This is a genomic window from Kribbella sp. NPDC050281, from assembly GCF_040655855.1.
Lineage (GTDB): Bacteria > Actinomycetota > Actinomycetes > Propionibacteriales > Kribbellaceae > Kribbella.
The window spans coordinates 1-56240 of the sequence record NZ_JBFAKS010000010.1; the positions used below are offsets into that span (position 1 = coordinate 1).

General features: G+C 69.2%; 53 protein-coding genes (1 of these 53 running past the window's edge). 16 read left to right on the plus strand and 37 right to left on the minus strand.

Annotation, left to right across the window (positions count from 1 at the left end; all coding sequences use genetic code 11):
- Positions 1 to 406 precede the first annotated feature (406 nt).
- On the minus strand, positions 407 to 1711 hold the full coding sequence (tyrS, locus tag AB0I34_RS12890) for a tyrosine--tRNA ligase (RefSeq protein ID WP_360444104.1): 1305 nt from the start codon (positions 1709 to 1711) through the stop codon (positions 407 to 409).
- Between the two features lie 59 nt (positions 1712 to 1770).
- On the minus strand, positions 1771 to 2808 hold the full coding sequence (locus tag AB0I34_RS12895) for a phosphatase domain-containing protein (protein ID WP_360444107.1): 1038 nt from the start codon (positions 2806 to 2808) through the stop codon (positions 1771 to 1773).
- A 122-nt stretch (positions 2809 to 2930) separates the two neighbouring features.
- On the opposite strand from AB0I34_RS12895, the gene AB0I34_RS12900 reads away from it, so the two are divergent.
- Positions 2931 to 3890 carry an LLM class flavin-dependent oxidoreductase gene (locus tag AB0I34_RS12900; protein ID WP_360444110.1) on the plus strand — a complete coding sequence of 320 codons (960 nt, stop codon included), beginning with the start codon at positions 2931 to 2933 and terminating at the stop codon, positions 3888 to 3890.
- Here AB0I34_RS12900 and AB0I34_RS12905 read toward each other — a convergent pair.
- From AB0I34_RS12905 to argC, 8 genes are read right to left on the minus strand one after another with little or no spacing between them, the layout of a single operon-like run.
- On the minus strand, positions 3887 to 4564 hold the full coding sequence (locus AB0I34_RS12905; RefSeq protein WP_360444112.1) for a DNA-3-methyladenine glycosylase: 678 nt from the start codon (positions 4562 to 4564) through the stop codon (positions 3887 to 3889). The two genes, AB0I34_RS12900 and AB0I34_RS12905, sit on opposite strands and share 4 nt — an antisense overlap.
- 38 nt (positions 4565 to 4602) lie before the next feature.
- Positions 4603 to 6018 (minus strand): argininosuccinate lyase, encoded by a 1416-nt coding sequence (gene argH / locus AB0I34_RS12910; RefSeq protein ID WP_360444114.1) that lies wholly within the window; start codon positions 6016 to 6018, stop codon positions 4603 to 4605.
- A gap of 11 nt (positions 6019 to 6029) precedes the next feature.
- Positions 6030 to 6539 (minus strand): arginine repressor, encoded by a 510-nt coding sequence (locus AB0I34_RS12915; protein ID WP_360444117.1) that lies wholly within the window; start codon positions 6537 to 6539, stop codon positions 6030 to 6032.
- The gene (gene argF, locus AB0I34_RS12920) at positions 6536 to 7471 is read right to left on the minus strand and encodes an ornithine carbamoyltransferase (protein WP_360444120.1); all 936 of its coding nucleotides are present in this window, start codon (positions 7469 to 7471) and stop codon (positions 6536 to 6538) included. Before argF ends, AB0I34_RS12915 begins: the two co-directional genes overlap by 4 nt.
- Positions 7468 to 8670 (minus strand): acetylornithine transaminase, encoded by a 1203-nt coding sequence (locus tag AB0I34_RS12925; RefSeq protein ID WP_360444123.1) that lies wholly within the window; start codon positions 8668 to 8670, stop codon positions 7468 to 7470. Before AB0I34_RS12925 ends, argF begins: the two co-directional genes overlap by 4 nt.
- Positions 8667 to 9548: an acetylglutamate kinase gene (argB, locus tag AB0I34_RS12930; RefSeq protein ID WP_360444126.1), complete on the minus strand. Its 882-nt coding sequence runs from the start codon at positions 9546 to 9548 to the stop codon at positions 8667 to 8669. Before argB ends, AB0I34_RS12925 begins: the two co-directional genes overlap by 4 nt.
- Complete coding sequence (gene argJ / locus AB0I34_RS12935) at positions 9545 to 10747, minus strand: bifunctional glutamate N-acetyltransferase/amino-acid acetyltransferase ArgJ (protein ID WP_360444129.1); 1203 nt, start codon at positions 10745 to 10747, stop codon at positions 9545 to 9547. The genes argB and argJ overlap by 4 nt, the downstream gene beginning before the upstream one ends.
- Entirely contained in the window at positions 10744 to 11775 is a 1032-nt protein-coding gene (argC, locus tag AB0I34_RS12940) for an N-acetyl-gamma-glutamyl-phosphate reductase (protein WP_360444132.1), read from the minus strand. The genes argJ and argC overlap by 4 nt, the downstream gene beginning before the upstream one ends.
- A 145-nt stretch (positions 11776 to 11920) precedes the next feature.
- On the opposite strand from argC, the gene AB0I34_RS12945 reads away from it, so the two are divergent.
- Genes AB0I34_RS12945 through AB0I34_RS12955 form a run of 3 tightly spaced genes read left to right on the plus strand, consistent with a single transcriptional unit; the run spans position 11921 to position 13947 of the window.
- Positions 11921 to 12475 carry a carboxymuconolactone decarboxylase family protein gene (locus tag AB0I34_RS12945; RefSeq protein WP_360444135.1) on the plus strand — a complete coding sequence of 185 codons (555 nt, stop codon included), beginning with the start codon at positions 11921 to 11923 and terminating at the stop codon, positions 12473 to 12475.
- The gene (locus AB0I34_RS12950; protein WP_360444138.1) at positions 12472 to 13395 is read left to right on the plus strand and encodes an RNA polymerase sigma-70 factor; all 924 of its coding nucleotides are present in this window, start codon (positions 12472 to 12474) and stop codon (positions 13393 to 13395) included. Before AB0I34_RS12945 ends, AB0I34_RS12950 begins: the two co-directional genes overlap by 4 nt.
- Before the next feature lie 33 nt (positions 13396 to 13428).
- Complete coding sequence (locus AB0I34_RS12955; RefSeq protein ID WP_360444140.1) at positions 13429 to 13947, plus strand: GNAT family N-acetyltransferase; 519 nt, start codon at positions 13429 to 13431, stop codon at positions 13945 to 13947.
- Positions 13948 to 14037: 90 nt separating this feature from the next.
- On the opposite strand, the gene AB0I34_RS12960 is transcribed toward AB0I34_RS12955, so the two are convergent.
- The 7 genes from AB0I34_RS12960 to AB0I34_RS12990 form a co-directional block, all read right to left on the minus strand.
- A complete protein-coding gene (locus AB0I34_RS12960) occupies positions 14038 to 19671 on the minus strand; it encodes a tandem-95 repeat protein (protein WP_360444143.1) in 5634 nt (1877 codons plus the stop codon).
- A 264-nt stretch (positions 19672 to 19935) separates the two neighbouring features.
- Entirely contained in the window at positions 19936 to 22149 is a 2214-nt protein-coding gene (locus AB0I34_RS12965; protein WP_360444146.1) for a hypothetical protein, read from the minus strand.
- Positions 22146 to 23111 carry a glycosyltransferase family 2 protein gene (locus tag AB0I34_RS12970; RefSeq protein WP_360444149.1) on the minus strand — a complete coding sequence of 322 codons (966 nt, stop codon included), beginning with the start codon at positions 23109 to 23111 and terminating at the stop codon, positions 22146 to 22148. The genes AB0I34_RS12965 and AB0I34_RS12970 overlap by 4 nt, the downstream gene beginning before the upstream one ends.
- A gap of 56 nt (positions 23112 to 23167) precedes the next feature.
- Complete coding sequence (locus AB0I34_RS12975; RefSeq protein WP_360444152.1) at positions 23168 to 24718, minus strand: gamma-glutamyltransferase; 1551 nt, start codon at positions 24716 to 24718, stop codon at positions 23168 to 23170.
- A 4-nt stretch (positions 24719 to 24722) separates the two neighbouring features.
- A complete protein-coding gene (locus tag AB0I34_RS12980) occupies positions 24723 to 27263 on the minus strand; it encodes a phenylalanine--tRNA ligase subunit beta (protein ID WP_360444155.1) in 2541 nt (846 codons plus the stop codon).
- Entirely contained in the window at positions 27263 to 28372 is a 1110-nt protein-coding gene (pheS, locus tag AB0I34_RS12985; protein ID WP_360444158.1) for a phenylalanine--tRNA ligase subunit alpha, read from the minus strand. The genes AB0I34_RS12980 and pheS overlap by 1 nt, the downstream gene beginning before the upstream one ends.
- 126 nt (positions 28373 to 28498) lie before the next feature.
- Entirely contained in the window at positions 28499 to 30022 is a 1524-nt protein-coding gene (locus tag AB0I34_RS12990) for an MFS transporter (RefSeq protein ID WP_360444161.1), read from the minus strand.
- Positions 30023 to 30077: 55 nt separating this feature from the next.
- On the opposite strand from AB0I34_RS12990, the gene AB0I34_RS12995 reads away from it, so the two are divergent.
- Complete coding sequence (locus AB0I34_RS12995) at positions 30078 to 30779, plus strand: TetR/AcrR family transcriptional regulator (protein WP_360444164.1); 702 nt, start codon at positions 30078 to 30080, stop codon at positions 30777 to 30779.
- Here the strand turns inward: AB0I34_RS12995 and AB0I34_RS13000 are convergent.
- The 4 genes from AB0I34_RS13000 to infC form a co-directional block, all read right to left on the minus strand.
- The gene (locus AB0I34_RS13000; RefSeq protein ID WP_360444167.1) at positions 30769 to 31587 is read right to left on the minus strand and encodes an RNA methyltransferase; all 819 of its coding nucleotides are present in this window, start codon (positions 31585 to 31587) and stop codon (positions 30769 to 30771) included. The genes AB0I34_RS12995 and AB0I34_RS13000 overlap by 11 nt on opposite strands.
- Before the next feature lie 27 nt (positions 31588 to 31614).
- Positions 31615 to 32007 (minus strand): 50S ribosomal protein L20, encoded by a 393-nt coding sequence (gene rplT / locus AB0I34_RS13005; RefSeq protein WP_131367113.1) that lies wholly within the window; start codon positions 32005 to 32007, stop codon positions 31615 to 31617.
- Between the two features lie 79 nt (positions 32008 to 32086).
- Positions 32087 to 32281 (minus strand): 50S ribosomal protein L35, encoded by a 195-nt coding sequence (gene rpmI / locus AB0I34_RS13010; RefSeq protein WP_131367115.1) that lies wholly within the window; start codon positions 32279 to 32281, stop codon positions 32087 to 32089.
- A gap of 87 nt (positions 32282 to 32368) precedes the next feature.
- Positions 32369 to 33013, minus strand: coding sequence for a translation initiation factor IF-3 (gene infC / locus AB0I34_RS13015; protein ID WP_360444170.1), 645 nt, complete (start codon positions 33011 to 33013; stop codon positions 32369 to 32371).
- A gap of 367 nt (positions 33014 to 33380) precedes the next feature.
- On the opposite strand from infC, the gene AB0I34_RS13020 reads away from it, so the two are divergent.
- The gene (locus tag AB0I34_RS13020) at positions 33381 to 33770 is read left to right on the plus strand and encodes a DUF1844 domain-containing protein (RefSeq protein ID WP_360444172.1); all 390 of its coding nucleotides are present in this window, start codon (positions 33381 to 33383) and stop codon (positions 33768 to 33770) included.
- A gap of 143 nt (positions 33771 to 33913) precedes the next feature.
- Here the strand turns inward: AB0I34_RS13020 and AB0I34_RS13025 are convergent, their stop codons facing one another.
- The 4 genes from AB0I34_RS13025 to AB0I34_RS13040 form a co-directional block, all read right to left on the minus strand.
- Positions 33914 to 34687 (minus strand): LLM class F420-dependent oxidoreductase, encoded by a 774-nt coding sequence (locus AB0I34_RS13025; RefSeq protein WP_360444175.1) that lies wholly within the window; start codon positions 34685 to 34687, stop codon positions 33914 to 33916.
- Positions 34688 to 34879: 192 nt separating this feature from the next.
- Positions 34880 to 35794, minus strand: a complete 915-nt coding sequence (locus AB0I34_RS13030) for a carbohydrate ABC transporter permease (protein ID WP_360444178.1) — start codon at positions 35792 to 35794, stop codon at positions 34880 to 34882.
- Positions 35791 to 36669: a sugar ABC transporter permease gene (locus AB0I34_RS13035; RefSeq protein ID WP_131367120.1), complete on the minus strand. Its 879-nt coding sequence runs from the start codon at positions 36667 to 36669 to the stop codon at positions 35791 to 35793. The genes AB0I34_RS13030 and AB0I34_RS13035 overlap by 4 nt, the downstream gene beginning before the upstream one ends.
- Positions 36669 to 37964, minus strand: coding sequence for a sugar ABC transporter substrate-binding protein (locus tag AB0I34_RS13040; RefSeq protein WP_360444181.1), 1296 nt, complete (start codon positions 37962 to 37964; stop codon positions 36669 to 36671). The genes AB0I34_RS13035 and AB0I34_RS13040 overlap by 1 nt, the downstream gene beginning before the upstream one ends.
- Positions 37965 to 38215: 251 nt before the next feature.
- On the opposite strand from AB0I34_RS13040, the gene AB0I34_RS13045 reads away from it, so the two are divergent.
- Together AB0I34_RS13045 and AB0I34_RS13050 are read left to right on the plus strand one after the other, a co-directional pair.
- A complete protein-coding gene (locus AB0I34_RS13045) occupies positions 38216 to 39232 on the plus strand; it encodes a LacI family DNA-binding transcriptional regulator (protein WP_360444183.1) in 1017 nt (338 codons plus the stop codon).
- Positions 39233 to 39271: 39 nt separating this feature from the next.
- Positions 39272 to 40441: a glycosyl hydrolase gene (locus tag AB0I34_RS13050; protein WP_360444186.1), complete on the plus strand. Its 1170-nt coding sequence runs from the start codon at positions 39272 to 39274 to the stop codon at positions 40439 to 40441.
- Here the strand turns inward: AB0I34_RS13050 and AB0I34_RS13055 are convergent.
- Complete coding sequence (locus AB0I34_RS13055; RefSeq protein WP_360444189.1) at positions 40438 to 41154, minus strand: TetR/AcrR family transcriptional regulator; 717 nt, start codon at positions 41152 to 41154, stop codon at positions 40438 to 40440. The genes AB0I34_RS13050 and AB0I34_RS13055 overlap by 4 nt on opposite strands.
- A 160-nt stretch (positions 41155 to 41314) precedes the next feature.
- Here AB0I34_RS13055 and AB0I34_RS13060 point away from each other — a divergent pair, with 160 nt between their 5' ends.
- From AB0I34_RS13060 to AB0I34_RS13070, 3 genes are read left to right on the plus strand one after another with little or no spacing between them, the layout of a single operon-like run.
- Positions 41315 to 41740 carry a DUF1707 domain-containing protein gene (locus tag AB0I34_RS13060; protein WP_360444192.1) on the plus strand — a complete coding sequence of 142 codons (426 nt, stop codon included), beginning with the start codon at positions 41315 to 41317 and terminating at the stop codon, positions 41738 to 41740.
- Positions 41737 to 42486 carry an ABC transporter ATP-binding protein gene (locus AB0I34_RS13065; RefSeq protein WP_360444195.1) on the plus strand — a complete coding sequence of 250 codons (750 nt, stop codon included), beginning with the start codon at positions 41737 to 41739 and terminating at the stop codon, positions 42484 to 42486. The genes AB0I34_RS13060 and AB0I34_RS13065 overlap by 4 nt, the downstream gene beginning before the upstream one ends.
- A gap of 3 nt (positions 42487 to 42489) precedes the next feature.
- Positions 42490 to 44964, plus strand: coding sequence for an ABC transporter permease (locus AB0I34_RS13070; protein ID WP_360444198.1), 2475 nt, complete (start codon positions 42490 to 42492; stop codon positions 44962 to 44964).
- On the opposite strand, the gene AB0I34_RS13075 is transcribed toward AB0I34_RS13070, so the two are convergent.
- Complete coding sequence (locus tag AB0I34_RS13075) at positions 44950 to 45447, minus strand: SseB family protein (RefSeq protein WP_360444201.1); 498 nt, start codon at positions 45445 to 45447, stop codon at positions 44950 to 44952. The genes AB0I34_RS13070 and AB0I34_RS13075 overlap by 15 nt on opposite strands.
- A 191-nt stretch (positions 45448 to 45638) precedes the next feature.
- Between AB0I34_RS13075 and AB0I34_RS13080 the strand changes: the two genes are divergently transcribed.
- Both AB0I34_RS13080 and AB0I34_RS13085 read left to right on the plus strand, forming a co-directional pair.
- Positions 45639 to 46142: a hypothetical protein gene (locus tag AB0I34_RS13080; protein WP_360444204.1), complete on the plus strand. Its 504-nt coding sequence runs from the start codon at positions 45639 to 45641 to the stop codon at positions 46140 to 46142.
- The gene (locus AB0I34_RS13085; RefSeq protein WP_360444207.1) at positions 46129 to 46800 is read left to right on the plus strand and encodes a hypothetical protein; all 672 of its coding nucleotides are present in this window, start codon (positions 46129 to 46131) and stop codon (positions 46798 to 46800) included. Before AB0I34_RS13080 ends, AB0I34_RS13085 begins: the two co-directional genes overlap by 14 nt.
- Here the strand turns inward: AB0I34_RS13085 and AB0I34_RS13090 are convergent.
- From AB0I34_RS13090 to AB0I34_RS13105, 4 genes are read right to left on the minus strand one after another with little or no spacing between them, the layout of a single operon-like run.
- Positions 46751 to 47560, minus strand: a complete 810-nt coding sequence (locus tag AB0I34_RS13090; RefSeq protein ID WP_360444210.1) for a class I SAM-dependent methyltransferase — start codon at positions 47558 to 47560, stop codon at positions 46751 to 46753. The two genes, AB0I34_RS13085 and AB0I34_RS13090, sit on opposite strands and share 50 nt — an antisense overlap.
- Entirely contained in the window at positions 47557 to 48003 is a 447-nt protein-coding gene (locus AB0I34_RS13095) for a group II truncated hemoglobin (protein ID WP_360444213.1), read from the minus strand. Before AB0I34_RS13095 ends, AB0I34_RS13090 begins: the two co-directional genes overlap by 4 nt.
- Entirely contained in the window at positions 48000 to 49244 is a 1245-nt protein-coding gene (locus AB0I34_RS13100) for an RNA polymerase sigma factor (protein WP_360444216.1), read from the minus strand. Before AB0I34_RS13100 ends, AB0I34_RS13095 begins: the two co-directional genes overlap by 4 nt.
- Before the next feature lie 2 nt (positions 49245 to 49246).
- On the minus strand, positions 49247 to 49591 hold the full coding sequence (locus tag AB0I34_RS13105) for a YciI family protein (protein WP_360444219.1): 345 nt from the start codon (positions 49589 to 49591) through the stop codon (positions 49247 to 49249).
- A gap of 93 nt (positions 49592 to 49684) precedes the next feature.
- On the opposite strand from AB0I34_RS13105, the gene AB0I34_RS13110 reads away from it, so the two are divergent.
- Complete coding sequence (locus tag AB0I34_RS13110; protein WP_360444222.1) at positions 49685 to 50578, plus strand: aldose 1-epimerase family protein; 894 nt, start codon at positions 49685 to 49687, stop codon at positions 50576 to 50578.
- On the opposite strand, the gene AB0I34_RS13115 is transcribed toward AB0I34_RS13110, so the two are convergent.
- From AB0I34_RS13115 to AB0I34_RS13130, 4 genes are read right to left on the minus strand one after another with little or no spacing between them, the layout of a single operon-like run.
- Positions 50556 to 51020 carry a PH domain-containing protein gene (locus AB0I34_RS13115; protein WP_360444225.1) on the minus strand — a complete coding sequence of 155 codons (465 nt, stop codon included), beginning with the start codon at positions 51018 to 51020 and terminating at the stop codon, positions 50556 to 50558. The genes AB0I34_RS13110 and AB0I34_RS13115 overlap by 23 nt on opposite strands.
- A 13-nt stretch (positions 51021 to 51033) precedes the next feature.
- Complete coding sequence (gene hisG / locus AB0I34_RS13120) at positions 51034 to 51882, minus strand: ATP phosphoribosyltransferase (RefSeq protein ID WP_360444228.1); 849 nt, start codon at positions 51880 to 51882, stop codon at positions 51034 to 51036.
- A 45-nt stretch (positions 51883 to 51927) separates the two neighbouring features.
- Positions 51928 to 52191, minus strand: a complete 264-nt coding sequence (locus AB0I34_RS13125) for a phosphoribosyl-ATP diphosphatase (RefSeq protein ID WP_131516128.1) — start codon at positions 52189 to 52191, stop codon at positions 51928 to 51930.
- A gap of 49 nt (positions 52192 to 52240) precedes the next feature.
- Positions 52241 to 52933, minus strand: a complete 693-nt coding sequence (locus AB0I34_RS13130; RefSeq protein WP_360444232.1) for an MBL fold metallo-hydrolase — start codon at positions 52931 to 52933, stop codon at positions 52241 to 52243.
- An 18-nt stretch (positions 52934 to 52951) separates the two neighbouring features.
- Here AB0I34_RS13130 and AB0I34_RS13135 point away from each other — a divergent pair, with 18 nt between their 5' ends.
- Positions 52952 to 53914: a P1 family peptidase gene (locus AB0I34_RS13135; RefSeq protein ID WP_360444235.1), complete on the plus strand. Its 963-nt coding sequence runs from the start codon at positions 52952 to 52954 to the stop codon at positions 53912 to 53914.
- Positions 53915 to 54599: 685 nt separating this feature from the next.
- Here AB0I34_RS13135 and AB0I34_RS13140 read toward each other — a convergent pair.
- Positions 54600 to 55088: an anthrone oxygenase family protein gene (locus AB0I34_RS13140; protein ID WP_360444238.1), complete on the minus strand. Its 489-nt coding sequence runs from the start codon at positions 55086 to 55088 to the stop codon at positions 54600 to 54602.
- On the minus strand, positions 55088 to 55726 hold the full coding sequence (locus AB0I34_RS13145) for an NAD(P)H-binding protein (RefSeq protein WP_360444241.1): 639 nt from the start codon (positions 55724 to 55726) through the stop codon (positions 55088 to 55090). The genes AB0I34_RS13140 and AB0I34_RS13145 overlap by 1 nt, the downstream gene beginning before the upstream one ends.
- Positions 55727 to 55788: 62 nt before the next feature.
- Here AB0I34_RS13145 and AB0I34_RS13150 point away from each other — a divergent pair, with 62 nt between their 5' ends.
- Positions 55789 to 56240: the 5' portion of a MarR family transcriptional regulator gene (locus AB0I34_RS13150; RefSeq protein WP_360444244.1), read on the plus strand. The gene runs 49 nt beyond the window's last position; the window shows 452 of its 501 coding nt (coding positions 1-452); it begins with the start codon at positions 55789 to 55791; its stop codon lies beyond the right edge, outside the window.

Sequence of the window (56240 nt, forward strand, 5' to 3'; positions counted from 1 at the left end):
AAAGACCATCCAATGCCCGTGAACGGGGATAATGCATCTTTCGGCATTGACTTTCGGCACGCTGTTGAGTTCTCAAAAATCGGGCGCACACCGCGTCCGGGCTTCTCAGCCAGGACCCCGGGGCAACCTGCGCTACCTTACCGGATCAGAACCACCGGGTCAAGACCCAATTTTTCTGACCTTCCACCCGCATCCAAGCTACCGCCCCGGGTCAGACGACACGGTTCGGCTCAGCTAGCCTTGGGGGGTTCGGAGCGACCGGCCGCTTTCGCGTCCCGCGCCTCGCTCCAACAAGAAGAACATTACGTGGCTCGCAGGTAGCCGGTCAAATCGGTTACCGGTGGGCTGAATCACACGGCTGTAATTTGCTCTCGGCAACCCAGATGTGGGAGTGGAGCCGGCCGCCTCAACCCTGCGCCGCCGACGCCAGAACCCCTGCAAACGAACGCTTCCCGCGCCGCAGCACCAGCACGCCACCCGGCAGCAGATCATCCGTCCCCGGCACGTACTCGGCGTCCTTCACCTTCTCGTTGTTCAGGTAGCCACCACCTTCGGCGACTGTCCGTCGGGCCGCGGACTTGCTGGCGACCAGGCCGGACTTCACGAGCAGATCGGCGTACGTCGGCATCGGTTCGCCGGCGCCGAGTTCGACGTGGGGTGCTTCGCGGAGTGCGGCGACCAGTGTGGAGCCGTCCAGAGACGCGAGCTCGCCCTGGCCGAAGAGCGCCTTGGACGCCTCCTGCACTCGCCTGGTCTCGTCCTCCCCGTGCACAAGCGTGGTGACGTCCTCTGCGAGTAGCCGTTGGGCCTCACGCGCCTGTGGGCGTTCCTCTGTCGCCTGCTCGAGCGCTGCGATCTCCTCCGCCGTACGGAACGTGTAGAAGCGCACCAGCTGCATCACATCGCGATCGTCGGCGTTGAACCAGAACTGGTAGAACGCGTACGGCGAGGTGAGCTCCCGGTCCAGCCACACACTGCCGGACTCCGTCTTCCCGAACTTCGTCCCGTCGGCCTTCGTCACCAGTGGCGTGGCCAGTGCGTGCGCCTTGCCCGACTCGGTACGGCGGATCAGCTCCACACCAGCGGTGAGGTTCCCCCACTGGTCGCTCCCCCCGGTCTGCAACGTGCAGCCGTAGCGCCTGAAGAGCTCCAGGTAGTCCAGCGACTGCAGCAGCACGTAGCTGAACTCGGTGTAGCTGATCCCCTGCTCCAGCCGGGCCTTCACCACCTCACGGCCGAGCATCCGGTTCACCGGGAAGTGCTTGCCGATGTCGCGGAGGAAGTCGAGGGTGTTGAGGTCCTTGGTCCAGTCGTAGTTGTTGACGATCCGGGCCGGGTTCGGCAGCGCGGTGTCGAAGTCGACGAACTTCTCCACCTGGACGCGGACCTTCTCGACCCACTGGTGGACGACGTCCTTCGGGTTCAGTACCCGCTCGGAGCTCTCCTTCGGGTCCCCGATCAGGCCGGTGGCGCCACCGACGAGGCCGATCGGGTTGTGGCCGGCGAGTTGGAGGCGGCGCAGCGTCAGGAGCTGCAGCAGGTTGCCCATGTGCAGGCTGGGTGCCGTCGGGTCGAAGCCGACATAGGAGGTGATCGGTCCGCTCGCCATGGCCGCCCGCAGGACGTCGGGATCGGTGGAGTGCGCGATCAGGCCGCGAGTCTCCAGGTCGTCCAGCACCTGGGTACGGCGTTCGGTCCCGCTGTCGGTCACTTGTCTCTCCTCGAGTACGACGGTCAGCTACAAGTGTCCTGTACGACGGGGTACCGGGGTCAGGTGGGTTCCGGGCGGGTCAGGACGCTGCGGAGTTGCGGACGGAGCGCATGCCCGTCGGGGCCATGGACTGTGGCGGCTGTCGGGCGTTGTGGGTCGTGGGCACCCGGGTCCGGGTTGGGGACGGGCAGACCGTGCGACAGCACCTGCTCAGCAGGCGTGAGCTGACGGATGCCGATCGCCCGGACGTGATCCGGGTGCGTCTGCGCGAAGTCGCCGTACAGCTGAGGGTCGTGCTGGCCGTCGTCGCCGACAAGGACCCAGCGGACGTTCGGGAACTCCTTGGCCAGCCGGCGCAGGGCGGTCCGCTTGTGCTCCTGCCCGCTGCGGAACCATCCGGTGTTGGTCGGCCCCCAGTCCGTCAGCAGCAGCGGGCCCACTGGGTACCCGTGCCGGGCCAGGAAGCGGGTCAGCGTCGGCGCCGTGTTCCAGGCGCCGGTGGACAGGTAGAAGATCGGCGCACCCGGGTGGTCCGCGAGCAGCTCGTCGTACAGCTGGGCCATGCCCGGTACGACGCGCCGCGCCTGCTCGTCCCGGACGAACGTGTTCCAGGCCGCGATCATCGGACGCGGCAGCATGGTCAGCATCACCGTGTCGTCGATGTCGCTGACCACTCCGAAGGTGGCGTCCGGGTCGGGCACGAACACCCGCGCCCGCGCCTGCCGGTCGCCGTGCACGCCGAGGTCGATCTCGTGCCACCCCGGCGGCAGCACCACCGGCACGGTCAGGTCGACGAATCCGCCCCGGTCCGTGACGGCGTCGAACGTCTGCCCGCCCACGGTGACGGTCACCGCCACCTTGGTCGCCGGCGCGGTGACGAAGACGCGCCAGCCGCGCATCACCTGGTCCTCGTCGTACCGCGGCTGGTTGCGGGGATCGCGACCGAAGACGACCCGGGCCAGCACCCGGACGAACTCCGAGGTGCCGTAGCCGACGTGCGGAATGATCCGCTCCCGCCAACCGCGCCGCCGCAGCACCGCTTGCACCCCGATGTTGAACCAGTCCTCGAGACGGGACGCGTAGTGCGGACGGGCCATACTCCGAACCTACCCGGACCAAGGTCCCCTACGCCTGCTCCCCCGGCCGCGCCGGACGACCTTTACCAAACTGCTCGGGAAGCCCTTTGTGAACTGTCGGAACCGCCTCCTAGGGTCGTCGCATGACACAGACCTCTGCCGCTCTCGGGATGTGCTTCCCACGCACGTTTCCCGCCGCCCTGGTGACCGACGTGGCCCGCCGCCTGGACACCGGCGGCGCGGACGAACTGTGGATCATCGAGGACTGCTTCTACACGGCCGGACCGTCTCTCGTCTCGGCCGCGCTGACGTCGACCGAGCGCCTCACGGTCGGCCTCGGCATCGTGCCGGCGGTGGCGCGTACGGCGGCTGTCACCGCGATGGAGTTCGCCACGCTGGAGGCGCTCGGCCCGGGCCGCTTCCTGCCTGGCATCGGCCATGGCGTGCAGGAGTGGATGGGGCAGATGGGCGTCCGCCCGAAGTCGCCGCTCACCACGCTCGAAGAGGTGACGACCGCGGTCACCAGGCTCCTCGCCGGTGAGAACGTGAGCTTCCAGGGCAAGGCCGTGTACCTCGACGACGTGAAGCTGGACGCGCCTCCGGTCGAGCCGCCGCCGATCCTGCTCGGCGTGATGGGACCGAAGTCGATGGCATTGGCCGGCCGCGTCGGTGGCGGCATCGTCCTCGCCGAGCCGGCCACTCCGCCGTACGTGCGGCAGTCGGTCGAGTACGCCGGATCGCCGAAGGGCTTCGTGGTCGCGGTGTTCAGTGCCATGTGCATCCGCAGCGACCGCAAGGCGGCTTACGAGTGGACGGCGCCGTGGCTGGGGTGGCGGATCAACGACAACCACCCCGGGGTGACCGCGCTGCCGTTCTTCGCGGACATGAAGAAGCTGTACGACGAGTCAGGCGCCGAAGGTCTCGTGGGGATGCCGACCGACTGGTGGACCGAGATCGGCGCGATCGGGACGTTGGACGACGCGGCCGCGCACATCCAGGCGCTCGAGGCGGCTGGGGTGCACCACATCGGCCTGTTCCCGGACCCCGAGGTCGAGCACGGACTCCCCCAACTCGACCACGTGCTGGAGCTGGCGAGTCGCTAAGCCCGACGCTTCGGCACGTGCGGCCGGTACGGCGAGACCGTCGGGTCACCGGGGATCCAGAATCGCCAGTTGCGGTCGGCGGCTTCCCGGAGACCGACCCTCGGACCGGTCGACGGCTCGCCGTCGAAACCGGGACCGGGCAGCAGCTGCACGCTCGAGCCCTTGGCCAGCAGGTCGACGCCGTTGTGGTCCCGGCCGATGCCGAGGGCAACGCACAACCGCGCGGGCCCGCGCGCCAGGTCGCGGTCCGGGTTCACCTTCGGACGCTTCACGACCGGCCCCTGCCGCACGCCGGATTGGTTGAACTTCACCTGGTGGGTTTCCAGTGGCCCGCGACGTACGCGGGCCAGCTCGATGCCCTCGACGATCTCGCCGGCCCGCAGCAGGACGGCCGACGGCTGACCGTCCGGGCCGACGCTGACATTCATGCAGAAGTGCATGCCGTAGGTGAAGTAGACGTACAGGAAGCCCGGCGGGCCGAACATCACCGCGTTGCGCGCGGTCTGACCCCGGTACGCGTGCGAGCCGGGGTCGTTCGGGCCGTCATACGCCTCGACCTCGGTGAGGCGGACTGCCACGGTGCCTTCGTCGGAGGTACTGCGCAGGACCATGCCGAGGAGCTTCGGGGCCACTTCGAGGACGGGATCCGCGAGCAGCGAGCGGCGTACGGGCATGCGCAGCACCCTAAGCGAACGGGCCGACAGAACTGCCTTCACCCGAGGCGGGTGCTGTGAGCCGTGACCCGGGCTCGAAGCTCCGCGAGTTGTTCGACGACGCGTTCCTGCGCCGTGCCTCCGCGGGTGTTGCGGGAGGCCAGCGAGCCCTCGACAGTCAGCACCGAGCGGACCTCCGGCGTGAGGTACGGCGAGATCGCCGCAAGGTCCTCGTCGGTCAGGTCCCACAGCTCGATCCCGCGCTTCTCGCACTCCTGCACGCACGCGCCGGCCAGCTCGTGAGCGACCCGGAACGGGATCTTCTGCCGGACCAGCCACTCCGCGATGTCGGTCGCGAGCGAGAAGCCCTGTGGCGCCAGCTCCTCCAGTCGCTCGGCGTTGAAGCGCAGCGTCCGGATCATCCCGGTGAACGCCGGCAGCAGCACCTCCAGCGTGTCGATGGAGTCGAAGACCGGCTCCTTGTCCTCCTGCAGATCGCGGTTGTAGGCGAGCGGCTGCGCCTTCAGCGTCGCGAGCAGGCCGCTCAGGTTGCCGATCAGGCGGCCCGCCTTGCCCCGCGCGAGTTCGGCGATGTCCGGGTTCTTCTTCTGCGGCATGATGCTCGACCCGGTCGAGAACGCGTCGTCCAGCTCGACGAAACCGAACTCCTTCGTCGCCCAGATGATCACCTCCTCGGCCTGCCGGGACAGGTCGACGCCGATCTGCGCGGTGACGAACGCGAACTCGGCCACGAAGTCGCGTGACGCGGTCCCGTCGATCGAGTTGGCCGACGAGTCGGTGAAGCCGAGCTCGACAGCGACGAACTGCGGGTCGAGGTCCAGCGAGCTACCCGCCAGCGCACCCGATCCGTACGGCGAGTCGGCCGCGACGCGAGCGTCCCAGTCGGCGATCCGGTCGAGGTCACGGATGAGCGGCCAGGCGTGCGCGAGCAGGTGATGCGAGAGCAGGACCGGCTGCGCGTGCTGCAGGTGGGTCCGGCCCGGCATGGCGACGCCGAGGTGCTTGTCCGCCTGCTCTGCGAGCGTGTTCACCTGCTCCAGCAGCAGCCGGCTGATGACGCGGCCGTGCTCGCGCAGGTAGCTCTTGAACAGCGTGGCGACCTGGTCGTTCCGCGATCGGCCGGCGCGCAGCCGCCCGCCCAACTCTGCTCCCAGCCGATCGAGCAGGCCGCGCTCGAGCGCCGTGTGCACGTCCTCGTCGTCCTCAGCCGGCAGGAACTTCCCGGTCAGCACGTCGTCGAGCAGCCCGTCCAGGCCGGCCAGCATCGCCGACAGATCCTCGTCGGTCAGCAGCCCGGCCCGGTGCAGCACCTTGGCGTGCGCCTTCGACCCGGCGATGTCGTACGGCGCGAGTCGCCAGTCGAACTGCGTCGACTTGCTCAACGCTGCCAGCGCATCCGCCGGCCCTCCCGCGAACCGTGCACCCCACAGGGCCACACCTTCTCCGGTACTCAACTCACAGTTCCTTACTTGGGTTCGCGGGCTGCCAGGGACAGGAAGCGGGTGGCGAGGGCGGGGCCGCCGGTGGGGTTGCGGGACACGACCATCACGGTGTCGTCACCGGCGATGGTGCCGAGTACGTCGTCGAGGCCGACGTGGTCGATGGCCGACGCGAAGTACTGGGCCGCGCCCGGCGGCGTGCGGAGGATTACCAGGTTCGCGCTGCCTTCGGCCGACACCAGGACTTCGGACGCGACTCTGGCCAGGCGCGATTCGAAAGCGGCGGCTTCACCGGCTCGCGGCGTACGGTCGCCGCCTTCGCCTGGTACGGCGTACACGAGTTGTCCGGACGAGTCGCGGACCTTGACCGCACCGATCTCGACCAGGTCGCGGGACAGCGTGGCCTGGCCGACGACGAGTCCGGACGCGGCGAGCAGGTCGGCGAGCTCGGTCTGCGATCGCACCGGCTGCCGGCCGAGCAGGTCGACGATGCGCTGCTGGCGCGCCGCCTTCGTAGTCGGTACGGCGATGCTCATGCGCCGAAACTCCTCGCGAGCAGCCAGGACAGCAGCGCCTTCTGGGCGTGCAGCCGATTCTCGGCCTCGTCCCAGACGACCGACTGTGGTCCGTCGATCACGGCCGCCTCGATCTCCTTGCCCCGGTACGCCGGCAAGCAGTGCAGCACGATCGCATCGGCGGCAGCCTTCGACATGAGCTGCTCGGTCACGGCGTACGGGACGAACGGCGCCTCCCGCGCGCCCGCCTCCGCCTCCTGCCCCATCGAGACCCAGGTGTCGGTGGCAACCACATCGGCACCATCGACGGCCGCGTACGGATCCGCGGTCCAGGCGACCGAGCCACCAGTCTCGGCGGCGATCTCCGCGGCGCGGGCCAGGATGGCCGGGTCCGGCTGGTAGTCCGCCGGTGAACCCACCACCACGTGCATCCCGGCCGTCGCGCCACCCAGCAGGTACGAGTGCGACATGTTGTTCGCGCCGTCACCGAGGTACACGAGCTTCAGCCCGGCCGTCGTGCCCTTGTGCTGCCGCACGGTGAGCAGGTCGGCGAGGATCTGGCACGGGTGGAACTCGTCGGTGAGTGCGTTGAGCACCGGCACCCGGGACGCCGACGCCATCTCCTCGATCCGGCTCTGCCCGGACGTCCGCCAGACGATCGCCGCGACCTGCCGGTCCAGCACCTTCGCGGTGTCGGCGATCGGCTCGCCGCGCCCCATCTGCGAGGTCTGCGCGTCGATGATCAGCGGTACGCCGCCCAGTTCGGGGATCCCGACCGCGAACGAGATCCGGGTCCGGGTCGAGGTCTTGTCGAAGATCACCGCGACCGTCTTCGGCCCGGCCAGCGGCTGGTGCCCGTAGCGGTCCTGGGACAGCTGCTGCCCGAGCGTCAGGACCTCGTCCTGCTCGACCGGGCTCAGGTCGTCGTCGCGGAGAAAATGCCGGACAGTCATGCCGCCTCCACGTGGTCGAGCAGCCCGGGCAGGGCCGCAACGAAACTGTCGGCATCAGCCTTGCTCAGGATGTACGGCGGCGCCAGCCGCAACGCGTTCGGAATCGGGTTGTTGATCACGAACCCGGCCTCCAGTGCCAGCGCGGCCACCTGATCCGACACGGGCCGGGTCAGCTCGATCGCCAGCAGCATCCCGCGGCCGCGGACGTCGGCGATCAGCGGGTGGTCGAGCGCAATGATGGACGAGGCAAGGTGGTTGCCGACAGCATTCACCTGCGCCAGCAGCCCGTCCCGCTCGATCACGGTCAGCACCGCCAGGCCGGCGATCGCGGCGACCGGGTTGCCGCCGAACGTCGTCCCGTGGTTGCCCGGCTGCAGCAGCTCCGCCGCGGCACCCAGCCCGATGCAGGCACCGATCGGGATCCCCGCGCCGAGGCCCTTGGCCACCGTCACGAGGTCCGGCGTGATCCCCTCGGTCTCGTACGCGAACCAGGTCCCGGTCCGGCCGATCCCGGTCTGGATCTCGTCGATCCACAGCAGCGCGCGGTGCTCGGAGGTGATCCGCCGCGCCGCCCGCAGGTACCCCGGCGGCGGTACGACGACGCCGTTCTCGCCCTGGATCGGCTCCAGGATGACAGCCGCCGTCTCGTCGTCGACCGCTGCCGCCAACGCGTCGGCATCGCCGTACGGGACGAACTCCACGTCTCCGGGCAGCGGCGCGAACGCCTCGCGGTACGCCGGTTTCCACGTCACCGCGAGCGCGCCCATCGACCGTCCGTGGAACGCGCCGACGGTGGACACGATCTTGGTCCGGCCGGTCCGCCGGGTGATCTTGAACGCCGCCTCGTTCGCCTCGGTGCCCGAGTTGGTGAAGAACACCTTGCCCGGAGCATCGAACAGACCGAGCAACTTCTCGGCCAGCGCGATCTGCGGCGCGGAGGCGAAGAAGTTCGAGACATGGCCGAGGGTCGCGAGCTGCGAGGTCACCGCGGACACCACGAACGGGTGCGCGTGGCCGAGGCAGTTCACCGCGAGCCCACCGAGCAGGTCGAGGTACTTGTTGCCGTCGGCGTCCCACAGATAGGCGCCTTCGCCCCGCACCAGCACGCGCTTCGGCGCGCCGAACGTGTTCATCAGCGCACCGGTGTAGCGCTCGGTGAGCGCCGCCTGGGTGCCGTCGACAGTGAGCAGTTCGGTCATGACGGAATCACCTGGGTCCCACTTCCGGCGTCGGTGAAGATTTCCAGTAGCAGCGAGTGCGGCACCCGGCCGTCGATCACGGTCGCCCGGGAGACGCCCGACTCGACCGCGCGCAGGCACGCCTCCATCTTGGGCACCATCCCGGAGGCGAGCTTGGGCAGCAGCTCGGCCAGTTCGGTGGTGTCGATCTGGGTGATGATCTCGTCGCTGTCCGGCCAGTTGCGGTACAACCCGGCCACGTCGGTCAGCACGACGAGCTTCTCGGCGCCGAGCGCGGAGGCCAGCGCGGCCGCCGCGGTGTCGGCGTTGACGTTGTGCGCCTGGCCGTCCTCGTCGGGCGCGATCGTCGACACCACCGGGATCCGGCCGGCGTCGATCAGGTCGATCACCGCCTCCGGCCGGACGTGGACCACGTCGCCGACCAGTCCGATGTCGACCGACTCGCCGTCGACCAGCGCGCTCCGACGTTCCGCGGTGAACAGGCCGGCGTCCTCACCGGACATGCCGACCGCGAACGGGCCGTGCGCGTTGAGCAGCCCGACCAGCTCCCGGCCGACCTTGCCGACCAGGACCATGCCGACGACGTCCATCGCCTCGGGCGTGGTGACCCTCAGCCCGCCGCGGAACTCGCTGTCGATGCCGAGCCGGCTGAGCATGTCGCTGATCTGCGGCCCGCCGCCGTGGACGACGACGACCCGGACCCCGGCGTACCGGAGGAAGACGATGTCCTCCGCGAAGGCCCGCTTCAACTTGTCGTCGACCATCGCGTTGCCGCCGTACTTGACGACCACCGTCTTGCCGTGGAACTGCTTCAGCCAGGGCAACGCCTCGGTCAGGACCGCAGCCTTCTCGACCGCATCCGCGTGACTGGTGCTCATGAGGAGTACGCCGAGTTCTCTTCGACGTACGCGTGGGACAGGTCGGTGGTGAGCACCGTGGCAGAGGCTGGGCCGGCGTGCAGGTCGATCACGACGTCGATCTCCAAGCCGCTCAGGTCTGCCTCGGAGCGGTCGACGCCCTTGCCGCCGGCAACGCAGATCGGCGCGCCGTTCAGCGTGATGTCGAGCAACGAAGGGTCGAACGCGGTCGGTGCGTTGCCGACCGCCATCGCGATCCGGCCCCAGTTCGGGTCGGAGGCGAAGAAGGCGGTCTTGCAGAGATTGTCCTCGGCAACGACCTTGGCGGCGGCCAGCGCCTCGGCTTCGGTGGCGGCGTTCCGCACGGTGATGCTGACGTGCTTGGTGACGCCCTCGGCGTCGGCCTGCAACTGCTTCACCAGGTCGGCGGCGAGCGTTGTCAGCGCGGCCTCGAAGGCCTCCGGCGTGACGGTGACTCCGGACGCGCCCGAGCTCAGCAGCAACACCGTGTCGTTGGTCGACGTTCCCCCGTCGACGTCGAGCCGGTTGAAGGTCTTGCCGACCGCGTTGCGCAGCGCGTGGTCGAGGTGCGGCTGATCGAGTACGGCGTCGGTCGTGATCACGCTGAGCATGGTCGCCATGTTCGGCGCGCACATGCCGGCGCCCTTCGCGAACCCGCCGATGCTCCAACCGTCCGAGTGTTTCAGCACGGCCTGCTTCGGCACGTTGTCGGTCGTCATGACCGCCGTCGCCGCCGCCAGGCTGTGCTCCGGCCCATCACCAAGGGCGGCCACAGCCATGTCAATGCCTGGGATGAGCGACGACATCGGCAGCCGTTCGCCGATCAGGCCGGTCGAGCAGACCCCGATCTCGGCGGCTCCGACCCCGAGCACCTCGGCCAGCTTCTCCGCCGTCCGGTGGGTGTCCTGGAAGCCCTCCGGTCCGGTGCAGGCGTTGGCGCCGCCGGAGTTCAGCACGACGGCTTTCAACTTACCGGCGGTAAGCACCTGCTGGGACCAGAGCACCGGCGCCGCCTTCACCTTGTTGGTGGTGAAGACGCCGGCGGCGACGTCGTGTGGTCCGTCGTTGACCACGACGGTGAGGTCCGGCGTGCCGGCCGGTTTGATCCCCGCGATCACCCCGGCCGCACGGAAGCCGGCCGGCGCGGTGACCCCGGCGCTCCGATCGACTTGGGTGGACGGGGTGACAGCAAGCGTCACGGTGCAACTCCGATGAGGGGAAGGGCCAGGGTCTCGTCGAGTCCGGTGGCCAGGTTCATGCACTGCACGGCGCCGCCGGCAGTGCCCTTGGTGAGGTTGTCCATCGCGGCCACGATCGCGGCGCGGCCGGTGCGCTGGTCGAGCGTGACCTGCAGCTGCACGGTGTTGGCACCGAGAGTGGCCTGTGTCTGCGGCCATTGCCCCTCGGGGAGCAGGTGCACGAACGGCTCGTTGCGGTAGGCATCCTCGTAGGCCTGCCGCAGCGTCGCGAGATCGGTGCCGTCGGCAACCGGCGCGCTGCAGGTGGCGAGGATGCCCCGCGACATCGGCACGAGCACCGGGGTGAACGAGACGCTCACCGGCTGCTCGGCGTACGGCGTGAGGTTCTGCTCGATCTCCGGGGTGTGCCGGTGGACGCCGCCGACGCCGTACGCGGAGGCGGAGCCCATCACCTCGGCGCCGAGCAGATGCGGTTTCGGCGCCTTGCCCGCGCCGGAGGTACCGCTGACCGCGACCACCACCAGCTGGCCGGGATCGACGAGGCCCTGCTGTACGGCGGGGAGCAGCGCGAGGGTGGAGACGGTGGGATAACACCCCGGTACGGCGACCCGGTGCGACCCGCGGAGCTTGTCCCGTTGCCCCGGGAGCTCCGGCAGTCCGTACGGCCACGAGCCGGCGTGCTCTCCGCCGTAGAACTCGACCCACGCCTCGGCCTCGGTCAGCCGGAAGTCCGCGCCGCAGTCGATCACGGTGACGTCCTCGCCGAGTTGCTCGGCGATTCCGGCGGACTGTCCGTGCGGCAGGGCCAGGAACACCACGTCGTGACCGGCCAGCGTCTCCGCCGTGGTCTCGACCAGGGTGCGCCCGGCCAGAGGCACGAGCTGGGGGTGGTGCGCGCCGAGCGCCGTACCGGCGTTTCCTCCGGCGGTGAGGGCTCCGATCTCCACCTCGGGGTGCCCGCTCAGCAACCGGAGCAGCTCACCTCCTGCATACCCACTGGCACCGGCGACCGCCACCTTCACGCTCATGTGAATGAGTATGCCATGGCTTGGAAAAATATCCAACCGATCTTGGTGCGCCGCCCTCTCCATCCTGGCCTGTGACACACGTCATGTCACGGCCGGGTGGATCCCGCGTGTCCGCAAGGGGGACGACGACCTGAGGGAGGACGGGATGGCCCGGATCGAGCTGGAGCATCGCAAGACGTGGTTCGTGCGGATGGTCGAGTGGAGCAGCCGGAGGATGTACCGCAAGGTGCCGGATCCGGCGAAGGTGGCGCTGCACAACCGGCGGGTGCTGGTGTCGACGATGCTGCTGGAGGGGTCGGCCGCGCGATGGAAGAAGCTGGACCCGACCCTCAAGGCGCTCGCGGTGATGATGCCGTCGGCGCAGATCGGCTGCAGCTGGTGCATGGACTTCGGCTACTGGGAGTTCCATCACCAGGGTGTCGACCCGGCGAAGCTGCGCGATGTGCCAGGGTGGCGGGACAGCGACGTCTACACGGATCTGGAGCGCGCGGTGATGGAGTACGCCGAGGCGATGACGGTGACCCCGCCAACGGTCACCGACGAGCAGGTCGAGCGCCTGCGCCAAGACCTGACCGATGAGCAACTGGTCGAGCTCACGGCACTGGTCTCACTGGAGAACTTCCGGTCCCGCAGCAACGCCGCGCTCGGCCTGACCAGCCAGGGCTTCAAGGAGTTCTGCGAGCTGAGGCCGGCCACGTGACTGATGATCAGCCGGGTCGCGCCGACGAAGAACTCGCTCGCGAGTTCGACGAACACCGGGCGGTCCTGGTGGGAGCGGCGTACCGGGTCCTGGGCAGTGTCACCGACGCGGAGGACGTGGTCCAGGAGGCCTGGCTGCGGTGGGCCGCGATCGACCACGGCGACATCCGCGACCCGCGGGCGTACCTGATCCGCATCACCACGCGGCTCGCGCTGAACCGGCTGCGGGAGCAGAAGGCCCGGCGGGAGCAGTACGTCGGGCCTTGGCTGCCCGAGCCGATGTCGCCGGAGCTCGCGGCGCCCGACGCGGATCCGGCGGCGGTCGTGGAGCTCGCGGACTCGGTCAGCATGGCGATGCTGGTCGTCCTCGAGACACTCTCGCCGCTCGAGCGTGCGACGTTCGTACTGCGCGAGGTGTTCGATCTCCCGTACGACGAGATCGCGGACACGCTCGGCCGGTCGGAGACCGCGGTCCGGCAACTCGCCCACCGGGCCCGGGAACACGTGCAAGCGCGGCGGCCGCGGCATCACGTCGACAAGGCGCGGCACAGCGAGCTGACGGTGCAGTTCATGGCGGCCGCTGGGACCGGCGATTTCGAGCAGGTCGTGTCGCTGCTGGCGCCGGACGCGCTCCTGATCAGCGACGGCGGCGGCAAGAAGAAGGCGGCGCTCCGGCCGATCCACGGCGCGGCGAAGATCGTCCGCTGGCTGTTCGCGGTGATCGCGGAGAACCCCGACTTCGAGATCCGGATGGGGACGCTGAACGGCCAGACCGCGGCCATCGCGTACGACGGCGACGAGCCGGACACCGTCGCCTTCTTCGAGATGACCGACGGCCTGATCACCGAGATGTATCTCGTCCGCAACCCCGACAAGCTCACCGCGGTCCCACCCCGCCACACCCTCGATGCGCAGTCGTAGAGTATCTGCAACTGAGTCGCATCTGGAGGTGGAGTGAAGTACGTGGAGGTCGAGCCGGACGAGGCTCTGGATCCGGCGCTGCGGGCGGATCTGCTGGACACCTGGATCACGGCCACGGACGCGGGTGGCGCGGTCGGCTTCGCTGCGCCGGCGCCGGTCGAACAGGTGGCGGAGACGCTGGACGAGGCGCTCGGCCGGGTCGCGGCCGGCCTGGACGTGCTCGGTGTCCTGCACAACGGGGAGCGGTACGTCGGGATGGGGCTGCTGGTGACGCGGGGCGGGGCCCTGCAACGGCACTGGCGCACGATGCTGCGCGTGATCGTCCATCCCCAGCACCAGGGCCACGGTGCGGGCCGCCTGTTGATGGAAGGGCTGCGCGGCTCGGCCGTCGATCTCGGTCTGGAGCAGCTCCAGCTGACGATCCGCGACGGCCTGGGACTGGAGAAGTTCTACGAGCCGCTCGGCTACCGCGTCGTCGGCCGTCATCCGCGCGCGATCCTGGTCGCTCCCGGCGAGTACCGCGACGAGATCATGTTCGTCCAAGACCTCTGACCCAGGGGTCCAACCGCCGAGTCGTGGAGATCGGTCACGAATCGGCCGATGACTCAACCACAATCCACGACTCGGCGTACCCACCAAGCGCTAGCGGCGGGAGCGGACGAGGGCTAGGAGGGTGGCGCCTAGGGCGGTGAGGAGGGTGCCTAGGGTGACGAGGATGGCCGGCGGGCCGCCGGTGGCGGGGAGTTCGGTGTTGTCGAGGGGTTGAGGGTCGGCCGTGGGTGGCGCTCCGAGGGTGACCTTGACCGGGGCGGTAACTGCGGCACCGGTTGCGTCGGTGCGCTGGTACGACACCTTCGCGGTTCCGGTGAAGCCGGCCGCGGGCGTGAGGCTGATGGTGCCGTCCGGAGCGACGGTCCAGGTGCCGGAGGCGTCGGTGACGCGCTTCGTGCAGGTGGCCGAGCCGGTGCGCAGGCAGACCGTGCTGGGGTTGATCGCGCCGTCGTCGTTGAGCAGTGGGTTGACCGCGACCGGATTGCCCGGCGTACCGGTGGCCGTGTCCGTTGTTGCCTTCGCGAGGATCGGCGCTGCCACGGTGACGTCGACCAGTGCCGTGTTCGACGTACCGTTCGCGTCGGTGACCCGGTAGGCGAGGGATCGCGTCGTACCGATGAAGCCCTTGGCCGGGGTGAACGTGATCGTGCCGTCCGCGGCCACCACGAAACCACCCTCGGCCGGAACGGTCACCACCTTCTTGTCCCTTCCGTCCGCCGGATCACGCAGTACGACGGAGGCCGGGGCGAGCGGCGCGGACGGGTCACCGGGCTTGTCGTTGCCGAGCACCTGGATGACGACGGCCTGGCCGAAGCCGGTCCGGGCGCTGTCGTCGACGGTGACCGGACGCACCGGCACCACGGTCACCATGATCGTCGCGCGCGCCGAGTTCCGGTTGCTGTCCTTCACCTCGTACGCCGCCGGCCGCGCTGTCCCCGTGAACGTTGCCACCGGACTGAACGTCACCTTGCCCTCGGCAACTGACCACTCACCTTGCCCGGCGACCGTGACATCGTCGACCAACGCGCCGGCCGGACCGACCAACAACAAAGTCGCCGGGTCCAAGGTCGCATCCGGTCCCGGCTTGTCGTTCGCCAGCGGGTCGACCGTCACCGCCACATGTTGCTTGGTCCGCGCCGCATCAGCCGTCGCCACCGGCCGAGCCTGGACCGTGATCGTCAGGGCGGCCGCACTGATCGTGCCGTTGGTGTCGGCCACCTGATACCCGACCGGCGTCGTCGTACCGGCGAAGCCATCCATCGGCGCGAACCGGACCCCACCCGATGGCTGGAAAGTGAACAGACCTTGCCCCGGCACCTCCAGCGAGGTCACGGCATCGCCGGTCGCCGGATCGAGCAACCGCACGTCGGCGACCGCGAGCGGTGCCGAAGCGTCGCCTGGCTTGTCGTTGTCCAGCACCGCGACGGTCACGGCGGTCTCGTAGGGAGTCGACGCCTTGTCGTCCGCCGCGGCGGGCACCACCGGCGTCACCGTCACGGCGACGGTCGCGGTCGCGGAGTTCCGGCTCGTGTCAGCCACCCGATAGACGATCGAGACGACACCGCGGTACGCCGGCGCCGGATCAACCGTGAGCTTCCCGGTCACCGCATCCACCGCGAACGCGGCCTGTCCGGCGATCGTTGCCGTCCGCCCCCAGCGTCCCGTGCTCGCGTCGTACACCTGGACGGAGGTCTTCTCCAGCTGAGCAGCCGTACCCGGCTTGTCGTTGCTCAGCGGATCGAGCGTCACCTTCACGTTCTGCTTCGTGGCCGCTGTGTCCGCGACCGCCTCCGGCCCCTGGCCGACCGTGAGGAACAGCAGCCCCTCGGCGGTCGACCCGTTGTCGTCGGTGATCCGGTACGTCGCCGGAGTCGTCACGCCCTGGTAGTCCTTGACCGGAGTGAACGTGATCGACCCGTCGTCCGTCGTGGTGTAGCTGCCCTCGCCAGGCTGGGTGATGGTCTGGCGATACCCACCGGCCGGATCCTTCAGCACCAGGCTCGTCCGAACCAGCGGCGCGGACGGGTCGCCCGCCTTGTCGTTGGCCAGCACGTCGACCGTGATCGCGTGGTTGTACGGCGTGATGCCCGAATCGTCCACGGTGACAGGCCAGATCGGGGTGACTGTCATCGTCAGCGTCGCCGCGGAGAAGTTCCCGTTCGAGTCAGCGACCCGGTAGTTGATCGCCAGCGCCTTGCCGCGGAAGGCCGGCAGCGGGTCGAGCACCACAGCGCCACTCTGCTGCACGGTGTACGTGCCCTGATTGGCGACCGTGACCTTCTTGAGGTACCCCGCCGTCCGAGCAGCCGGGTCCAGCAGGCCGACCGACGCCGGATCGAGCTTGGCGTCAGTTCCCGGGCTGTCGTTGGACAGCAGGTTCACGGTCACAGTGACGTCCTGCAGCGTGGATGCGGTGTCGGCGACGGCGACCGGTGGCAGACCGACGGTGATCCACAGCTTCGCGGTCGTCGGCGTTCCGTTGCTATCGGCCACTTGATAGGTCAGCGGCGTGCCCGGTCCGCGGAACGTCGCGCCGGGATCGAAGGTCATCACTCCCCCGGCCGCCGTGTAGACACCCTCGTTCGGGATCGCGACCTTCGCCTTCAACGATCCATCCGCCGGATCGGTGAGCAGCAGAGTCGCCGGAACCAGCGGCGCGGTCGCGTCACCCGGGTTGTCGTTCGCCAGCACCTTGACCGTGACGGTCTTGTCGTACGGCGTTGTCGCCACATCGTCGGCCGCGATCGGAGTGACGGGAGTGATCGTCACCGTGATGGTCGACTTGGTGGCCTGACCGAACCAGTCCGTGACGCGGTAGGTCAGCGTGGTCGCCGTACCGGTGAAGCCTGGCAGCGGATCCACGGTGACGGTGCCGCCGGGATTGACCTCGTAGCTGGCCTGACCGGGGATCTTCACCAACTTCTTGAGGGAGCCGTCGGCCGGATCGAGAAGGGCCAGACTCAGCGGGTCGAGGCCGGTGCCCTGTCCGGCGGTGTCGTTCGCGAGCGGGACGACGTTCAGCCGGACGTTCTGCTTGCCGGTGGCGGTGTCGGGCTTCGCAGTCGGTGCGGCCGGCTTCGCGATCGTGACGGTGAGCGTCGCGGTGGCCAGCGTGCCGTTCACGTCCGAGACGCGGTACGTGATCGGCGCCGCGACCCCGGTGTACGTGGGCAAAGGGTCGACCTCGACCTTCCCGTCCGGCTCGACCGTGAACGTCGCCTCGCCGGCGACGACCACCGTGGTCTTCGGCTGATGGGTCTTCGGGTCGAGCAGCCGCACACTGCTCGGGACCAACGGGACCGCTGGGTTGCCCGCGGTGTCATTCGCCAGCACAGCGACCGAGGTAGTGGTGTCGTACGCCGTACTCGCGGTGTCGTCGGACGCATCGGGCTGGACCTTGGTCACCCGGACCGCGAGGGCCGCCGTTCCGAGCGCGCCGTTGCCATCAGCAACCTGGTACGTCACCGGCGTCGCCGCGCCGCTGAACGTCCGGACCGGCTCGAACAGGATCCGGCCGTCCGGTTTCGCGGTGTACTTGCCCTGGCCCGGGACGACGACCGACGTCGTCGGCTCGGAGCGCGTCGGCCCGATCAACCGCACGCTGCCCGGCACCAGCGCCGATCCGGTCGGGCCAGGCTTGTCGTTGTCCAGGACTGGGACGAGCACCGACGCGCCCTGCAGGATCGTGACCGCGTCCGAGTTCGCAACCGGCGGACCGGGTGCGTCGACCGAGACAGTCAGCGACGCCCGCGCCGCGGTCCCGTTCTTGTCCAGCACCTGGTACGTCAACGCCGTACCAACCCCGTGGAAGCCGCGCACCGGACGGAACGTGACCTTGCCGTCGGCCACCAAGTACGTCGCCTGCCGCGCGATGGTCACCTGGTCGACGAGCTTGTGGCTGACCGGGTCGACCAGTCGCAGGCTGGCGGGATCGAGCGGAGCATCCGGCGATCCGGGCAGATCGTTGTCCAGCACCGGTACGACGGCATCCGTGTCGAACGGCGTGGACACGGAGTCGCCATTGGCCGTGGGTTTCACCGGGGTGACCGTGACGACGAGGGTGGACTCGGCGGTCTGCTTGGTGGTGTCGGTGACGCGGTAGCCGATCGACGTACCGACACCGGTGAACTGCGGCTTCGGCACGAAGTCCACGGCGCCGCTGGGCTTGACGGCGTACTCACCCTCGCCGGGGATGACCACCGTCTTCTTGAACGTCGCGTCGGCCGGGTCACGGAGTACGACGGAGCCGGCGACCAGGGTGACGCCAGGGGCGGCGTGGTCGTTGGCGAGTGGCTTCAGCGCGATGCTGACGTTCTGCGGGGTGGTCGCGGTGTCGGGCGTGGCGACCGGACCGGCGGGCAGCGCGACGGTGACGGTCAGCGTCGCGGTCGCCGTACTGCCGTTGCTGTCGGCAACCCGGTAGGTGACCGGCTTGGCCTTGCCCACGAAGCCCGGGACCGGGTCGGCATCGATCGTGCCGTCGGACCTGGCGACGTACTTGGCCTGGCCGACGACGTTCACCATCTCGACGCACTTGTTGCCGTCGACGAGGCAGAGGGTGCCCGGTTTGAGCGGCGCATCGGGGTCGCCGGGCTTGTCGTTGCCGAGCACATCGACGATCCGTCCGGTGTTGAACTCGGTCGTCGCGGTGTCGTCGAGCAGGATCGGCGGAGGCGGTGGAGCGATGGTGATCGGGTGGTCCTCGACCTCACCGGCGTCGGCGGCACCGGTCGGTTTCTCCACCTGTGGGTCGTTGTAGCCGATGCGCACCCGCGCGTACGACGCTCCGGCCCTGGGACGGGCGAGCTTGGTCCAGTTGAGAGTGGCCGCGCTCTGACCGGAGGCGAAGGTGGTGCATGCGCGCTCGGCGGGTTGGAAGGCGCCGTTGCGGTCGAGGTCGATCCACGCGCAGACCCGGCCCGACTTGGATGCGCCGCTGAGGGCGACGGTCGCGGAGTAGGCGGTCGCGTTCGTGCGGAGCGGCTTGAGGGTGACGCCGTCGTCCGCCTGATCCGACGCCTGAGGACCGGTGGTGCCGTTGGCAACGGTCGCGTTGTCCTCGGTTGCGTCCTTGCCGAGGTGTACGTCGCTGAGCACCGACCAGGCAGCGCCGTACGACTCGGGGGCGTCGCCGAAGTCCTCGCCGATGGACGCGAGCACGGAGAACGCGTCGCCGGAGGCCGGGGTGTTGAACGCCGGGAGCTTCGGGTGCTTGGTGAAGATCGCGGTCACGTCGAAGCTGAGCTTGGTGGCGACGCCGTTGATCCGGACGGAACCGCAGGCGGCGCTTGCGGTGGCGTCGGGGCCGCCGGCGCCGGTCTTGGTGTTGCTGCAGTTCGGGCCGGCGTCATGGTTCGCGGCGGTGATCGTGTCGCTGGTGACGGCGAGATTGTTGCCCTGGCCGACCTTCGTGAGGCTGAGGCCGGCGGTGGTCAGCTTGAGCACCGAGTGCAGCTCGGATTGGGCGGTGGGATTGTCGCTGACGGTCTGCGTGACCGCGCCGCCGATCCCGGCCAGATGGAGCACCGGGTTGCGTACCGGCTGCGAGAACGCGATCGTCACCGTGCCGCGGTCACCACATCCTCCGGTGGACGCGCAGCTCCCGGTCCTCACCACGAGATCCTCAGCCGGCGTCGTGCGCGCTATCGGCGGCGCGTACGTGGTCGGCCCGGTCCCCCGCACGCCCGCCGTCGTCGCATCCACCAACTCCGTCTGCCCAGTCACGGTGATCGTCTGCTTGAGTCCCGACCCAGGCATCACCGCGGTCGCCGAGTCCCCCTGGACGAAAGGCGCCGAAGGCACCTCATAGGCGGTTGCGTCCACGCACGGCAGGGCGAGCAGGCCCAACACCAACAGAATGGATGCGCCCGGTCGCGTCGCCCGCATGTGCAGCCCTCCCGAGCAATCACGTTTCCGCATGCTTCGGCCACGGGGCGGGCGGGCCAGCGTAGAGACAACGGCCTACGCTGGCCCAATGTTACGGGCTAATCACTCTCCGAGGTCGTAGATCCGGACCTTGCCGATGCTGTGTCGCAGCGTGGCCAGCCGGTCGAGCTCGGTGGACACGGTCCCGTCGCGGGCGTCGGCGTACAGCCAGCGGACGTCGTACTCGTCGCGGAGCCGACGGAGGCGGTCCGGTGTCGGCGTGGCGAGAGCCTCGGTGGTGAGCGTGAATCGCTCGGGCCAGGGCGACGGCTCTTCGGTGTACCGGCGGCCGCCGACGCCCTGCTCGGCCATCGCCTGGTTCGTGTACGCCCAGCCCTCCATCAACGTCCGGCGACCAGCGATCCCACTGACCAGATAACCGCGGGCATCACACCCAGGCGTCTGCCGTCCGGCCGGACGACACCAGGTGTTCGTGGCAACGACATCGGTCGGCGCCGAGTGCTTCTCGAGCCACAACGCCGCCAACGCCTCGTCCCGATACACCCACCAGTGAGGGGCCCGGTGCGTCTGCGACTTCTCGGTGTCCCCATGCGCCGCGCTCTGCAGGAACGAACTGATCGGCGAGATCGCCAGCAACATCAGTACGACGAGCAGCCCACCACCCGCCTGCCGGAAGAACAGTCGCCACACCAGCAGCAACACGACCGTCAACGCCAGTACGACGAGCAGCACGCGCGTGCTCAGCCACAGTTGACGGCCCGGCGAAGCGGCCGGCACACCCCTCGCCCACACCAGCAGACCAGCACAGATCACCGACACGATGAACGCCGTGACTGCCACCGGGATCGGCCGCTCGGCCGCACGCACACTGACGGCAGCGAACCATCCCGCTGCCGCCAGGCTGAATGGCGCGGCGGTGTAGATGAAGTAGGACTCGCTCACGGACGGATGGTCGATCAGGAGGTACCCCGCCCAGCCGGCGATCATCACACCGAGCAGGAACCACGCGACCGGATCCCGGCGGCCCGCGACGCCGAAACCGGCCCACGCCATCGCCTGGAGCGTGAGCAGTACGGCGAGCAGCAGCGTCAAGGTCCCGATCACCGCGCCATGCGCCAGCCCCGGCAGGATCAGACCGCCCTCCCCCGGCGGTGTCGTATCACCGGTCGCGGCCGTATAGACGGGCAGCGATTTGAGGACCGCAAGGAACTGCAGCCTGGAACCTTTGGTGCTCCCGGCAACCGTCAGCAACGTCCCGGCACCGACCGCCACGAGCACGACACCGGCGACGATGATCCGCAGCGGCACCCGTCGGGTCGTCACGAACAGGAACACCGCGGCCAGCCCGACGCCCGCGACCAGCAGCGGCAACACCGTCGGCTTCGACCCACCGCCGACGATCGCGACCGCGATCACGACCGCCCACAACCAGCCCCCGGCGTTCCTGAACAACAGCTCGATCAGCAGCACCGCCGCGGTCACACAGGCGACCAGCCCGAACGTCTGCGAGGGACTCAGGAAGCTGACCGGCGGCGCCAGATTCACGCTCGTGTCGAAGAACAAGTACAACTGCGGCGCGGCCAGGGCGATGGCCGCGAGCAGGCCGGTCCACCAGGTGCGACTCACGGTCCGCGCCAGCGTCGCGCACACGAGCAGTACGACGACCAGCCACGGCAGCAGCCACAACCGGAACAGCACGATCATCGGCGTCAGCCGCGTGATGTCCACGGCCCCGGCCATGTCGGCGTCCGCGAACCAGTGGTACTCCAGCCGCTCCCCCACCACCTGCGGCAACTCCGGCGGGACAGACCGGGTCAACTCGTTCACCAGTGACAGGTGGTAGAGCAGGTCCGGGTAGTACGCCGACCCGTCCGGCGGCATCTGGTGGTACGCCAGCACGCCGACGGTGGTAGCTCCGACCATGACCGTCGCCGACACGGCCAGTGCCCAGGTCCACGCGACCGGCAGTGGTTTCGGGTCGGCGATACGCCAGCACTCGCGCAGGCGTCGTACCGAGGCGAAGGCGATCAGTACCAGTAAGGGCCAGATGATGAGCCAGCGCTGCCAGCCGAGTGCGGTGAACAGAGCCCAGCCGATCAGCTGCCAGGTCGCACCGACGACGGAGCCGAGGCCGAGGTCCTCCGCCCAGTTGCCCGTACTCCGCCAGGCCGCGCGCAGGAGGAGAGTGCCCGGGAGTGCGATCGCCAGCGCGAAGTAGACGGCGTACTTGACGATGGGGCCCGGTCCGACGTCGACCGAGAGCAACCCGATGACCGCGACCAGGAACGGCAGCAGCCAGGGAAGGGACCGCTTCATCGGTGGTGTACCGGTTCCTGATGTCCTTGGTCTTCGAGGCTGTCGTAGCCGACGAGGAACTGCGGCCGGCGCTGGCTGGACTGGAACAGACGGCCGACGTACTCGCCGAGCAGTCCGAGGCAGAGCAGCTGGATCGCGCCGATCACGCTCACCGCGAGCACGGTCGACGTCCACCCGGGGATGCCGCGGCCGGTGAGCTTGATGACGAGCGCGCCGAGGACGACCATCACCGAGAGCAGGCCACCGAGCAGCCCGAGCCAGGTCGCCAGCCGCAGCGGAGCCGCGGAGAACGCGGTCACGCTGTCGAACGCGAGCCGGAGCATCTTGGTCAGGTTGTACTTCGTCGTCCCGGCGGCCCGCTCAGCGCGGACATACCGCACCTCGGCGCTCGGGAAGCCGAGCCACGGGATGACGAGGCGGAACACGCGGCCGTCCTCGGGCAGCACGTTCACCGCGTCGACCACCCGCCGCGACACCAGCCGGAAGTCGGCCGCGTCGAACGGGGTGTCCTTGCCGATCAGCCGGCCCATCAGCCGGTAGTAGAGCCGCGCCGTCGTCCGCTTCGGCCACGAGTCACTCGACCGGTCCGAGCGAACGCCGTACACGACGTCGACGTCCTGCTCGCGCGCCGCGGCGAGGAACTCGGGGATCACCTCCGGCGGGTCCTGCAGGTCGGCGTCGATCGTGACGACGTACCGACCGCGGGCGCGCCGGAAGCCGGCCGATTGCGCGGCCTGATGACCGCTGTTGCGGAGCAGCCGTACGACGCGCAGCTGCGGCCAGTCCTTGGCTGCCTCGAGGAGGAGCGCGGCGGTCCGGTCCCGGCTGCCGTCGTCGACGACCAGCAGCTCGTAGCTGATCTCGAGTCCGTCCAGCAGCGGGTGCATCCGCTCGAAGAAGATCGGCAACACCTCTTCCTCGTCGTACATCGGTACGACGACGGAGAGCTCAGGGTCCCGCATGGTCTGCAGACCTTCCAGTTCGAACGGCCGAAGGGATGACCTTACTCATGACGCGATCAGGTCGGCGGGGAGATGGCGACCCCGCCGGTCCGCCGCGGATCGCCGACCGCGACCAGCCCGTCGACCGGATCCCAGAACGCGGCCGCGACGCCGCCGAAGTACATCGAGTGCGGCGGCATCGGCCGGGTCGGCAGCGAGGTCGTGCCGGACACCGGGAGGTCGTCCTCGTAGTCGACCACCACGTCCTGCCGGACCCGCACGTGCAGCCGCGGGTGCTCGACCGCGTCCGCCAGCGGCAGGCCGCCGTGCGTGTACAGGGCGTACACCTGGGCCAACGCGGTCGGGATTCGGTCCGATCCGGGTGAGCTGATCGCGAGCACTGCACCGTCGCTGTCGCGGCGGGCCACGCTCGGCGCCATGTTGGAGGTCAGCCGTGTCCCGGGCGCCAGGCTGTGCGGTCCGCCGTGCAGCAGCTCCTGCTCACCGAGCGCGTTGTTCAGCCAGATACCGGTGCCCGGTGTCAGTACGCCCGATCCGTAGCCGGACGAGACTGTGATTGCGCAGGCATCGCCTTCGTCGTCGACCACCGAGACGGTCGCCGTACTGGGTGAGCTCAGCGCACGCAGGTCACCAGCCGCAGCGAGGTCCAGAAGCTTCTTGCTCTCCAGCTGGCGCAGGTCTTCCCCGTCGAGCTCTGCGAGCCGTTGCCCGAGTACGGCGTGCTGCACCTCGACGAGCCGCTCGAGCTCGGACTGGTTCCAGCTGCCGTCCGCGGGTACGCCGTACAGCAGCGCGAGCATCGCGGCGACGGCGACTCCCCCGACGGCCGGCGGCGGGTTGGTCGCCAGGCGCCACCCGTTCTGCCGGACCATCAGCGCTGGACGTACGACGGCCTCGTATGCCGCGAGGTCCTCGGCGGTCAGGATGCCGTCGTTCTCGGCCATGTCGTGGATGAGCAGCTGGGCGAGCTGACCGGTGTACATGGTCTCGGCGCCGTCGCGGGCGATCAGTTCGAGCGCCTCGGCCAGCTCGGGGATCACCAACGTGGTGCCGGCCTTGATCACCGAACCGTCTTCCTCGTGCACGACCCGATGGCTCGGGTGGTGCCAGCCGAAGATGATCTCGTGGGTGAAGCCGAGGTAGTAGCCCGACGTCCGGCTCAGCGGGAACCCGTTGCGGGCGACATCGATCGCGGGCTGGACGACCTCACGCCAAGGCGCCTTGCCGGAGCGCCGGTGGGCCAGATCCAGTGCCTTCATCCCGCCGGGGGTCGCGACCGACCCGTGGCCGACGGTGGTCGTCGTACCGCCGCCGTAGTCGGTGGTGACGTCCCAGACGCCCTGGCCGAACCGCTCGGCGGGCAGCCCGCGGCCGGGCATCTCCACCCAGCCGTCGATGGTGACGGCATCGCCGCCGGCGACCTGCAGGGTGACGAAGCCGCCCGAGGCCGGCGAGACCACGCCGATCTCGTTCACCATCGTCACCAGGGTGGCCGCGATCGCGGCGTCCACCGCGTTGCCACCTTCGGCCGCGACCCGGACCCCCGCCTCGGCCGCCGCCAGGTTGGGCGCCGCGACCGCCACCCGCGCGTGCCCCCGCCCGGCCATCTGACTAGCCGACCCGCTGGACGGCGCCGAAGCGATCGACGGCGACCTGGACCGCGGCCTGCCGCGCGTCGGCCACCTCGTTCTCCTTCAGCGTCCGGTCCGCCGCCCGGAAGCGCAGCGCGAACGCGAGCGACTTCTTGCCCTCGCCGATCTGCTCGCCGGTGTACAGGTCGAACAGCCGGACCGACTCCAGCAACTCACCGGCGCCCTCGACCAGCGCCGCCTCGACCTCCGCCGCGGCCACGTCGGCCGGGACGATCAGCGCCACGTCCTCCTTGGCCACCGGGTACGACGAGAACGGATGCGCCGCGATCGACGACGGGCCGGCCGTGATCAGGGCCTCCAGGTCGAGCTCGACCGCACTCGACCGCGCGGGCAGCCCGAACGCCTGGCACACCTTCGGATGCAGCTCACCGGCATGACCGACGACCTTGCCGTCAACGGAGAACTCCGCGCACCGGCCCGGATGCCAGGGTGCCTGCTCGCCGTTGCGCACCTTCGGCTCGACACCGACGGCCGATGCGATGGTCCGGGCGAGCTGCACGGCGTCGGCCCAGCCGACCGGCTGACCCTTGCCCCACCAGCCCGTCGGCGTCCGCGAACCTGTCAGCACGACACCGACGTGCAGCGGCTGGTCCGGGAGCGCGTCGTTCAGGGTCTGGATCTCGGCGTCGCTCGGGCGATGCTCGACCGGCAGCAGCGGCGCCGGCTTCGACTCACCCTTCGGCAGGAACACCAGACCGGTCTGGAAGATGGCCAGATCGGTGGCGCCGCGGCCGACGTTGCGCTCGGCGGTCCGCAGCAGCGTCGCCAGCAGCATGGTCTGCATCGACGGCTCTTCGTCGGATATCGGGTTGACCAGCTTGACCGTCGTACGACGTGGGTCGTCGGCGGGCAGGCCCATTGCATCGAAGTCCGCCTCACCGGTGAACGGGTAGGACACGACCTCGGTCAGGCCGGCGCCAACCAGCGCCGTGGCGACCCGGCGGCGACGGCGCTGCGCCACGGTGAGGCCCTGGCCGCCCGGCGCGGGTGGCAGGATCGACGGGACGTTGTCGTAGCCGAACAGGCGGATGACTTCCTCTGCGAAGTCGTTCGGATCATGCAGATCCGGCCGCCACGACGGCGGCGTCACGCTCAACAAGTCGTCCCCGGCCTTCTCAATCGCCGGGGCGTGCACTCCCGCCGCAAGCGGAGCCGGCACGGCATCTGCAGGGGCTGGCTCGACAGTGCAGCCGACCGAGCGCAGGTGGCGCAGGGTTTCCTCGATGGTGATCGGGGCTCCGGCGACCCGGGCCGAGTGGTCGGCGCGGATGGTGGTGGGCTCCGGGAGTGCGTGCGTGTCGACGACGGTCTCGTCGGCCTCGATCGTGCCGCCGGCCAGGTCGGCGAGCAGGTCGGCGACGCGCTGGGCGGCGTACCGCGGCAGCAGCGGGTCGACCTCGCGCTCGAACCGCCGGGACGCCTCGGACGACAGCTTGTGCCGTCGCGACGCGCGGGCGATCACGATCGGGTGGAAGTGCGCGGCCTCGATCACCACGTCGGTGGTGGCGTCGGAGATCTCGGTGGACGCACCACCCATCACCCCGGCGACGCCGATCGGGCCGGAGTCGTCGGTGATCAGCAGGTCCTCGGCGTCCAGCTCGCGGGTCTGGTCGTCCAGCGTCATCAGCTTCTCGCCGGCGGTCGCCCGGCGTACGACGATCTCGCCGCTCAGCCGGGCCTTGTCGTAGCCGTGGATCGGCTGGCCGAGCTCGAGCATCACGTAGTTGGTGATGTCGACGCCGATCGAGATCGGCCGCATCCCGGACGCGAGCAGCCGCTTCTGCATCCAGCGCGGCGACAACGCCTTCGGGTCGATACCGGTCACCGTGCGAGTGACGAACACGCTGCACGCCTCGGCGTCGTCCACCCGCACCGGGTAACCGCCCTGACCCGAGCCGGTCAGCGTCAGACCGGCCGGATCCTTGAGCTCCACGCCGTACGCCGTGGCCGCCTCGCGCGCGACGCCACGGATGGACAGGCAGTAGCCCCGGTCCGGTGTGACCGCGATGTCGAGTACGTCGTCGCGCAGGGCCAGCAACTCGATCGCGTCGTCACCCGGCGCGGCCTCACCCGGCTCCAGGACCACGATGCCGTGCGTGCCGTCGTCACCGAGACCGAGCTCCGAGCTGGAGCAGATCATGCCGCTGGAGACATGGCCGTACGTCTTCCGCGCGGAGATCGCGAACCCGCCCGGCAGCACCGCACCCGGCAGTACGACGACCACCAGGTCGCCGACCTCGAAGTTGTTGGCACCGCAGACGACCCACTGCGGCTCGTCCTTGCCGATGTCGAGCGAGCACCAGCGGATCGTCTTGCCGTTCTTCTGCGGCTCGTCCTCGTACGTCAGCACCTTGCCGACCACCAGTGGTCCGGTCAGGTCCGACTCCTCGACGGTCTCGACCTCGAGGCCGGCCCGGATCAGCTTCTCCCCGACATCGCGGCCGGTGACCCCGGCCGGGAGGTCGACGTACTCACGAAGCCATGACAGTGGGACCCGCATCAGATCTCCATCCCGAACTGGCGGCTGAACCGCACGTCGCCCTCGACCATGTCCCGCATGTCCTCGACCCCGTTGCGGAACATCAGCGTCCGCTCCAGGCCCATCCCGAACGCGAAACCGGAGTACCGGTCGGTGTCGATGCCGCAGGCCTGCAGGACGCGCGGGTTCACCACGCCGCAACCGCCCCACTCGATCCAGCCCTCGCTGCCACAGGTGCGGCACGGGCGGTCCGGGTTGCCGACGGACGCGCCGCGGCAGACGAAGCACTTCAGGTCCACCTCGGCCGACGGCTCGGTGAACGGGAAGAAGTTCGGCCGCAGCCGGGCCTCCAGGCCCTCGCCGAACATCGAGACGACGAAGTGGTCGAGCGTTCCCTTCAGGTGCGCGAGCGTGATGCCCTCGTCCACCACCAGGCCTTCGACCTGGTGGAAGACCGGCGTGTGCGTCGCGTCCAGCTCGTCGGTGCGGAACACCCGGCCCGGGACGACCACGTAGATCGGCGGCTTGCGGGTCAGCATCGAGCGCGCCTGCACGGGCGAGGTGTGGGTCCGCAGCACCGTCCCTGAGCCGGCCGGCTCGACGAAGAAGGTGTCCTGCATCTGCCGGGCCGGGTGGTCCGGCTGGAAGTTCAGCGCGTCGAAGTTCAGCCACTCGGCCTCGACCTCGGGCCCTTCGGCGACGTCCCAGCCGAGCGAAGTGAACACGTCGGCGACCTGCTCCGAGATCAGCGACAACGGGTGCCGGGCGCCGAGCTCCGGGGTGTGCCAGGGCAGCGTCGCGTCGACCCGCTCGGTGGCGAGCATCCGCTCCTCGTGCTCGGCCTCCAGTACGGCGAGCCGGCCGGCGAAGGCCTCGTTGATCGCCTTCCGGGCCGCACCGATCCGCTGCCCGGCCTCCTTGCGGGCCTGCGGCGGCAGCGCGCCGATCTCCCGGTTGGCCAGCGCGATCGGCGACTTCTCTCCGAGATGCGTGCCCTTCGCGTCCTGCAGGGCGGCCAGATCGGCCGCCTCGGTAAAGGCCTTCAGCGCCTCGTCGCGGGTCCGCTCCACCTCTTCGGCGTGCAACGGCGTCACTTCGACCGGGTCGTAATCAGTGTTGGGACCGGACATGGCTCGCTCTCGATTCGGAACTTCTGCGGATTGCAGTCTAGGAACCTTGACCCGCCAAGCGTGAATCGGCTGTCCATCCAGCGGCGACCCGCCCCGGCGCTGGAGTGCCGGGGCGGGGTATCGGGATCAGGAAGGTGTGTCCGCGGTCGCGGCCGGCACCGGCTCCTCAGGCGCGTTGTCACTGCGGCGCTTGGGCAGGGCAAGCAACGCGACCACGGCACCGGCCAGAGCGCCGATCCAGCCGACCGTCATCGAGATCGACATGGCCCTGGTGAAGGCGGTGCGTGCGGCGTCCAGGAAGTCCGGGCCGAGCGCGATCGTGTCCGCGATCGACGTTCGGGCCTGCTCCGGGACCGAGTCCGGGAGGGACGACGAGTAGGCAGCCGCCAGGACACTGCCCAGTACGGCGACCGACAGCGCGGCACCGGTCTGCTGGACCGTGTCGTTCATGGCCGATCCGACGCCGCGGTGGTCCGCCGGGACCGCCGACATCAGCAGCGTGTACGCCGCGGGTCCGGCCAGACCACCGCCGACACCCATGACCAGCAGCCCGACGATCAGCAGGCCGTAACCGGTCGAGTCGGACACCTGGGTGAGGATGCCGAAGCTCCCGGCGATGACCGCCAGACCGATCACGATCAGCGTCCGGTCCGCCAGCTTCTTGCCCAGGGTCGCCCCGAGACCGTTGAACACCGTGGCCGCGACGGCGTACGGGATCAGCGCGAGGCCGGCCTTCAGTGGGGAGTAGCCGAGGACGAATTGCAGGTACTGCGTCAACGCGAGCAGCAATCCGCCGGCGGTGAAGGACAACAGCACGATCGAGAAGCTCGTGCCACTGAAGTTGCGGTCCCGGAAGAGCGCGAGCGGCACCATCGGGTGCTCACTTCGCTTCTCCCACAGCGCGAACCCGGCCAGACCGATCACACCGACCGCCAGACCGCCCAGCACCTTCGCCGAGCCGATCCCGTCGGCCGGGATCGAGATGATCGCCCAGACGATGGCGGCCATGCCGATGACCGACAGCACCGCACCGGCCGGGTCGACGTCCCGGGCCGGTCCGCGCGATTCGGGGATCAGAGCGATGGTGCCGATGATCGCCAGGATCGCGATCGGCACGTTCAGCAGGAAGATCGAGCCCCACCAGAAGTGGTTCAGCAGCACGCCGCCGACCGTCGGACCGGCGACCACACCGACCATCGCGACCATCGACCAGCCAGCCATCGCCTTGCGCTGCTCCTCCGGTGGGAACACCGTGAACAGCAGCGACAGCGTGCTCGGCATCAACAGTGCCCCGCCGACACCCATCAGCCCGCGGCAGGCGATCAGCTGCCACGGCGTCTCGGCCAGCGTGGCCAGGACCGACGCCGCGCCGAAGAGCGCGAGGCCGAGCAGCAGCATTTTCCGCCGGCCGAACCGGTCGGACAGGCTGCCCGCGGTCAGCAGCAGGCCGGCGAACGCCAGGATGTAGGCGTCGATCACCCATTGGATGTCGGCCGGTGTCGCCTCGAGATCCCGCATCAGCGAGGGGATCGCCAGGTTGAGCACGGTGTTGTCGACGACGAGCACCAGCAGGCACAAGCAGAGGATCATCAGGATCCACCAGCGTCGCGGATGACCGGTCGCGGTGGACTCGAACGGTGTACTAGTCACTCGCACACTGTACGACAAGCTCGTACGGTGTGCGAGTGCTGAGTAGGATGGCCACATGAAGGAGCCGATCTGGACCCGGGAACGCAAGGCACCGCCGCGCGAGACGCTCAGCCGGGAGCAGATCGTGAAGACCGCCATGGCGATCCTGGACTCCGAAGGCGTGACCGGGCTGAGCATGCGCAAGCTGGCCGCCAGGCTCGATGCCGGCGCGACCAGCCTCTACTGGCACGTGCCGACCAAGGACGACCTGGTCGACCTGCTCATCGACGAGGTGTGGGGCGAGATCGACGTCCCCGAGCCGGAGCTGGCCGGGTGGCGGAGCGGGGCGCTGCTGTTCGGGCACAGCCTGCGGTCCGCGGTACTGCGGCACCCGTGGCTGCCCGAGGTGATGTACACCCGGCCGAGCCTCGGCCCGAACGCGATGTCGCTCGGGTCCCGCGGCCTGGTGCTGTTCGAGGCGGGCGGCTTCGCCGACCACGACATCGACCTGGCGATGAGCAGCGTGATGTCGTACGTCCTCGGAACGGTCAACGCCGAGGTCGCCACCCGCGAGATGGTCCGCAAGTCCGGCAGATCCGAGGAGACCTGGGTCAGCGAGATGCTGGAACAGGCCCAGGCGGTGGCCAGTGAGTATCCGGAGATGCAGAAGTCGGTCCGCCGCCGGACCTCGCTCGGTCTCGACTCCAGCCTCACCGAGAACTTCGTTTTCGGCCTCGACGCTCTCCTCGACGGCCTCGCGACCCGCGTTACGAAGTAGCGGTACGCCGCTGGGCGCGGGCCGACGCGTAGAGGCAGACGGCCGCGGCGGTGGCGAGGTTTAGCGACTCGGCCCGGCCGTAGATCGGGACCTTCACCGAGCGGTCGACGATCGCGTCGAACCCGTCGGGCAGTCCGTGCGCCTCGTTGCCGAACAGCCAGACGGTGGGCTTGGCGAGCGTGCCGTCGTCGATACAGGTGTCCAGGTCGCTGGCGCCGTACCCGTCGGCTGCCAGCACCTGCAGGCCGTGATCGCGCCAGGTTTTGACGGCTTCGTGGATGTCGACGTCGGTCGTGATCGGCACGTGGAAGATGCTGCCGACGCTGGCCCGGACCGCCTTCGGGTTGTGCGGGTCGACGGACTCCGACGACAGTACGACGGCATCCGCACCGGCTGCGTCCGCCGTACGGATCAAGGTGCCGACGTTGCCGGGGTCACGGACCTGCACGCCGGCCGCGACCAGCTTCGTGGTGGGTCCCAGCTCCAACTGGACGTTCACCAGCGCGCAGACGGCGACCACGCCTTGCGAGGTGACCGTCTCGCTGAGGGCTTCGATGGCGGCCCGGTTGACCTCGAACCACGCGACGCCCGCGGCGCCGGCCAGGTCGCGCAGATCGCGATGCCGGGTGGCGACGTCCGGTTCGGCGTACACCTCGAGGACGAGTTCGCGGTGCTCGAGCGCCTCGCGGACTGCCTGCGGGCCCTCCACCAGGAACCGGCCGGACTTGCGCCGGAACGCACGTGTGGCGAGCCGCCGGGCCTGCTTGATCCGCACGGACTGTGCGGTCAGCAGACCAGGGCTCGCCACTCGAGTGCTACTTGAGAAGGTGGTGGATCAGGCCGCGGCGTCGCTCTTCGGCGCGTTCACGTCGGCCGGCAGGGCGGCCTTGGCCACCTGCACCAGCGCGGAGAACGCGGCCGGGTCGTTGACGGCCAGGTCGGCGAGGATCTTGCGGTCCACCTCGACCTCGGCCAGCCGCAGGCCCTGGATGAACCGGTTGTAGGTCAGGTCCTCGGCCCGGACCGCGGCGTTGATCCGCTGGATCCACAGCTTGCGGAAGTCGCCCTTGCGCGCCTTGCGGTCACGGTAGGCGTAGACGAGCGAGTGGGTGACCTGCTCCTTGGCCTTGCGGTACAGCCGCGAGCGCTGGCCGCGGTAACCGCTGGCCTGCTCGAGTACGACCCGGCGCTTCTTGTGGGCGTTGACTGCCCGCTTCACGCGTGCCATGAGGTGTTACTCCTTGTATTTCTGCGCCGGAGACGGACTGGGCCCACTCGGCGGGGATGTTCGGGGGGAAGGGCGGTGCTCAGATGCCGAGGAGCTTCTTGGCCTTCTTCGCGTACGACGGTGCGACCTCGACGGTGCCGCTCAGACGGCGCTTGCGCTTGGACGACTTCGCCTCGGCGAGGTGGCGGATACCGGTCTGCTCGCGGCGGATCTTGCCTGAGCCCGTGACCCGGACACGCTTCTTCATCCCCGAGTGGGTCTTCATCTTCGGCATGGCTGTTCTGCTCCTGATTTTCTTTCGTTGACTCGATCTTCGGTGGACGGTGCTCCGGCAGTCCCGACGGGCGGCCGGAGCGTCTCGTCACTCCGGGTCGAGGTTGTCTGCCGGACCCTTCGGCTTCTTCGTGGAACCGGCGGCGCGCTCGGCCTCGTGGGCCTGCACCTGCTCGGCACGCTCGGCGCGCTCCGCTTCGTGCTCGGCGTCACGCTCGGCCTGCTTCTTCGCCTTGTCGGCTTCCACGTCCACGCGCGCCTCGGACTTCTTCTTGTGCGGTCCGAGCACCATGATCATGTTCCGGCCGTCCTGGCGCGGCGAGGACTCGACGAAGCCGAGCTCGCTCACGTCCTCGGCCAGCCGCTGCAGCAGCCGGAAGCCGAGCTCGGGACGGGACTGCTCACGTCCGCGGAACATGATGGTGATCTTGACCTTGTCCCCGGCACGCAGGAACCGGACGACGTGACCCTTCTTGGTCTCGTAGTCGTGCGGGTCGATCTTCGGCCGCAGCTTCATCTCTTTGATGACCGTGTTGGTCTGGTTCCGGCGGGACTCGCGCGCCTTCTGCGCGGTCTCGTACTTGTACTTGCCGAAATCCATCAGCTTGCAGACCGGAGGCCGGGCGGTCGCAGCGACCTCGACCAGGTCGAGGTCTGCCTCCTGTGCCAGCCGAAGTGCGTCCTCGATCCGGACGATGCCTACCTGCTCACCGTTCGGTCCGACCAGTCGCACCTCGGGAACGCGGATGCGCTCGTTGACGCGCAGTTCAATGGTGATGGGTCCTCCTGGGTTGTGCTCGTTTGTGTGCCACCTCGTGATCGCGCCGGGAGCCCGGGAACGACAAAGGGCCCTCGTGCGATCACACGAAGGCCCAATTCCCAGATCGACGACGCCCCAACCCCTCCGGGTGGTACGCCGTACGATCGCTTCGATTCTCCGGATGTCCTCCAGAATCTCTCAGCGTGACCGGGACCCGCCGACTGTTCATCGACTGGGTGGGAGGTGGCCCTCCGCTTAGACTTGAACCTCTGGATCGCCCCGAGTATTCCGCTCAGGGGTCACCATCGGACCAGGTCGGTCGCCGTGTAAGAGTAGCAGGATGACCGACTCAGGTGCCACTTCGCAGTCCGGCCCCACGCCCGACCCCCTGTCGACGGTGTCGCGCGACATCGCCGACGTACCCAGCGTGGAGATCATCTCGACCGCTGCCCTCCACCTGATGAGCGCTGCCGCCGTCCACCTCGGCCTCGCCGAAGACCTCCCCGACCACAAGGACCTCGACGAGGCCCGTTCCCTCATCGACGCCCTGGCCGGCCTCCTCGACGCCTCGGCCCCCAGCCTCGGCCACCACCACGCTGCCCCCCTCCGCGACGGCCTCCGCTCCCTGCAACTCGCCTTCAAAGAAGCCAGCTCGATCCCGGACGCTGCCGGCCAAGGCCCCGGCGAGAAGTACACCGGCGAGGTCCGCCCCACCGCCGCCCGGCGCTGACCGCCGAGGCCCCGAACCCCAGGGCCATCACAATCCCGTCCGCAGCGACCACCCCCGCGGCACACCGCTCTGAACCGCGCATTGTGATGGCCCCCAGATCCGCGAGGCGGCATCCGCTCAGACACGCGTGCCGATGCGCGATGTCAGGCGTTCTGCTCGTCGCGCCAGGCGATCCAGCGGCGGATGGTGTCGAGGTCGTAGTCGGGCCCGCTGGTGGAGACCGTGAACAGGCTGACGCCGAGCTCACGCAGCGGCGGACCGACCTGCCACGGGTCGCCGCCGACATGGACGGACCGCTCGATCGTCGACGGGTCGCGGCCGATCTCGGCGCAGTACCGGTCGAGCAGACCGAGCTTTCGCACCAGGTCCTCGCCCTCGGCGAAGGTGTTCCAGATGTCGGCGTGCCGGGCCACGACGCGAAGCATCTTCTGCTCGCCACCACCGGCGATCAGGATCGGCATCCGGCCGATCGGCGGCGGGTTCAGCGTGGCGAGGCGCTTCTCGATCCGCGGCAGGGCCTCGGCGAGTCCGGCCACCCGGCGCCCTGGGGACGGGAACTCGTACCCGTACTCGAGGAACTCGCGTTCCTTGAAGCCGGCGCCGATCCCGACCACGACCCGCCCACCGCTGATGTGGTCGACGGTCCTGGCCATGTCCGCCAGCAGGTCGGGATTGCGGTAGGAGTTGCAGCTGACCAGAACCCCGAGGCCGATCCGGGAGGTCTGCTCGGCCCACGCGGCGAGAATCGTCCAGCCTTCGAAGTGCTTGCCCTCGGCCACCTTGCCCAGCGGGAAGAAGTGGTCCCAGGTGAACAGGATGTCCGCGCCCAGGTCCTCGACCTCGGCGGCGGCCCGGCGGATCGCGGCGTACTCCGCGCGCTGCGGCGCCACCTGCGCACCAATACGGACTGGTCTCATAGAAATACTCCCTCAGCTGCGGACGTCCCACCCAACCGTGCCGAACAAGTTCACCAGCCCGCTGGGGGCACCGGCGGCGTCGACTCCGGCCAGGAGCTGACTTTCTGCACCGGATCCGTACGCCGAGGCCGCCGCCGTACGGATCTCGTGCACAACGTGACCAATTGAGCCGTGCGAGCCGGGCGAGCCGGGTCAGCCTTTGACGGCGCCTTCTTCTACGCCCTTGAAGAAGAAGCGTTGGAGGGTTGCGAAGACGATCACGATCGGGATGAAGGCGATCATCGTGCCTGCGGCGATGAGGCGGGGGTTGTTGCTGAAGGTGCCGGACAGGTATTGCAGTCCGACGGTCAGGGTGTACTTGTCCGGGTCGGTGAGCACGATGAGCGGCCAGAGGAAGTCGTCCCACGCGCCGATGAACGCGAAGATCGCCACCACGCTGATCGTTCCGCGCACCGACGGCAGCCCGATGTAGACGAATCGCTGCCACGCGTTCGCTCCGTCCACGATCGCGGCGTGATCGACCTCGATCGGCAGCGACCGGAACGCGTTGTACATCAGCAGCACGTTCAGCGCGCCGATCATGCCGGGCAGCGCGACGCCGAACAGCGTGTTCGCCAGCCCGAACTCCCGCACCGTCACGTACTGCGAGATGATGGTGACCTCACCCGGCAGTACGAGCGTGGCCAGGAACAGCCCGAGCACCAGCTTGCGGCCGCGGAACTGCAGCCGGGACAACGCGAAGCCGGCCAGCGACGCACCGAGGACGTTGCCGCCGACCACGAGTACGGCGACGACCAGCGAGTTCCGGGCGTAGTCCCAGACCGGGATCGTGTCGGTCACGGCCTTGTAGTGGTCGAACGTCGGCTGGGCCGGCAGCAGCTTCGGGATCCGGGTGTAGATGTCCTCCCCGGATCCCTTCAGCGACGTGGACAGCTGCCACAGGAACGGCCCGATCGTGATCAGCAGCACGAACACGAGCAGCAGGTACCGGACCACTTTCTCCCGCGGCGAGACGGTGTTGAACCCGAAGGAACCGCGACGGCGACCCGACGGAGGGCCCGAAGACTCCTTGACCACAGGCCGCACCGGATCAGTCACTGTGGTCATGCTTCCGCTCCTCGACGGTTCAGGCGGGCCAGCACCAGCATCGGTACGACGGTGACGAAGAACAGCACGATCGACAGCGCCGACGCGTACCCGAGGTTGCCCTCGAAGCCCTGGCTGTACTGCTGGATCAGCATCACGACCGAGTTGTCCCGGCCACCCGGACCGCCCTTGCCACCACTGAGGATGAACAACTCCGAGAACACCCGCAGCGCCGACACCGAGATGAGGATCGAGATCAGGATCATCGTCCCGCGCACCCCCGGCACCGTCACATAGAAGAACCGGCGGACCGGCCCCGCTCCGTCGACCGCGGCCGCCTCGTGCAGCTCGCGCCCGACGTTCCCGAGGGCGGCCAGGTAGATGATCATGTAGTACCCGAGCCCCTTCCAGATCGTCAGACTGATTGCGCTGAGCAACAACAGCCACTGGTCGGACAGGAACGGCAACGGACCGGAGATGACTCCGAGCTTCTCGGCCAGTCCGTTGACCAGACCACGATCGTCCAGGATCCACTGCCAGATCAGCGCCACCACCACGGCCGAGGCCACCACCGGCGTGTAGAAAGCAGTCCGGAAGAAGGTGATCCCGGGCAGCTTCTTCTCCACCAGTACGGCGAGCAGCAGCGGGAAGACGGTCAGGAACGGCAGGCACACCACCATGTAGATGACGCTGTTCAGCAACGCCCACCGCAACTGCTCGTCGTGCAGCAGGGTCTCGAAGTTCTTCAGCCCGACGAAGGTGCCGCCGCCGATCGGCCTGGCGTTGGTGAACGACAGGATGACGGTGTTGATCGACGGCCACAGGTTGAACACCAGCAACCACGCGAGTGCTGGAATCACCAGCACCCACGGGGTGAACCAACGGTTGTACCGCATTACTGCGTCAGAAGCTGGTTGGCCTTCGCCACCGCCGCGTCGAGGGCCGCCTGCGACGACATCTTGCCGGCGATCGCGAGCGAGATCTGCTGACCGATGAAGTCGTTGGTCGCGCCGCTGATCACCGGCGGCTGCAGCACCTTCGCCTTGGCCAGCGACTCGAACGCGAGCACCTTGGCGTCGCTCTCCGGCGTACCGTCACTCTTCGAGAAGTACGGGTCGGACGCGGACGCCTTGGTCGAGGGGAAGATGTTCACGATCTTGGCGAACGCGGCCTGGTTCTCGGCGTTGGTGACGAAGCGGGCCAGCGCGATCGCGGCCGCCTGGTTCTTGGTCTTGGCCGACACCGACAGGCCCTGCACGTACAGCGGCGGGGTGTCCAGCGCGGGCGACGGGACGACCTTGCCCTTCAGCGACGGGTTGTCCTTCTGGAAGTCCTGGATCGCGTTGCCGCCGCCGGTGGTCCAGGCGACCTTGCCCTGGGTGAAGAGCTTGGAGTTGCCGAGGTACTCCTGGGTCAGGATGTCGCGGGGCAGGTAGCCGGCCTTGTAGGCGTCGCGGTACTTGTCCAGCAGCGCGGCGGCCTCCGGGGTGTTGAAGACGAACTTCGTGCCGTCGTCGGACAGGATCTTCACGCCGGCGTTGGTGAAGTCACCGATGCCGGGCAGCCGGCTCATCAGGTACTCCTTGCCGCCGGTCTTGTCGTGCATCACCTTGGCGGCCGCGAGCAGTTCGTCGAAGGTCTTCGGCGGGTTCTTCACATCGAGGCCGGCCGCGGCGAACTTGGTCGCGTTCCAGTAGTCGATGTCGGTGTTCAGGTACCACGGGTAGCCGAACGTGCCGTCCAGGCCCTGGTACTGGTACGCCTGTACGCCGCCCTCGACGTACTCGTCCTTGATCTTCGGGTCGGCGGCCGCGACGTCGAGCAGCATGTTCTGCTTGGCCAGCGAGAGCGCGAAGTCCGGCGGGAGGTTGGTGACGTCCGGCAACTGACCGGCCGACGCCTGGCTCAGCACCTTCTTGTCGTAGCCGTCGCCCGGCTGGTCCAGCCAGGTCACCTTGGTGCCCGGGTACTTCGCCTCGAACGCCGTGATCACGCCTTCGACGTACGCCGTGAACTTCGGCTTCAGGGCCCAGGTCTGGAAACTCACTTCGCCGGTCACCTGGGCATTGGCGTCGACGGTCGGCTTGGCGCCGCTACTGCCGGAGTCGTCGGACGAGCCGAGGCCACAACCGGCCAGAGTGAGAGCCGCGGCGGCAAGAGCTGCCACCGGAGCCAGACGACCTCTACGCATGGATTCTCCTGGGTTTGATAAACCGGTATAGCTCCTGCACTATCCGGGATCGTAGAATCCGCTGTCAAGGGAAGAGGGTGACTCGGGATTCTGCGCCGTAGCGAGCAGGTGCTCGGCGGAGTGCAGCGCAAGGCGGAGGATGAGGCGCGGAGTGGGTTTCTCCGTGCCTCGTCCTCCAACGCAGCGATGTGCCCGCCGAGCGCCGCGCAGTAGGCGCAGAGTCCCGAGTCACCCTCGAAGGGAGGTACGACGTGGCCAGACCGACGATCGCCGACATCGCGATCCGCGCGGGGGTGTCCAAGGGGGCGGTGTCGTTCGCGCTGAACGGGCGGCCGGGGGTCAGCGACGCGACCCGGGAGCGGATCCTGAAGATCGCCGAACAGATGAGCTGGCGGCCGCACAGCGCGGCGCGGGCGCTCGGCGCGTCCCGGGTCGACTCGGTCGGGATGGTGATTGCGCGGCCGGCCCGCACGCTCGGCGTGGAGCCGTTCTTCGCGCATCTGCTCTCCGGCGTGCAGTCCGGCCTGTCTGCGGAGTCGATCTCGCTGCAGTTGCTGATCGTCGAGGACACCGCGACCGAGATCGAGGTGTACCGCCGGTGGTCCTCGGAGCACCGGGTGGACGGCGTGATCCTGGTCGACCTGACGGTCAAGGACCCGCGGATCGACGAGCTGAAGGCGCTCGAACTGCCGGCCGTGGTGATCGGCGGACGCGGCGGCAAGGGCGCGCTCGCCTCGGTCTGGGCCGACGACCGGGACGCGATGCTGTCGATCGTGGAGTACCTGGCCGCCCTCGGCCATCGCCGGATCGCCCACGTCGCCGGTACGCCGCTCTTCCAGCACACCGTGCGCCGGATCAAGGCCGTCCGGGACGCGGCGCCCCGGCTCGGCCTGGTCGATGCGCCGTCGCTGACCACGGACTTCAGTGACGCCGAAGGCGCGGCGACGACCCGCAAGCTGCTGTCCCAGGCGAGCCGGCCGACCGCGATCGTCTACGACAGCGACGTGATGGCGGTGGCCGGCCTCGGGGTGGCGATGGAGATGGGCGTCTCGGTGCCCGGCGACCTGTCCATCGTGGCCTTCGACGATTCGATCCTGACCCAGTTGATGCATCCGGCCCTGACCGCGCTGTCCCGCGACACCTTCGAGTTCGGCCGGCAGGCGGCCGAGGTCCTGCTCGAGGTCATCGCCGACCCCACCCGGATCATCAACCGCCGCACCGCCGACCCGGTCCTCACCGTCCGCGAGTCCACCGCTCCCCCGGCGTAAACTTGGCGCAACACCCTAAACCGATTTAGCATCCTCAGCATGCTCTCGGATCCCGTCACGCCCCGGTTCGGTGCGAACCACGTTCCGTCGGCCGGGTGGTTCTACAGCTGGCTCGACCACGACGGCGACGCGGTACGGCGGGACTTCGCGGATCTGGCCGGGATCGGGCTGGACCATGTCCGGGTGTTCCCGGTCTGGCCGTGGATCCAGCCGAACCGGGCGATCATCCGTGAGCAGGCGATCGAGGACCTCCTGGACACGATCGACGCCGCCGCCGAGCACGGGCTCACCGTGGCGGTCGACCTGATCCAGGGCCACCTGTCCAGCTTCGACTTCCTCCCGTCATGGGTCCTGACCTGGCACAGGACCAGCCTGTTCTCCGATCCCGCGGTCCGCGACGGCCTGACGACGTACGTCGACACCGTCGCCCGCGCGGTCGCGACCCGGCCGAACGTCTTCGCGATCACGCTCGGGAACGAGGTCAACAATCTCTGGCCGGACAGCGCGACCACAGCGGAGACCTCGACCGGCTGGGCGCAGGACCTGCTGACCACGCTGAAGAAGGCGGCACCCGACGTACTCGCGCTGCACTCGGTCTTCGACGACGCCTGGTACAAGGCCGACCACCCGTTCCACCCCGTTGATGTCGTGGAGCTGGGTGACCTGAGCACTGTCCACTCGTGGGTTTTCAACGGGGTCTCACGAGTGGACGGTCCCCTCGGGCCGGCCACACTCAGCCACGCGGACTACCTGGTCGAGTTGGCCGCGGCGACGTCGCTCGATCCACAACGACCTGTGTGGCTGCAGGAGATCGGCGTACCCGGGCCGGACATCCCGGTCGACCTTCAGGCCGAGTTCACCCGGCGGACGGTCGAACTGGTCATCCAGAACCCGGCGCTGTGGGGCGTGACCTGGTGGTCCTCCCACGACATCGACCGCAGGCTGCTCGACTTCCCGGACCGCGAGTACGACCTGGGTCTGTTCAGCGTCGACCACCAGCGGAAGCCGGCCGCACAGGCCCTGGCGGACGTGATCGCCGAGGTACGAGCGAACGGCGTACCTGCGCAACCGGCGACCAGGACGCTCACCGCTCCGGCCAACCTACGCACCGAACCGCACCGTCGTCCGGAAGTTGCCCCCGGCAGCGAATTCCACCGGCAGTGGGTCGCCGCGCGCGCCGACGGTCCGGTCCGGATCGTCCTGCCTTAGGACTCGCCGTTGATCAGGACCTCGATCCCGTCCAGGATCCGGGTCAGCCCGAACTCCAGGTCGTCGTCGAGGCCGTCCTCGTACTCCTGGTTGGTGTAGAGCGCGGTCAGCATCGGGTAGCCGCCCTCCATCAGCCGCGGGACCAGGAACCGGCCGACCTGCTCGGCCTGGACGGGCGTGTCCACGGCGGCCCCGAGCTGCCGGGCCAGAACGCCGTAGTTGCGGGCGAATCCGTCCAGGAGCATCAAGCAGCCGAGCATGTCGTGCTGACTGAGTCCGGTGCCGTCGAGGGCTTGGAGCATCGCCTCCATCCAGCGCATGACGTTGGGCGTCACGGGCGCGCCGCGGATCGGGATGTCGAGCAGCCAGGGGCGTCCGGCGTACAGCTCGACCTGCGCGGTGACCCACGCGGTCGCGGCCTCTCGCCAGCCGGACGGCAGCTCAGGCGGCGGACCGACAGCCTTGTCCTGGACCAGCACGATCAGCTCGTCCTTCGACCGCACGTAGCGGTACATCGCGTTCGTACTGACGCCGAGCCGGGCCGCGATCCGCTGTAGCGACACCGCCTCGAACCCGTGGCTGTCGCCGAACTCGATTCCGGTCGCCACGATCTGCTCGACCGACAACCCCGGCTTCGGCCCGCGCCGCTGCACCGGCTGCACGCCCCAGGACAGGGCGAGCCCCGGCGGCAACTCCCCGCGGTCCTCGGTCATGCCCTCCATCTTCGCGCATCACGGCCCCCGCCCAGAGGGGTGCTACCACCACCCCTGAAACGGGTCCTGAGCACCGGGCGGACGAAACTGTTCAACCCATACGCTGTTTGACGTCAAGACAACCCCTCAGGACAACCCCTCCCTCGAAAGGAATCCTCCGATGAACACGATGCTCGAACCGCTGCTGCTGCCGGACCAGGTCGACCTGAGCGAGGACGACCGCCGTACGGCCGTCGCCAAGCTCGACCGGGCCGTCCGGAAGGGCACCTTGACCCCGCCGCAGGCCGGCGACCGGCAGGACCTGTTGCTCGAGGCCCGCACTCGCGGTGACCTCCACCAGGTCTTCGACGGCATGGCCGACGCGCTCCCGCCCCGCGGTCTCACCGGCGCACTGCGAGCGGTCAGCGCCGTCTGGCTGCTCACCTGCGTCGTGCAGTTCGTGATCTGGGTCGTACTGGCGGCCTTCGGTCACTTCGACTGGCCGTGGTGGCTGTGGTCGGACATCGGTCTCGGCCTGGTCGTCGCCGTCGTGTGGTGGACCAACGAGTCCTACTACCGCAAGACCGATGTGCAGGTCACCCGATGAGCGCCCCGGTCCAGCTCACCGACGTCCGCAAGGTGTACGGCACCGGTCCTGGCGCGGTCACCGCGCTGGGCGGTGTCACCTACGGCTTCGAGGCCGGCAGCTTCACCGCGGTGATGGGCCCGTCCGGCTCCGGCAAGAGCACGCTGCTGCACTGCGCCGCCGGCCTCGACGCTCCGACGTCCGGCGACGTACATCTGACCGGGCGATCCTTGCGCGGCCTGGACGAGACCGCCCTGACCGAGCTGCGGCGCGAGCACGTGGCCTTCGTCTTCCAGTCCTTCAACCTGATGCCGGCCCTCACCGTCCGGCAGAACGTCGTACTGCCGCTCATGCTGGCCGGGAAGTCGCCGGACGAGGCATGGGTGTCCGAGGTGATCCGGCGGGTCGGACTCGGTGACCGCACCCGGCACCGGCCGAGCGAGCTGTCCGGTGGTCAGCAGCAACGGGTCGCGATCGCCCGGGCACTGGCCGGACGCGCCGCGATCACGTTCGCGGACGAGCCGACCGGCGCGCTGGACACGGTCACCGCACTCGACGTCCTCGCACTCCTCCGCGACCAGGCCCGCGCACTCGGGCAGACCGTCGTGATGGTCACCCACGACCCGGTCGCGGCGTCGTACGCCGACCGCGTCGTCTTCCTGGTCGACGGTCAGATCGTCTCGGAGACCGTCCACCCCACCGCAGAGGCCATCGCCGCGGAGCTCGCTCAGCTCAGCGCCGGCCGCTACTCACCGTCGGAGACCTGAATCATGATCCGCCTCGCCATCACCACCCTGCGGTACCGGACCGCTGCCTTCCTCGCCATCCTCGTCGCAGTCCTGCTCGGCGGCGCTCTGCTCAGCGCGGCCGGCGGCCTGCTCGAGACCGGCCTCCGGCTCAACGCACCGCCCCAACGCCTCGCCGCCGCGCCCGTCGTCGTCACCGGCGACCCGGCGTACCACCCGCCCAACGGTTCCGGCTCGGCCGCGTTCGCCGAGCGCCAGCGCGTTGACGCCGACCTGGCGGACAAGCTCGCCAGTACGCCGGGAGTCGCGCAGGCGATCGCGGATCGCTCGTTCCCGGCCGTGATCGCTCCCGGCACGGCTGCACTCACCGGACATGGTTGGGCGTCCGCGCCCCTGGCGCCGTACCAATTGACCGCGGGTCAGGCGCCGCAGATGGGTCAGGTCGTGCTCGATCAACGCCAGGCCGGCACGTCCAAGCCCGGTGACCGGATCAGCGTGACCGTCAACGGCCGACCACAGACCTTCACCCTGGCCGGAATCGCGGCCGCTCAACATCAGGTCGACGTACCGTCGGTGTTCTTCGCCGATGCGGACGCGGCCCAACTGGCTCCTGGAGTCGACGCAATCGGTGTGTTCCCCGCTGCCGGGACCTCGGCGCGTGACCTGGCCGAGCGACTCGAGCTTCCCGACGGCGTACGAGCGTATGCCGGAGACGACCGGGGCGTCGCGGAGTACAGCGGGATCGCGACGAGTCTTCCGCTCATCATCATGCCCGGCGTCTTCGGTGGGATGGTGGCCGTGGTGATGGCACTCGTGATCTCGGCCACGATCGGACTGTCGGTCCGGCAACGCCGGCGCGAACTCGCGCTGCTGCGGGCCAGCGGCGCAACGCCGCGGCAGGTCGGCAAGATGGTGATCGCCGAGACGATGGTGGTCGGGGTGATCGGCCTGATCCTCGGACTGCTGTGCGGCCGGTTCGCCGGTGACTGGATCTTCGGGATGCTGGCCGATGGCGGGATCGTGCCGTCGCAACTGCGGTTCGACCAGGGCCCGCTACCGTTCGCGGGCGCGGCTCTGCTGACCTTCGCCGTACTGCGGATCACGGTCGGCTTCGCCGCCGGACGCGCGGCTCGGATCCGGCCGATCCAGGCGTTGGCAGAGGCCGCCGTACCGGAGGTTGCACTGGGACGCGTCCGGTTGATCATCGGCGCGGTGTTCGCGGGAGCGACGGTGTCGATCGCGATGTCCACGCTCTTCATGAGTCCCACCAACGCTGCGGCGATCGGCGGGCCGGCGGGTCTGACCGGATCCATCGCGGTCGCGATCCTTGCACCACTGGTGATCCAGCGGGCACTCGTGCCACGGCTCACCGCGCTGATCGAGAAGCGCGGGACCAGCGGAGTTCTCGCGGTGATCAACCTGCGGGTCCGGGCCGTCCAGTTCGCCGCGATCCTGATCCCGATCACGATCGCCACGACCATTGCTCTCGGCAACATCTACGCGCAGACAACCCAGCAGAAGGCGGCCGTCGAGGCGTACACCGACAACCTGGCCGCGGATGTCGTCGTGACCAGCACGTCCGGTGGGATCCCCGCCTCGCTGACCGACAGTGCGCGGTCTCTGCCCGGCGTCACCGCGGTGTCCGAACTGGTCCGCAGCAAGGGCTGGATCGAGGAGCCGTACGACACCTCGCACACCAGTGATGCCTGGCCGCTGCTCGGCCTGAGCGGACCGGTCTACAAGGGAGAGGTCACGAAGGGTTCGCTCGACGACCTGACCGGCGACACCGTGGCGCTGCCGCCCGGTACGGCGAAGAAGCTGAAGGTCGACGTGGGATCGGAGATCGGGGTGCGCCTGGGCGACGACGCTCTGGTGAAGCTCAAGGTGGTCGCCCTCGCGAAGGGCCCGTCCGGCTACGAGTCGATCCTGCTGCCCGCCGCACTGCTGGCCTCGCACACCACGACCGGACTCCCCAGCCAGCTGCTCCTGAAGACTCACGATCAGGAGGCCACGATGAAGTCGATGGTCCTGTCGGAGTGGCCGGGATCGAGCGTCGGCGGCCGGGATCTGCTGGCCTCCGGGTACGACGCCGGCCTCGGGGTCGACGCCTGGATCGGGTACCTGCTGGCCGGGATCGCCGTCGCCTACACGGCGATCGCGTCGATCAACACGATCGCGGTCGCGGTCCTGGACCGGCGGCGGGAGTTCGGGCTGCAACGGCTGACCGGCTCGACCCGGCGGCAGGTGAGCCGGATGCTGACCCTCGAGGGTCTCGTGATCGCGGCACTCGGTCTCGTCCTCGGGCTCATCGCAGCGGCGTTCACCGTGCTACCGATCGCGGTCGCGACCCGCGGCTGGCCGATCCCGTCCGGTCCGGCCTGGATCCTGCTCGCCTGGGTGGCCGTAATCCTGCTGCTGGTGCTGCCCACCACCGCGATCACCGGCCGGATCGCGCTCAGGTCGAAGCCGATGGATGCGCTGAGCTCAGCCGTTGGCTGACTCGATCCATGCGAAGCCGCCGTCTTCCAGGCGTACCACCTGGAGGCCGGCGGCCAAGCGCCGTACGTCGTCGGTCTCGATCACTCCGGTCGCGGGACCGGCGATGTCGAGGACGATCGCGGCGGCCCCTTCCTGGATCGCCGCGGTCGCGACCAGTTGGGCCTGCGCGGGCATCGGCCGGGCGTCCGGGCTCCACCGGGTCAGGCTCTCGGTGCCTGTGAAGGCGAGCAGTGCGTTGCGACCGTCCTGTCCCTGCAGCAGCGCAACCGCCATGTCCGAGGTCTTGTCGTGTGCCAGCCCGTTCTCGTCGTACTCGACCTCGCCGAGCATCGCCACCACGGGCACCAGCAGCCGTGCCCTGGTCAGCGCCGCCAGGGTCGCCCCGTGGTCACGCTCCGCGAGCGCGCGTGCCAGCGCGGGGTCGGCCGACCCATCGTCGTTGTCGAACCCGGTGAAGGCCAGTCGGCGTTTCGGAGGCTGCACCCCGTCATTGTCCCCGGCGGACCCCCACCACTCATCAACCGGGCCGGACCAGGGCCCGCGACGCCCATTTGAGCGTGCCGAGGGCGGTGGCACCGCAGTTGGTGAGTGCTGGGGGTCCGGAGCGGGGTTTCAGGGTGGTGTCAGGGCTCTTCCCCTCTTGGTTCCGCGCCGGACTGTGCGAGCCTGGGTATGTGCCTGACTTCAACGATCTGACGCTGCTGCCGTTCTGTGTGGGCCTGACCCTGCTCGGCCTGATCGGCTCGTGGACCGCCTGGCGGCGCCGCGGGGCGGCGGCCGGGACGCGTGGAGTGGCCTGGTCCCTGTTGCCGGTGTCGCTCTACCTGACCGGCCTGCTGGAGCTCGTCTGGGACGTGGTCCGGTCGACCGTCAGCTGGGTCACGCACCTGATCTTCTCCCCCACGGTGTGGTCCGGGGTCGCGCTGTTCGGCGTCTCGGTCGTGCTGTACGTCGTCTCCGGCGTGGCCAAGGGCCGGCGTGGCGACACAGTCAAGGCACCCAAAGCCGAGAAGAAGCCCGCCTCGCCCGCGGGTGAGCTGACCGCCACGGGTCCCGCACCCGCGTCGGCCGCTCCCGCCAAAGCTGCCAAGCCGGCCAAGGGGTCGAAGGCGAAGCAGCAGGAATCGTCGGAGTTCGACGAGATCGAGGACATCCTGAAGCGCCATGGAATCAACTGACCGCCCCGCTGACCACGGGACCCCCCTGACCATCGACGCTCTGCTGGACAACGTCCAGGCCGCACCACCCCGGCTCGGCCGGACCCGGCTGATCGGCATCGACGGACCGGCCGGCTCCGGGAAGACCGGCCTCGCCGAGAAGATCCAGGCCCGGGCCGAGGCCCGCGGACTGCGCACCGGCATCATCCACATGGACGACCTGTACGACGGTTGGACCGGAGCCGTCCGCGGATTCGGCCTGCTCCGCGACCACGTACTGCAGCGGATCGCCGACGGCCGTGAGGGCCGGTACCGCCGCTACGACTGGCACCTCGGTGCGTACGCCGAACTCCACGTCGTACCGGTCACGGTCGAACTGCTCGTGGTCGAGGGCGTCACCTCGTGCGACCGCGACGCCGACCGCTGGCAGTCGCTGCGGTTGTGGGTCGAGACCTCGAACGAGGTCCGGCTGGACCGTGGCATCGCCCGCGACGGCGAGGCCCTGCGCGACCACTGGCTGGAGTGGATGCGCTGGGAGCGCGATCACTTCGCCGACCAGGAGACCCGTTCCCGCGCGCACGTCATCGTCGACGGCGACCCGGCGGTCCCGCACGACCCGGCGCTGGAGATCATCCCGAAGTCGGTGGCACTCCCGCCGCACGACTCGGCGGCCTCCTGACCACGATCAGCCGGGCGCTGGGATGGTGGGCCCACTCCCCCACGGGTGCTCGCTCGAGGTACTGCATCCGTAGCTCCGCCATGTAGTCGTCGTCATGCGCCAGCGCGAGTGCCCGCAGCGGCCCGGCGCGGTGAACCGCATCGAAGTACGTCGCCGCGTCCGGGTGGGTCATCGGGTGGGAGACCATCTCGTCCCGCTCGATCTCCGCGCCGGCGAGCGCCGGGACGAGTTCGTCTTCCCAGGGACGTCCGGCGTTGTCTCCGACGACCGAGTCCAGGAGGGCGAACGGCCCGGTTTCCTCAGCGACATCGGGCCAGTAGACGACGCACAGGCGGCCGCCCGGGCGAAGTGCGTCGTACCACGAGGCGATAGCGGAGCGCGGATCCGGCAGTTGCTGCAGGCCGAAGACCGAAACGACGGCTGCACAGAAGCCCAACCAGCGTGGATCGAGAGTCGCGGCATCACCCTGGACGAGCTCGACGTCGGCGTCCGGCAGCCGGGCCGCGCGTTCGCGCGCCAGCCGCACCATCCCCGCCGACAGGTCGATTCCGACGATCCTCCGCCCGGGAAAGCGTGGAGCGAGCAGGTCGAGCTCGGGGAACGTGCCGCAGCACGGCACGAGGATCGGGCCGTCGGGTACGTCGCCCACGGCGTCGACCGCCGTCCGCACCCAGGGCGCGAAGCGCGGCACGAAGTACACCTCGTAGCCGGCGGCTGCCTCGTCCCAGCCCCGGGCGATCCTCGCGAGGCGGTCGGTCACGGCCCCTCCAGACCGTCCCAGGACCAGCGCGGAATGCTCATGCCTTCAGCCACTTCGTCGGTGGAGTGGTGATACATCGTGTTCCAGGTCGCCCACGCGAAGTAGTCGTGCAGCACCCCGCGCAGGCGATCGTCCCCGGCCAGGCCGGCATCGCGCAGCGCCTCGTCGAAGCAGTCGACCGCCCTGCGGTTCATCTCGTCGTGCTCGCCGTTCCCGCTGTGGATCCGGACCACTGCCGTCTCGTCTCCGTAAATCCCGGAGTACGCCGCCGGCCCGCCGAGCGCCTCGCTCCAGTACGCCGCCAGCCGCTCGGTGTGATCCGAGCGGAATCCGTGGCTGAACGCGTGGCTCACGACCTCGTCCGCCATCACTCGCTCATGCCACGCCTGCGCCAGCCGGAGAATTCCCTCTGTCCCACCCGCAGCCTCGAAGACCGTCGTCATGCCGATGAGTCTTGCACTGCCCGCCGACAGTCGTCGAGACGATCACGGATGTGAGCCCGTTCGGGTTCCGACCCGGCCAGCTCGAGCGCTTGCCGGTACGCAATTATTGCCTCCGGCAACCGGTTCAGCCGGTGCAGGAGGTCGGCGCGGGCCAGCGCGTAGGGATGGTAGCTCTGCAAGCGTGGCGCGTCGGACAGCTCGTCGAGGAGGGTCAGACCTGCCTCGGCACCGTCGCGCATCGCGATCGCGGCGGCGCGGTTGAGCGCGACCACCGGAGACGGGTCGATCGCGATCAGGACGTCGTACAGGGCGACGATCTGGGGCCAGTCGGTCCCGGCGAAGTCACCCGCCTCGTCGTGCAGGGCGGCGATCGCGGCCTGGACGGCGTACGGTCCGGCCGGGCCGCCGGTGAGCGCGGCGACCACCAACTCGCTGCCCTCGGCGATCATCTCGCGATCCCACCGGCCGCGGTCCTGGTCTTCGAGCAGGACGAGTTCGCCGGCGGGGTCGCTGCGCGCGTCCCGACGGGCGTGGACCAGCAGCATGAGGGCGAGCAGGCCGGTGACCTCGCGCTCGGACGGAAGCAGACGGTGCAGGATTCGGGCCAGCCGGATGGCCTCCTCGGCCAGGTCAAGCCGTTGCAGGAACGGGCCGGAGCTGGCGGCGTACCCCTCGGTGAAGACCGAGTAGATCACCTGCAGCACTCCGGGCAGCCGCTCCGGCAGTTCGTCCGGGCCGGGCACCCGGAACGGGATGCGGGCCTCGCGGATCTTCGTCTTCGCCCGGACGATCCGCTTCGCCATCGTCGCGGTCGGCACGAGGAACGCCCGCGCGACCTCCGGCGTACTCAGCCCGGCGAGGCAGCGCAGCGTCAGCGCACCGCGGTCCTCGGCGGCCAGGGCCGGATGCGCACAGGTGAAGAACAGTTCCAGCCGCTCATCCGGTAGCCCGCCGTCCGCCGACGGGACCGGGTCGGCGCGGTCCGCCTCGACCTGCAGTACGGCGAGCTTGGCGGCGTAGACCTGGTCGCGCCGCAACCGGTCGACCGCCTTGCGCCGCGCGGTGGTCATCAGCCAGCCGCCAGGGTTCGGCGGGACCCCATCGACCGGCCACCGCACCAGCGCCGCTTCGATCGCCTCGGAGGTGACCTCCTCGGCCAAATCGAGGTCGCCGAAGCGCCGGGCGAGCGCGGCCAGCAACCGGCCGCGCTCCTCCCGGAACACCTCCTCGACCTGGTCCATCCTCAGAACTCCGCGACCGGCCGCACCACGACAGATCCGCCGCCCCGCGACCCCGGACACTTCGCGGCCCAGTCCAGCGCCACGTCCAGATCCGGTACGTCGATCACGTAGAACCCACCGAGCACCTCACGGGTCTCGGCGTACGGCCCGTCGGTGACGGTGCGCCGGCCGTCGTTGGCGACCTGGACCCGGGTCGCGGTGACCAGATCGGCCAGCGACTCGGCGGCAACGACGACTCCGGCGTCCTGGATCTCCTTGTCGAACCGCATCCAGTCCTCGGGCTCGCAGCCGACCACCCCGCCGCTCACGTCGAGCTCACCGGCGTTGATCAAGAGCAGATATTTCACAATGGAACCTCCTGTCAGCGTATGTACAGCATCTCTACGAACGGGCGCGCCACCTATGGACAGGACGCTCCGAGAATTTGTCAGGATGGGTCCATGAGCACACAGATAGGTCCGTCCGGTGAGCAGTGGGCGCTTCGATCCGGCGGGTACGCCGGCACCGTGGTGAGCGTGGGTGGCGGTCTCCGCGGGCTCACGTACGACGGCCGCCAGGTAGTGCTCGGGTACGGCGAGGACGAGCCGGCGCACGCCGGGATCGGCCAGCACCTGTTCCCGTGGCCGAACCGGATCACGGACGGGAAGTACACCTTCCAGGGTGCCGACGAGCAGCTCTACCTGACCGAGCCGGCCCGGCAGAACGCGATCCACGGGCTCACCCGCTGGGCCAACTGGGAGCGCGTCGACGACGGCACCGACGCCGCGGTGGTCGAGGCCGGTCACCGGCTGCACGGCCAGCCTGGGTACCCGCACCAGCTCGATCTCCGCCTCGCCTACCGCCTGGCCGATGGACTCACGGTGACCGCCACCGCGACCAACATCGGCGCGAGCGACGCGCCGTACGGGTATGGAACGCATCCGTATCTGAGCGTCGGCCGGACGATCGACGAGTGCGTGCTCGAGTTTGCCGCGAACGACTGGCTCGACGTGTCGCCGGAGCAGATGACACCGATCGGCCTGTCACCGGTGCAGGGATCGCCGTACGACTTCCACACCGGGCGGGTGATCGGCGCGCTCGACATCGACAACGCCTTCACCGGACTCGGCGGCGGCTCGTGGTCGGTGACGCTGACCGATCCTGACACCGGCAACAAGTCCGTCCTGACCAGCGACACCCCGTGGCTGCAGCTCTACTCCGGCGACGCGATCGGGCGTACGGCGCTCGCCGTCGAACCGATGACCTGCCCGCCGAACGCCTTCATCACCGGGCAGGACCTGGTCGTGCTCAAGCCCGGTGAGTCGCACACGACTACGTTCCGGATATCGGTCTAGGCCCGGCGCCGTGCTGCCGGGCCACGGCGGCCAACTCTTTGGCGGCCCGGCTCGCCCGTGGCCCCTCGGCCGCCTGCACCGCGAGGATGCCGATCCGGTTGCTGTCGGCATCGAACAGCTGGAGCCACGCGTCGCCCGGCCGGAACCGGAGCGCCGTCACCTCTGACCAGCGCAGCGTGTAGGACTTGAACACGTTGCGGATGTGCAGCCGGTCCGGGTACGCCGTCACCCGCAGCGTCGTCATCCGGTAGAGGATCCACAGCACCGCACCGAAGAACGCCAGCAACGTCAGCCGCTGGAACCAGCTGAACGACTCCCGGGCGTCACCCGGCAACCGGACCCAGATCACGCCGAACACCGCGATCAGAGACAACCCCATCACGCCGGCCATCAGCGCCACGATCCGCGGATGGAAGGTGAACAGCCGATCGGCGGCGGCCATGTCAGATCCCCGGTCAGATCCGGCAGGCGTGGATGTCCGTGGTGAGGATGGCACGCGCGCCCACCTCCCACAGCTGGTCCATCAGCCGCTGGGCGTCGGCGCGCTGGACCATCACGCGGACGGCGACCCAGCCCTGCCGGTGCAGCGGCGAGACCGTCGGCGACTCCAGACCCGGCGCGACCGCGGTGGCCGCGTCGACCGCGTCGGCCGGGATGTCGTAGTCCATCATCACGTAGTTGCGGGCGATCAGGACGCCCTGCAGGCGGCGTACCAGCTGCTGGATGCCGTTCGGCGGAGTCTCCACGCCGTGCCGCTTGATCAGCACCGCCTCGGACTTGAGGATCGGGTCGCCGAAGACCTCGAGTCCGGCCTGGCGGAGCGTCGTACCCGTCTCGACGACGTCCGCGATCACGTCCGCGACGCCCAGCTGGACGGCCGACTCGACCGCACCGTCGAGGCGGACCACGGACGCGTCGACGCCGTTCTCGGCCAGGTGGTCCTGCAGCACCCCGGCGTACGACGTGGCGATCCGTTTACCGGCCAGGTCCTTCACCGAGTCGGCCGCACCGGGCGGACCGGCGAACCGGAAGGTGGAGCTGCCGAAGCCGAGCTCCATGATCACCTCGGCGTCGGCGTGCGAGTCGAGCACGAGGTCACGGCCGGAGATGCCGACGTCCAGCGTGCCCTCGCCGACGTACACGGCGATGTCGCGGGGGCGCAGGTAGTAGAACTCGACCTCGTTGGCCGCGTCGGTGAGGGAGAGGTCCTTGGTGGTCCGGCGCTGTTTGTAGCCGGCCTCGGTGAGGATCTCGATGGCGGCTTCGCTCAGCGAGCCCTTGTTGGGTACTGCGACGCGCAGCATGGGACTGCCCTTTCTGAAGTGAACCGGTGACTGTCGGAGGGGTTCCTACAGATGTCGGTACACGTCGTCGAGGTCCAGGCCGAGCGCGTGCATCATCACCTGGGTGTGGTAGAGCAGCTGGGACAGCTCCTCCGCGGCCCGCTCCTTGCCCTCGTGCTCGGCGGCCATCCAGGACTCGGCGGCCTCCTCGACCAGCTTCTTGCCGATCGAGTGCACGCCGGCATCCAGCGCCGCCACGGTCCCGGATCCCTCCGGCCGCGTCCGCGCCTTCTCACCCAGCTCGGCAAACAGCTCCTCGAAACTCTTCATCGCGCGCCCAGCCTAGAGGGCCGCTCCCACTCCCCGCCGCTCAGGTCCGCTAGCCGGACTCCGCGAGGGCGGCCGAACGGCGGCGCGGCGGTGAGTGCGCATCGACGTACCAGTCATGCCGCTCGGACAGGAGTTGTTTGATCATCGCGTAGTCGGCGCTGTCTTCTGACGTGCGCTGGTGGTACGGCGGTGGGTAGAAGGCGTCGCCGATGAGTACGACGCCGGAGTCGATGGCCACCAGGGAGTCCGGGGCGTGGTTGCCGCCGACATGACGCAGTACGACGCCGGTCGGCAGCGTGAGGGTGTCGTCGAAGGTCTGGTCGGGGACGACGATGCGGAAGTCGGTCCAGTCGGGTACGGCGAGGGCGCGGGCCCGGAAGCTGGGGCCGAGCTTCGGGTTGGCCTTGACCTGGTCATGCAAGTAGCGGTGGCTCCACGGGCGTTCGCCTTCCGCGGTCAGGATCGGCACCGCGGACGAGTGGGCGACCACTGTGACGTCCGGCCAGGCGCATGCGCCCCACGTGTGGTCCCAGTGGTGGTGCGTGTAGACCAACCACCGTGGCGCGGGCAGACCGGCGGCTGCGATCGCCGCCTGGATCTCGCGGGCATGTTTCGGGCTGTTGCCGGCGTCGATCAGGACGCTGCCCCGGTCGTCGGCGATCACCGCGACCGACGGGCGGATCGCGTCCTGGTCGGGATCGTGGGGGTACAGCCAGACCCGGCCGTTCAGGTGTTCGAGCACCTGGCCGACGATAGCCGCATGCAAACTCCCCGGAGACTCCGCGACCTCGGCGTGGTCGTCGGCACGCTGCCGACCGGCCCGCGCAATGCGATCACCGACGTACCCGGCGTCCGCGTCGGCCAGACCACGATCGCCACCGATGACCTGAACACCGGCGTCACCGCGATCGTGCCGGACGGGTACGCCGACGGGCTGCCCGCGGCTGTGGCGGTGGGCAACGGGTACGGCAAGCTCGTCGGGAGCACCCAGGTGGATGAGCTGGGCCGGATCGAGACGCCGATCCTGCTCACCGGAACGCTGAGTGTGTTCCGGGTCGCCGACGCGCTCGTCACCTGGCTGATCGAGCGCGACCCGAAGGCGACCAGCCTCAACCCGGTGGTCGGCGAGACCAACGATGCCTTCCTCTCCGACATCCGCCGCCGCCCGATCACCCCCGAACACGTCCACGCCGCCCTGGACTCGGCCTCCACCGACCTCCCCGCCGAAGGCTGCGTGGGAGCCGGCACCGGCACCACAGCCCTCGGCTTCAAAGCCGGCATCGGTACGTCGTCCCGCACCGTGGAGCAGGGTTCGGTAGGGGCGATCGTCCAGTCGAACTTCTCCGGACTGCTGACGGTGCTGGGCAGACCGGTTCCGGCTGTGCCAGTGGATGCCGACGGCAACTCGTGCATGATCGTCGTCGCCACCGACCTCCCGCTGGACGCCCGCCAACTGGGCCGGCTGGCCCGCCGCGCGGTCTTCGCCCTCGCCCGCGTCGGCTCCGACTACGCCCCCGGCAGCGGCGACTACGCCATCGCCTTCACCACCAACCCCGCCCCCGGCTACCAGGACAAGGATCTCCGCGCCCCGTTCCAAGCCGTCACCGAGTCGGTCGAGGAAGCCCTCCTCAACTCCCTCACCATGGCCCGCACGACCAAAGGCCACCGAGGCAACACCGCCCAAGCCGTCCCCCACCACCGCATCCGCGCGGCGGCCGGATAGGAGCTCGCCGCCCGCCGGACCTCGGACACACCATGCGGGGACCTCGGACAGGTCATTTCGGCTCTCGTGACTGATGTGTGGGCGACACGTGTGGCGCGCGGCCCTGGCCTTGGGCTGTGTCTTGTCGGGGTCAACTCAGCGGCAGGTGGTCGTCGAGTCGTGGATGCGGGCGCGATTCAGCGTCTGTGGCGAACCGTGATCCACGAACCGATCCCCGACACCGCGCTCGCCACGGCGGCGCAGAAGCCACGACAGGGAGCGAGCCCCGGGCGGGGTTCGGCGTACTGCTCGACAGGAGGTGTCGGTCCAGGGACCACGTCTGCTGGGGCAATTACGCCTGAGACCGGCCGGATCGCGTCGACACGTCCTGTCGAACTGCACGACAGCATCCCCTCAACCCCCACCACACCGACGATCACCCAGCCACCGAGCACGACGCCGGACAACCCCTCGACTTGCTGGTTGTTCGCTCGAATTCCGGCCGGACAACCAGCAATTCCAGGGGTTGTCCGTTCATATCGCAGGGTGCCGTGCGCCGGCCGCACCGGGCTCGCCCTCGGACGGCTTTGCGGTGGGGGCGCGGACAGGAACCGGGGACCTCGGACAAGGTATTTCCTGTCCGCGATCCCCAGATGGTGTCCGCGGCCCGACATCGGGCGGCGACCGGGCGGCCACGGGGCGTGGGTCAGGCGTGTACGACGCTGGGTGGGGTCGGGTGGTTCGTGGGGGTTCGGTGGGTGAGGGTGGCTCCGATGAGCGAGCCGAAGGCGAGTAGCGCGGCGACGGTGCGGATCAGGTGGGCCACTTGCCAGTGATCGCGGACGGTTCCCCAGTCCGCCGGCGGGTTCTGGACCGACCACGACGCCTGGTCCGCGTTGATCGGCAGGTTGATCGCCAAGGTCGTCGCGAACACGAGCACCAGCAACGCAACCGCCACCAGCACCCGTCGATCGTTGCCCCGGGCCCGGATCGCAAGCACCACCGTGGTCACGATCGCCGGAATCAGCGTCACCGAAGCGAGTGTGTCCAGGGAGTCCAGTTCCACCAGGCGTACCTGCGTGTAGACCGAGCCGTTGAAACCACGCAGCGAGTTCTCCAGCACCAGCACACCCAGCAGGAAGCCGGCGAAGAGCCCGCTGAACAGCAGGCTCGCGCCACGGATCAACCGGGACATCAGTACGCCACACCGATCGGCTGACTGAGGGATGTCGGGTCGTCGAGGACGGCGAGCATCAGGTGGGCGACGTCGGCTCGGGAGATGAAGTAGCCGCGGGTGACCGAGCCGCCGACGACGGTCCGGTAGGTGCCGGTCAAAGGTTTGTTGTTCAGCTTGGGCGGCCGGACGATGGTCCAGTCGGTGGCGCTGCTCATGATGTCGGCCTCCATCACGCGGAGGTCGGCGTACACGTCGGCCGCGAAGGCGTTGATCATCGGGTGGACGACGCGCCGGTTCAGGAAGCTCTCGTCCGGCGGCATCGGCCCGAGCGGCGCTGCGCTCACCGCGACGAAACGGCGTACCTGGGCGGCTGCCATCGCGGCGAGCATCGACCGCGTGCTGCTCGAGGCGACCGCTCCGGACTTGCGTCCACGAGGGCCGACTCCGGAGATGACCGCCTCGCTCCCGTCCACCGCGTCCCGCAACGGACCGGCCTCGTCCAGGCCCGGCACGCGGACCACCTCCAGCGACGAGTGTTCCAACTCGAACGGCGACGACTGCCGAACCACCGCCGTCACCTTGTGCCCCGCGTCGAGCGCCTGACGTACGACGTGACCGCCGATCCCACCCGTCGCCCCGAACACTGTGATCCTCATCCGACTCCTCCTGCGCTACCGTGATGTTCTCTGCAACTCATATAGTACGGAAATCATAATATATGGAACAGACATCATCGGGTGACGCGCGCCACGCTCCACGCGACCGTCGCCGCGCCGGGAACGAGATCAAGGCCGCGCTGCGCGACCTCCGCATCCAGCTCGCCCTGCTGAACCACCAGGTCGGCGGCAAGCTGGCGCTGAAGGACGTCGACCTCGACTGCCTCGACGTACTGGCTCGCAGCGGCCCGCTGACGCCGAGCGCCCTGGCACGGCAGGCGGGTCTCCACCCGGCGACGCTGACCGGGATCCTGGACCGGCTCGAACGCGGCGGCTGGATCACTCGCGACCGGGCCCGCGGCGATCGCCGCAGCATCACCATCCGGGTCCTGCCCGATCGTGGCGTCGAGGTCTTCCGGCTCTACCAGCCGATGATCAGCGCGATGGACGACCTGCTCGACGACTACTCCTCCGACGAGCTCGACGTGATCGCCGGTTTCCTGCGCCGCAGTAC

Excerpts from the sequence above, each read along its gene's own strand:
- hisG (WP_360444228.1), bottom strand. The coding sequence starts at position 51,882 with ATGCTGCGCGTCGCAGTACCCAACAAGGGCTCGCTGAGCGAAGCCGCC.
- AB0I34_RS13140 (WP_360444238.1), bottom strand. The coding sequence starts at position 55,088 with ATGTCCCGGTTGATCCGTGGCGCGAGCCTGCTGTTCAGCGGGCTCTTC.
- rplT (WP_131367113.1), bottom strand. The coding sequence starts at position 32,007 with ATGGCACGCGTGAAGCGGGCAGTCAACGCCCACAAGAAGCGCCGGGTC.
- AB0I34_RS12915 (WP_360444117.1), bottom strand. The coding sequence starts at position 6,539 with ATGAGCATCGCCGTACCGACTACGAAGGCGGCGCGCCAGCAGCGCATC.
- AB0I34_RS13085 (WP_360444207.1), top strand. The coding sequence starts at position 46,129 with ATGGAATCAACTGACCGCCCCGCTGACCACGGGACCCCCCTGACCATC.
- AB0I34_RS12905 (WP_360444112.1), bottom strand. The coding sequence starts at position 4,564 with ATGCCCGTACGCCGCTCGCTGCTCGCGGATCCCGTCCTCGAAGTGGCC.
- AB0I34_RS12900 (WP_360444110.1), top strand. The coding sequence starts at position 2,931 with ATGACACAGACCTCTGCCGCTCTCGGGATGTGCTTCCCACGCACGTTT.
- AB0I34_RS13060 (WP_360444192.1), top strand. The coding sequence starts at position 41,315 with ATGAACACGATGCTCGAACCGCTGCTGCTGCCGGACCAGGTCGACCTG.
- AB0I34_RS13100 (WP_360444216.1), bottom strand. The coding sequence starts at position 49,244 with ATGGACCAGGTCGAGGAGGTGTTCCGGGAGGAGCGCGGCCGGTTGCTG.
- AB0I34_RS13020 (WP_360444172.1), top strand. The coding sequence starts at position 33,381 with ATGACCGACTCAGGTGCCACTTCGCAGTCCGGCCCCACGCCCGACCCC.
- AB0I34_RS13125 (WP_131516128.1), bottom strand. The coding sequence starts at position 52,191 with ATGAAGAGTTTCGAGGAGCTGTTTGCCGAGCTGGGTGAGAAGGCGCGG.
- AB0I34_RS12925 (WP_360444123.1), bottom strand. The coding sequence starts at position 8,670 with ATGACCGAACTGCTCACTGTCGACGGCACCCAGGCGGCGCTCACCGAG.
- AB0I34_RS13025 (WP_360444175.1), bottom strand. The coding sequence starts at position 34,687 with ATGAGACCAGTCCGTATTGGTGCGCAGGTGGCGCCGCAGCGCGCGGAG.
- rpmI (WP_131367115.1), bottom strand. The coding sequence starts at position 32,281 with ATGCCGAAGATGAAGACCCACTCGGGGATGAAGAAGCGTGTCCGGGTC.
- AB0I34_RS12980 (WP_360444155.1), bottom strand. The coding sequence starts at position 27,263 with ATGCGGGTCCCACTGTCATGGCTTCGTGAGTACGTCGACCTCCCGGCC.
- AB0I34_RS13145 (WP_360444241.1), bottom strand. The coding sequence starts at position 55,726 with ATGAGGATCACAGTGTTCGGGGCGACGGGTGGGATCGGCGGTCACGTC.
- AB0I34_RS13095 (WP_360444213.1), bottom strand. The coding sequence starts at position 48,003 with ATGACGACGGTCTTCGAGGCTGCGGGTGGGACAGAGGGAATTCTCCGG.
- argF (WP_360444120.1), bottom strand. The coding sequence starts at position 7,471 with ATGACTGTCCGGCATTTTCTCCGCGACGACGACCTGAGCCCGGTCGAG.
- AB0I34_RS13040 (WP_360444181.1), bottom strand. The coding sequence starts at position 37,964 with ATGCGTAGAGGTCGTCTGGCTCCGGTGGCAGCTCTTGCCGCCGCGGCT.
- AB0I34_RS12965 (WP_360444146.1), bottom strand. The coding sequence starts at position 22,149 with ATGAAGCGGTCCCTTCCCTGGCTGCTGCCGTTCCTGGTCGCGGTCATC.
- AB0I34_RS12945 (WP_360444135.1), top strand. The coding sequence starts at position 11,921 with ATGGCCCGGATCGAGCTGGAGCATCGCAAGACGTGGTTCGTGCGGATG.
- argC (WP_360444132.1), bottom strand. The coding sequence starts at position 11,775 with ATGAGCGTGAAGGTGGCGGTCGCCGGTGCCAGTGGGTATGCAGGAGGT.
- AB0I34_RS12995 (WP_360444164.1), top strand. The coding sequence starts at position 30,078 with ATGAAGGAGCCGATCTGGACCCGGGAACGCAAGGCACCGCCGCGCGAG.
- AB0I34_RS13035 (WP_131367120.1), bottom strand. The coding sequence starts at position 36,669 with ATGCGGTACAACCGTTGGTTCACCCCGTGGGTGCTGGTGATTCCAGCA.
- pheS (WP_360444158.1), bottom strand. The coding sequence starts at position 28,372 with ATGTCCGGTCCCAACACTGATTACGACCCGGTCGAAGTGACGCCGTTG.
- AB0I34_RS13050 (WP_360444186.1), top strand. The coding sequence starts at position 39,272 with ATGCTCTCGGATCCCGTCACGCCCCGGTTCGGTGCGAACCACGTTCCG.
- AB0I34_RS12970 (WP_360444149.1), bottom strand. The coding sequence starts at position 23,111 with ATGCGGGACCCTGAGCTCTCCGTCGTCGTACCGATGTACGACGAGGAA.
- AB0I34_RS13055 (WP_360444189.1), bottom strand. The coding sequence starts at position 41,154 with ATGACCGAGGACCGCGGGGAGTTGCCGCCGGGGCTCGCCCTGTCCTGG.
- AB0I34_RS12895 (WP_360444107.1), bottom strand. The coding sequence starts at position 2,808 with ATGGCCCGTCCGCACTACGCGTCCCGTCTCGAGGACTGGTTCAACATC.
- AB0I34_RS12975 (WP_360444152.1), bottom strand. The coding sequence starts at position 24,718 with ATGGCCGGGCGGGGGCACGCGCGGGTGGCGGTCGCGGCGCCCAACCTG.
- AB0I34_RS13065 (WP_360444195.1), top strand. The coding sequence starts at position 41,737 with ATGAGCGCCCCGGTCCAGCTCACCGACGTCCGCAAGGTGTACGGCACC.
- AB0I34_RS13115 (WP_360444225.1), bottom strand. The coding sequence starts at position 51,020 with ATGGCCGCCGCCGATCGGCTGTTCACCTTCCATCCGCGGATCGTGGCG.
- AB0I34_RS13030 (WP_360444178.1), bottom strand. The coding sequence starts at position 35,794 with ATGACCACAGTGACTGATCCGGTGCGGCCTGTGGTCAAGGAGTCTTCG.
- AB0I34_RS13135 (WP_360444235.1), top strand. The coding sequence starts at position 52,952 with ATGCAAACTCCCCGGAGACTCCGCGACCTCGGCGTGGTCGTCGGCACG.
- argB (WP_360444126.1), bottom strand. The coding sequence starts at position 9,548 with ATGAGCACCAGTCACGCGGATGCGGTCGAGAAGGCTGCGGTCCTGACC.
- AB0I34_RS13070 (WP_360444198.1), top strand. The coding sequence starts at position 42,490 with ATGATCCGCCTCGCCATCACCACCCTGCGGTACCGGACCGCTGCCTTC.
- AB0I34_RS13110 (WP_360444222.1), top strand. The coding sequence starts at position 49,685 with ATGAGCACACAGATAGGTCCGTCCGGTGAGCAGTGGGCGCTTCGATCC.